This window comes from Novosphingobium sp. (genome assembly GCF_025351285.1).
Lineage (GTDB): Bacteria > Pseudomonadota > Alphaproteobacteria > Sphingomonadales > Sphingomonadaceae > Novosphingobium.
Genome location: NZ_JANXWG010000121.1, coordinates 1 through 56,954, shown reverse-complemented (window position 1 = coordinate 56,954; position 56,954 = coordinate 1). Strand labels below are relative to the sequence as shown.

The 56,954-nt window shown below is 62.5% G+C and carries 51 protein-coding genes and 1 tRNA gene; 27 read left to right on the top strand and 25 right to left on the bottom strand.

Annotated elements, in window-relative coordinates; genetic code table 11:
• Positions 1 to 187: 187 nt before the first annotated feature.
• Positions 188 to 382 carry a hypothetical protein gene (locus Q0R16_RS14960; RefSeq protein WP_295637746.1) on the top strand — a complete coding sequence of 65 codons (195 nt, stop codon included), beginning with the start codon at positions 188 to 190 and terminating at the stop codon, positions 380 to 382.
• A gap of 188 nt (positions 383 to 570) precedes the next feature.
• On the opposite strand, the gene Q0R16_RS14955 is transcribed toward Q0R16_RS14960, so the two are convergent.
• From Q0R16_RS14955 to Q0R16_RS14945, 3 genes are all read right to left on the bottom strand, one after another.
• Positions 571 to 3,039 (bottom strand): DUF262 domain-containing protein, encoded by a 2,469-nt coding sequence (locus tag Q0R16_RS14955; RefSeq protein WP_295637743.1) that lies wholly within the window; start codon positions 3,037 to 3,039, stop codon positions 571 to 573.
• Positions 3,036 to 4,820: a DUF262 domain-containing protein gene (locus tag Q0R16_RS14950; protein WP_295637740.1), complete on the bottom strand. Its 1,785-nt coding sequence runs from the start codon at positions 4,818 to 4,820 to the stop codon at positions 3,036 to 3,038. Before Q0R16_RS14950 ends, Q0R16_RS14955 begins: the two co-directional genes overlap by 4 nt.
• Positions 4,821 to 5,178: 358 nt before the next feature.
• Positions 5,179 to 5,526 (bottom strand): hypothetical protein, encoded by a 348-nt coding sequence (locus tag Q0R16_RS14945; protein WP_295637737.1) that lies wholly within the window; start codon positions 5,524 to 5,526, stop codon positions 5,179 to 5,181.
• Here Q0R16_RS14945 and Q0R16_RS14940 point away from each other — a divergent pair.
• Positions 5,520 to 6,512, top strand: a complete 993-nt coding sequence (locus Q0R16_RS14940) for a WYL domain-containing protein (protein ID WP_295637733.1) — start codon at positions 5,520 to 5,522, stop codon at positions 6,510 to 6,512. The two genes, Q0R16_RS14945 and Q0R16_RS14940, sit on opposite strands and share 7 nt — an antisense overlap.
• Positions 6,513 to 6,716: 204 nt before the next feature.
• On the top strand, positions 6,717 to 8,210 hold the full coding sequence (locus tag Q0R16_RS14935; protein WP_295637729.1) for a DUF2779 domain-containing protein: 1,494 nt from the start codon (positions 6,717 to 6,719) through the stop codon (positions 8,208 to 8,210).
• A 61-nt stretch (positions 8,211 to 8,271) separates the two neighbouring features.
• On the opposite strand, the gene Q0R16_RS14930 is transcribed toward Q0R16_RS14935, so the two are convergent.
• Positions 8,272 to 9,591 carry a type II toxin-antitoxin system HipA family toxin gene (locus Q0R16_RS14930; protein WP_295637726.1) on the bottom strand — a complete coding sequence of 440 codons (1,320 nt, stop codon included), beginning with the start codon at positions 9,589 to 9,591 and terminating at the stop codon, positions 8,272 to 8,274.
• Positions 9,581 to 9,946: a helix-turn-helix transcriptional regulator gene (locus Q0R16_RS14925; RefSeq protein ID WP_200859915.1), complete on the bottom strand. Its 366-nt coding sequence runs from the start codon at positions 9,944 to 9,946 to the stop codon at positions 9,581 to 9,583. The genes Q0R16_RS14930 and Q0R16_RS14925 overlap by 11 nt, the downstream gene beginning before the upstream one ends.
• A gap of 339 nt (positions 9,947 to 10,285) precedes the next feature.
• Between Q0R16_RS14925 and trbB the strand changes: the two genes are divergently transcribed.
• The 11 genes from trbB to Q0R16_RS14870 all read left to right on the top strand — a co-directional run bounded on the left by trbB (position 10,286) and on the right by Q0R16_RS14870 (position 19,988).
• The gene (trbB, locus tag Q0R16_RS14920) at positions 10,286 to 11,272 is read left to right on the top strand and encodes a P-type conjugative transfer ATPase TrbB (RefSeq protein WP_295637720.1); all 987 of its coding nucleotides are present in this window, start codon (positions 10,286 to 10,288) and stop codon (positions 11,270 to 11,272) included.
• Complete coding sequence (locus tag Q0R16_RS14915) at positions 11,269 to 11,598, top strand: TrbC/VirB2 family protein (protein ID WP_295637717.1); 330 nt, start codon at positions 11,269 to 11,271, stop codon at positions 11,596 to 11,598. Before trbB ends, Q0R16_RS14915 begins: the two co-directional genes overlap by 4 nt.
• Entirely contained in the window at positions 11,598 to 11,879 is a 282-nt protein-coding gene (locus Q0R16_RS14910; protein ID WP_295637714.1) for a VirB3 family type IV secretion system protein, read from the top strand. The genes Q0R16_RS14915 and Q0R16_RS14910 overlap by 1 nt, the downstream gene beginning before the upstream one ends.
• A 10-nt stretch (positions 11,880 to 11,889) precedes the next feature.
• Entirely contained in the window at positions 11,890 to 14,328 is a 2,439-nt protein-coding gene (gene trbE, locus Q0R16_RS14905; protein WP_295637711.1) for a conjugal transfer protein TrbE, read from the top strand.
• Complete coding sequence (trbJ, locus tag Q0R16_RS14900; RefSeq protein ID WP_295637708.1) at positions 14,325 to 15,098, top strand: P-type conjugative transfer protein TrbJ; 774 nt, start codon at positions 14,325 to 14,327, stop codon at positions 15,096 to 15,098. The genes trbE and trbJ overlap by 4 nt, the downstream gene beginning before the upstream one ends.
• A gap of 9 nt (positions 15,099 to 15,107) precedes the next feature.
• Entirely contained in the window at positions 15,108 to 15,404 is a 297-nt protein-coding gene (gene trbK-alt / locus Q0R16_RS14895; protein WP_295637705.1) for a putative entry exclusion protein TrbK-alt, read from the top strand.
• Between the two features lie 2 nt (positions 15,405 to 15,406).
• Complete coding sequence (gene trbL, locus Q0R16_RS14890; protein WP_295637702.1) at positions 15,407 to 16,744, top strand: P-type conjugative transfer protein TrbL; 1,338 nt, start codon at positions 15,407 to 15,409, stop codon at positions 16,742 to 16,744.
• Positions 16,745 to 16,746: 2 nt separating this feature from the next.
• A complete protein-coding gene (gene trbF / locus Q0R16_RS14885; protein WP_295637699.1) occupies positions 16,747 to 17,436 on the top strand; it encodes a conjugal transfer protein TrbF in 690 nt (229 codons plus the stop codon).
• Complete coding sequence (gene trbG, locus Q0R16_RS14880; RefSeq protein ID WP_295637696.1) at positions 17,433 to 18,491, top strand: P-type conjugative transfer protein TrbG; 1,059 nt, start codon at positions 17,433 to 17,435, stop codon at positions 18,489 to 18,491. The genes trbF and trbG overlap by 4 nt, the downstream gene beginning before the upstream one ends.
• Before the next feature lie 113 nt (positions 18,492 to 18,604).
• Positions 18,605 to 19,750 carry a TrbI/VirB10 family protein gene (locus tag Q0R16_RS14875; RefSeq protein ID WP_295637758.1) on the top strand — a complete coding sequence of 382 codons (1,146 nt, stop codon included), beginning with the start codon at positions 18,605 to 18,607 and terminating at the stop codon, positions 19,748 to 19,750.
• Between the two features lies 1 nt (position 19,751).
• Complete coding sequence (locus tag Q0R16_RS14870; RefSeq protein ID WP_295637693.1) at positions 19,752 to 19,988, top strand: DUF2274 domain-containing protein; 237 nt, start codon at positions 19,752 to 19,754, stop codon at positions 19,986 to 19,988.
• Positions 19,989 to 20,010: 22 nt separating this feature from the next.
• On the opposite strand, the gene Q0R16_RS14865 is transcribed toward Q0R16_RS14870, so the two are convergent.
• The 4 genes from Q0R16_RS14865 to Q0R16_RS14850 form a co-directional block, all read right to left on the bottom strand.
• On the bottom strand, positions 20,011 to 21,081 hold the full coding sequence (locus Q0R16_RS14865) for a LysR family transcriptional regulator (protein ID WP_295637691.1): 1,071 nt from the start codon (positions 21,079 to 21,081) through the stop codon (positions 20,011 to 20,013).
• Positions 21,082 to 21,339: 258 nt separating this feature from the next.
• Positions 21,340 to 22,230, bottom strand: a complete 891-nt coding sequence (locus Q0R16_RS14860) for a plasmid partitioning protein RepB C-terminal domain-containing protein (protein WP_295637688.1) — start codon at positions 22,228 to 22,230, stop codon at positions 21,340 to 21,342.
• A complete protein-coding gene (locus Q0R16_RS14855) occupies positions 22,227 to 23,015 on the bottom strand; it encodes a plasmid partitioning protein RepB C-terminal domain-containing protein (RefSeq protein WP_295637685.1) in 789 nt (262 codons plus the stop codon). Before Q0R16_RS14855 ends, Q0R16_RS14860 begins: the two co-directional genes overlap by 4 nt.
• 92 nt (positions 23,016 to 23,107) lie before the next feature.
• Positions 23,108 to 24,673, bottom strand: a complete 1,566-nt coding sequence (locus Q0R16_RS14850) for a recombinase family protein (RefSeq protein ID WP_366857776.1) — start codon at positions 24,671 to 24,673, stop codon at positions 23,108 to 23,110.
• A gap of 70 nt (positions 24,674 to 24,743) precedes the next feature.
• Between Q0R16_RS14850 and Q0R16_RS14845 the strand changes: the two genes are divergently transcribed.
• The gene (locus Q0R16_RS14845; protein WP_295637682.1) at positions 24,744 to 25,112 is read left to right on the top strand and encodes a hypothetical protein; all 369 of its coding nucleotides are present in this window, start codon (positions 24,744 to 24,746) and stop codon (positions 25,110 to 25,112) included.
• Positions 25,113 to 25,379: 267 nt separating this feature from the next.
• Here Q0R16_RS14845 and Q0R16_RS14840 read toward each other — a convergent pair whose 3' ends face one another.
• Positions 25,380 to 26,516: a Fic family protein gene (locus tag Q0R16_RS14840; protein ID WP_295637679.1), complete on the bottom strand. Its 1,137-nt coding sequence runs from the start codon at positions 26,514 to 26,516 to the stop codon at positions 25,380 to 25,382.
• Between the two features lie 540 nt (positions 26,517 to 27,056).
• On the opposite strand from Q0R16_RS14840, the gene Q0R16_RS14835 reads away from it, so the two are divergent.
• Positions 27,057 to 27,584 carry a hypothetical protein gene (locus Q0R16_RS14835; RefSeq protein ID WP_295637676.1) on the top strand — a complete coding sequence of 176 codons (528 nt, stop codon included), beginning with the start codon at positions 27,057 to 27,059 and terminating at the stop codon, positions 27,582 to 27,584.
• A gap of 7 nt (positions 27,585 to 27,591) precedes the next feature.
• Here Q0R16_RS14835 and Q0R16_RS14830 read toward each other — a convergent pair whose 3' ends face one another.
• The 4 genes from Q0R16_RS14830 to Q0R16_RS14815 are packed head-to-tail and all read right to left on the bottom strand — an operon-like array spanning position 27,592 to position 33,045.
• The gene (locus tag Q0R16_RS14830) at positions 27,592 to 28,275 is read right to left on the bottom strand and encodes an NnrU family protein (protein ID WP_295637672.1); all 684 of its coding nucleotides are present in this window, start codon (positions 28,273 to 28,275) and stop codon (positions 27,592 to 27,594) included.
• Positions 28,276 to 28,330: 55 nt separating this feature from the next.
• Positions 28,331 to 29,719, bottom strand: coding sequence for an amidohydrolase family protein (locus Q0R16_RS14825; RefSeq protein ID WP_295637669.1), 1,389 nt, complete (start codon positions 29,717 to 29,719; stop codon positions 28,331 to 28,333).
• Positions 29,716 to 31,107, bottom strand: a complete 1,392-nt coding sequence (locus Q0R16_RS14820; RefSeq protein ID WP_295637666.1) for an amidohydrolase — start codon at positions 31,105 to 31,107, stop codon at positions 29,716 to 29,718. Before Q0R16_RS14820 ends, Q0R16_RS14825 begins: the two co-directional genes overlap by 4 nt.
• Before the next feature lie 60 nt (positions 31,108 to 31,167).
• The gene (locus Q0R16_RS14815; protein ID WP_295637663.1) at positions 31,168 to 33,045 is read right to left on the bottom strand and encodes a peptide MFS transporter; all 1,878 of its coding nucleotides are present in this window, start codon (positions 33,043 to 33,045) and stop codon (positions 31,168 to 31,170) included.
• Between the two features lie 229 nt (positions 33,046 to 33,274).
• Here Q0R16_RS14815 and Q0R16_RS14810 point away from each other — a divergent pair, with 229 nt between their 5' ends.
• From Q0R16_RS14810 to Q0R16_RS14790, 5 genes are all read left to right on the top strand, one after another.
• On the top strand, positions 33,275 to 33,631 hold the full coding sequence (locus tag Q0R16_RS14810; protein WP_295637660.1) for a GntR family transcriptional regulator: 357 nt from the start codon (positions 33,275 to 33,277) through the stop codon (positions 33,629 to 33,631).
• Positions 33,632 to 33,813: 182 nt separating this feature from the next.
• On the top strand, positions 33,814 to 34,095 hold the full coding sequence (locus tag Q0R16_RS14805) for an integration host factor subunit beta (protein ID WP_295637657.1): 282 nt from the start codon (positions 33,814 to 33,816) through the stop codon (positions 34,093 to 34,095).
• A 121-nt stretch (positions 34,096 to 34,216) separates the two neighbouring features.
• A tRNA-Leu gene (locus Q0R16_RS14800) sits at positions 34,217 to 34,301 on the top strand.
• Between the two features lie 223 nt (positions 34,302 to 34,524).
• Positions 34,525 to 35,004, top strand: a complete 480-nt coding sequence (locus tag Q0R16_RS14795) for a hypothetical protein (RefSeq protein WP_295637654.1) — start codon at positions 34,525 to 34,527, stop codon at positions 35,002 to 35,004.
• Between the two features lie 32 nt (positions 35,005 to 35,036).
• Positions 35,037 to 37,613: a TonB-dependent receptor gene (locus tag Q0R16_RS14790; RefSeq protein WP_295637651.1), complete on the top strand. Its 2,577-nt coding sequence runs from the start codon at positions 35,037 to 35,039 to the stop codon at positions 37,611 to 37,613.
• A 129-nt stretch (positions 37,614 to 37,742) separates the two neighbouring features.
• On the opposite strand, the gene Q0R16_RS14785 is transcribed toward Q0R16_RS14790, so the two are convergent.
• The 3 genes from Q0R16_RS14785 to Q0R16_RS14775 all read right to left on the bottom strand — a co-directional run bounded on the left by Q0R16_RS14785 (position 37,743) and on the right by Q0R16_RS14775 (position 41,282).
• Entirely contained in the window at positions 37,743 to 38,909 is a 1,167-nt protein-coding gene (locus Q0R16_RS14785) for a pyridoxal phosphate-dependent aminotransferase (protein ID WP_295637752.1), read from the bottom strand.
• A gap of 59 nt (positions 38,910 to 38,968) precedes the next feature.
• A complete protein-coding gene (locus tag Q0R16_RS14780) occupies positions 38,969 to 39,793 on the bottom strand; it encodes a sulfite exporter TauE/SafE family protein (protein WP_295637649.1) in 825 nt (274 codons plus the stop codon).
• 178 nt (positions 39,794 to 39,971) lie between these two features.
• Positions 39,972 to 41,282 carry a family 1 glycosylhydrolase gene (locus Q0R16_RS14775; RefSeq protein WP_295637647.1) on the bottom strand — a complete coding sequence of 437 codons (1,311 nt, stop codon included), beginning with the start codon at positions 41,280 to 41,282 and terminating at the stop codon, positions 39,972 to 39,974.
• Positions 41,283 to 41,525: 243 nt separating this feature from the next.
• Between Q0R16_RS14775 and Q0R16_RS14770 the strand changes: the two genes are divergently transcribed.
• The 4 genes from Q0R16_RS14770 (at position 41,526) to Q0R16_RS14755 (ending at position 46,282) form a co-directional block, all read left to right on the top strand.
• Positions 41,526 to 42,230: a PilZ domain-containing protein gene (locus Q0R16_RS14770; protein ID WP_295637645.1), complete on the top strand. Its 705-nt coding sequence runs from the start codon at positions 41,526 to 41,528 to the stop codon at positions 42,228 to 42,230.
• A 133-nt stretch (positions 42,231 to 42,363) separates the two neighbouring features.
• A complete protein-coding gene (locus tag Q0R16_RS14765) occupies positions 42,364 to 44,010 on the top strand; it encodes an NAD(P)/FAD-dependent oxidoreductase (protein ID WP_295637643.1) in 1,647 nt (548 codons plus the stop codon).
• A gap of 29 nt (positions 44,011 to 44,039) precedes the next feature.
• Complete coding sequence (locus tag Q0R16_RS14760) at positions 44,040 to 44,459, top strand: GtrA family protein (RefSeq protein WP_295637640.1); 420 nt, start codon at positions 44,040 to 44,042, stop codon at positions 44,457 to 44,459.
• Positions 44,456 to 46,282, top strand: coding sequence for a hypothetical protein (locus Q0R16_RS14755; protein ID WP_295637637.1), 1,827 nt, complete (start codon positions 44,456 to 44,458; stop codon positions 46,280 to 46,282). The genes Q0R16_RS14760 and Q0R16_RS14755 overlap by 4 nt, the downstream gene beginning before the upstream one ends.
• Positions 46,283 to 46,297: 15 nt before the next feature.
• On the opposite strand, the gene Q0R16_RS14750 is transcribed toward Q0R16_RS14755, so the two are convergent.
• From Q0R16_RS14750 to Q0R16_RS14740, 3 genes are all read right to left on the bottom strand, one after another.
• Complete coding sequence (locus Q0R16_RS14750; protein WP_295637634.1) at positions 46,298 to 46,618, bottom strand: hypothetical protein; 321 nt, start codon at positions 46,616 to 46,618, stop codon at positions 46,298 to 46,300.
• A gap of 40 nt (positions 46,619 to 46,658) precedes the next feature.
• Positions 46,659 to 46,979 (bottom strand): hypothetical protein, encoded by a 321-nt coding sequence (locus Q0R16_RS14745; protein WP_295637631.1) that lies wholly within the window; start codon positions 46,977 to 46,979, stop codon positions 46,659 to 46,661.
• Between the two features lie 156 nt (positions 46,980 to 47,135).
• Complete coding sequence (locus Q0R16_RS14740) at positions 47,136 to 48,314, bottom strand: aspartyl/asparaginyl beta-hydroxylase domain-containing protein (RefSeq protein ID WP_295637628.1); 1,179 nt, start codon at positions 48,312 to 48,314, stop codon at positions 47,136 to 47,138.
• Positions 48,315 to 48,403: 89 nt separating this feature from the next.
• Here Q0R16_RS14740 and Q0R16_RS14735 point away from each other — a divergent pair, with 89 nt between their 5' ends.
• Complete coding sequence (locus Q0R16_RS14735) at positions 48,404 to 49,432, top strand: hypothetical protein (protein WP_295637625.1); 1,029 nt, start codon at positions 48,404 to 48,406, stop codon at positions 49,430 to 49,432.
• Positions 49,433 to 49,434: 2 nt separating this feature from the next.
• Here Q0R16_RS14735 and Q0R16_RS14730 read toward each other — a convergent pair whose 3' ends face one another.
• Both Q0R16_RS14730 and Q0R16_RS14725 read right to left on the bottom strand, forming a co-directional pair.
• The gene (locus tag Q0R16_RS14730; RefSeq protein ID WP_295637622.1) at positions 49,435 to 51,015 is read right to left on the bottom strand and encodes a sulfotransferase; all 1,581 of its coding nucleotides are present in this window, start codon (positions 51,013 to 51,015) and stop codon (positions 49,435 to 49,437) included.
• A 148-nt stretch (positions 51,016 to 51,163) separates the two neighbouring features.
• The gene (locus Q0R16_RS14725; protein WP_295637619.1) at positions 51,164 to 54,214 is read right to left on the bottom strand and encodes a TonB-dependent receptor; all 3,051 of its coding nucleotides are present in this window, start codon (positions 54,212 to 54,214) and stop codon (positions 51,164 to 51,166) included.
• Between the two features lie 270 nt (positions 54,215 to 54,484).
• Here Q0R16_RS14725 and Q0R16_RS14720 point away from each other — a divergent pair, with 270 nt between their 5' ends.
• Positions 54,485 to 55,012, top strand: a complete 528-nt coding sequence (locus Q0R16_RS14720; RefSeq protein ID WP_295637616.1) for a hypothetical protein — start codon at positions 54,485 to 54,487, stop codon at positions 55,010 to 55,012.
• 9 nt (positions 55,013 to 55,021) lie between these two features.
• Here the strand turns inward: Q0R16_RS14720 and Q0R16_RS14715 are convergent, their stop codons facing one another.
• The 3 genes from Q0R16_RS14715 to xseA all read right to left on the bottom strand — a co-directional run.
• Positions 55,022 to 55,876, bottom strand: coding sequence for a M23 family metallopeptidase (locus tag Q0R16_RS14715; RefSeq protein WP_366857768.1), 855 nt, complete (start codon positions 55,874 to 55,876; stop codon positions 55,022 to 55,024).
• A gap of 10 nt (positions 55,877 to 55,886) precedes the next feature.
• Positions 55,887 to 56,090, bottom strand: coding sequence for a DUF2093 domain-containing protein (locus tag Q0R16_RS14710; protein ID WP_295637613.1), 204 nt, complete (start codon positions 56,088 to 56,090; stop codon positions 55,887 to 55,889).
• A gap of 58 nt (positions 56,091 to 56,148) precedes the next feature.
• On the bottom strand, positions 56,149 to 56,954 hold an 806-nt coding region (xseA, locus tag Q0R16_RS14705), incomplete at its 5' end, for an exodeoxyribonuclease VII large subunit (protein ID WP_295637610.1).

Here is a 56,954-nt window from a genome sequence, read left to right as displayed (position 1 = left end):
CGCCGCCGCGACAGCCCGCTGCTCAGCGCAATCCGCACCGCCTCACGCTTGAAATCTTCTGTATGCTTCTTCATCTCATCGGTCTCCTTGATCGAGTGTTAAACTCTCAAGTGACCGGCGCAAAACCGTTACAAGTCCAATGTGCTCCGTCACCCATCGGTCTGTGTTCTGGGTGAACGATATATCCGTGGTCCAAATTCACACATTCGGCACCGGCTACACGGTCAAGGAAGGCCTTAAGAAAATGCTCAGAAACTTGACCCATGCTCGCTCGCATCCAGAGCTGCGCGAGGACGCCAACGTTGCGTCGTTCATCCGTGCCGACACCGGCAGCGCTCCAGATGTTTATCCCGTCACCGCGCTCCATGCGGGCAGCAACTAGCGGTCGAAAGTCGATAACTGCCCGCTCAAGACGATCCGCGGAGACCGATGATGCCCGCTTGAACATAGGCTTTGTCCGCGGCAGAAGTGGACGGGCCCCCAAAGAAAATTCAGCAAGACGACGGGCAAGGCTGTGCCGTGAGCGGGATGCTCGCCAGTCATTCGCAAACGACCCGATTTGTGCGGCCGTCAGGCGCATGGAATGAGGCCTTTGGATGATATTTCGCCTTCCGCGCTCCCGGAGGCGGCTGCGTCAAAGGTTGCGTGCAGAAGCGCCGAGATCAAATCGGCTGCACGCGCAATCCTGTCCTCTCTGTCCACCAAGGTGACTTCGCGCATGCTGGGCGGCTCAATGCCCTCGGGCACATCATCAGTCTGACGGATGGGCAGATGCCAGAATACCCTGATACCAGGCTCGTCAGTCTCAATATCGTTGACGCACCGCTCAACGCCGAAAACCGAAAGCACCGATTGTACATCGATGTTGTCTGGCTGCCCCTCAGGCAGATAGATCCGCCATCCATCTTGGCGGGACGCGACGGTTATCCCTGTCTCTCCAAGACGCAGCCATTGCCCGGAATCGACCAGTTCCGATTGTTCCCGGGTCAGGCGAGTGGCCATTTCCTCGCCCACAGTGGCACAAACCGCATCAAGGTAGGGGTCGGTATCGCGGTAAGCCCATTCCACATTGTGGTGCCGGCGAACGACGTATCCCATCCGAACCGCACCATCGACTTTAGCGGGCGAATAGCAGCCTTGCGCGGACTCCCGCATCGACGGATACGCGACAAAATAATAGCGCCAGTCGAACCAGTTCACTGACGAGCGCCCCGTCAGAAATGGCTGAACCAGCAAGCCGTCGAAAAGTGCATCGTTTGCATGCTCGGCCTCTGATACGCAGGCTAAAAGGGCTTGCAGGGCTCTGGTGACGGGTGAATTCGAACTGCGTGGCAGCGTCCCGGTAAGAACCTCTCGCCAACGCCGGTCGTGTTGCCTGGCCGGAACCAAGCGCCGCACGACATAGCCGCGATCAGTATAGTCGTCCGCAGCAAGCAATGCTGCTGCAACGCCATCATGGTTCATGTTGGTGCCGAAGGCCTGCGCAAACGCATCGGCGCAAATGGGCAGCGTCTGGGGGTCGAGGCCGAATGCCAGCAGCCGCCCGCGCAGAAAATCATGATCTTCCAGCGTGTAAAGTACAGGCTCGAGGAGCGGGTTCTGTTCGAGAATCTCGGCTTTTCGGCGCTCATCATCCATTTGCGCGACGTTGAAACCGGTGCTGTCTGGCATGACGCCCGCCATGATCTGCTCAGTTTGCTCTAACAGCCTGCCCATGTTCTCAGGACGAATTTCGTCCACTGACCAATCGGCCAAATTGCGCACGACCCGCAATCGACGCATTGTGACGGCATCGGTCATGCGCCCGCTGATCAGGATGGCGTGGAGCAGCAAAGCGAGTCGGGTCGGAAACTCAGTTTTGTGCCTTTCAGGGCTATAATCGTTACAGCAGGCAAGAAAGAGGTTCGCTCCATGCCGTCCCGGATCGAACACCGGCAAGCGCGCGTCTGCTTCAGCCGCGGCGCCACGAGCATCACGGAAATGCGTGGCGAACCAAGATGAGACGTCAGCTCTATTCCAAAGATCGAAGGCACGAAAAAGCCAGTCGAGGCGTGTCTCGCTAGCTTCATCACCAAAGACGCGCAGGCAAACGTCCGCTTCACTATCGCCTTCAGCAATACGACCGCCAGCTCGAGCATCAACGAAATCGGCGAGGAAGCGCATGTACCGGAGGATAGCCGCGTCGATTTGACCGTCTGCCGCAGGTTGGCCCTCACGTGTCGCAAGAGCGGACCAGAATGCGTCTAACCAAACGCCGTCGATCCTCTGCGCAAACTCCCGGGCACGGTCGGGAAAGTGCCTCTCCAACTCCGCCCCGAACCGCGCCTTGAAGATCTCAAAATCGGTCAGTGGCTTGCCGCGCGAATTCATGCGGACATAGATGTCGTTGTCGAGCTTCATGTCCTTGAGGTCGAGAACATGAAACTCAATCGCTGGATTGAAGCGGTCGGTAAGACGGGCAAGCGCGGCATTTGCATCAACATCGGCCAGCCGTGCGTGCATATTGTCGAGCACGACCAGCATCGATGCAATGGTTGGCTCACTTGTCCAGCCTGGCATGAACCAGCTTTGGTCCTTTATCCACTCCGATGGCCCCTGACTGGCAAAATCTGGTTTGCCTTCAGCAGGGGTATCGATCGATGCGGCCTTGCGCATTTCTTCGCAAAATTGGCGGGCACTGGCCCGCGTCTCATAGGCGAAGGTCAACCAAGGCGCGTCTGTGCCTCCCGAACGGACTGCGAGATACCAATGCAACAGGAACAGCGCAGTCAGCCGCTGCTGGCCATCGAGCGGGAGAAGCACCCCTTGGCGTACATCGCCGTAAACGAAATCAAGTCCAATCGGCGTCACAGCGCACGTTGGATCGGGCGTCACAGCAGCCGTTAGCGTGGCGATGAAATCATTACGGATGCGGCTCGCCTTTGGGTCTTCACGGCCCTGTGCATAGTCACGCTGGATCATCGGGATCTGAATGCCGGCGAGGCCGAGCCCGTCATCATCCCGGCCACGGAAGAGGGCGGCATAGCTGGTGACACTCATGGCTGTACCTCCTCTTTCAAATATTCACCCAAGATCGTTTCAATCTCTGCCAGATAGGCGGTCCGGTCCTTCGCGCTCCAGAAATGAGGCTGCAAGGCATCGGCCTCCGAGTAATACTTGAGAAAGACGTGACGGGTGCATGCTGGAATAAAATCGCCTTCGTGATCATAGGCGATGATCTTTTGCCGCTTTGCCTCGAACGCACTGTTGCCGAGGCCAATATTGACCACCTTCGACAGCAAGGCGAGATTGTCAATGCCGTGAACTTGATCCTCTGATCGGTCCGGTTCATCGCCAGCCAGAAAGGTGAGAATTTCGTGGGCTAGGTCTCGGAAAGCATCGCCTACTGCTGCGTCGGTTTCACTGGCCTTGCGCCATTTCTCAATGGCTTGAAGAACGGCATCGCGGTTCGCATCGGCAGGCAAGGATAACACCGCTTGCTCATGGACTTTGACCCAGGCATTCCACTGTTTCGCAGTATTGAGCTCCGGCGCATTCTGTGCGTGAATGTGCTCCAATTCCCAACTGTCAGCATGATGCGCGGCGAAAGGATATCGAGCTTCGGCGTGCTTGTTTCTCGCAGTGGTCTCCACGTTCATCAACAGAAGCAGGCGCTGAATCCGTGCGTGATCTGTGTCGTAGCGTAGGCTGGCCAGCTCGGAGTGCGCGACGTTGAGTCGCCGGCGGACTTCGCTTTCAAGCCACTGTCCAAAGTCCGAATGTCGGCGCCTCGCGGCCTGGAAAGCGATCTCCCGGAGCATCTTGTCCCGTCCGTCAACACCGGCCTGCGCAATCAGGAACCCAATACGATGATATTGGCGCCGATCCGCATACCAACCGAGCATCCGCTCATAGAGTTGCACGACTTGGTGCCAGACGGCCGAAACTCCCTTGTCCTCAGCCCTGCTGCTCAGCTCGTCGAAGACCTTGAATGTCCCAACCGCGTCACTCGGAGCAACACCAGCGACGATCTCAAGCAGCAGCGAGATGTGGGTCGCGCAGGTCCGGTTACCTGCCAGGAATGCCCAAATCTCCGGCCGCCGCAAATCACGCTCTATCGTGTCCCATTGGACTGCCAGTTCATTTGCCCTGAGCTGGCGGGCGCTTTCTCCGTCGTGGGCATTGTTGGATTTGGCCGACAAAGTTTGGGACAGCACCAGCGCTTTGAATAACTCTGCGTCATCAAGTGGAATTCGGCCGCTATTGAGCCGAGTAAACAGGTCGATCGAGGAAACGTGCGCCGGTGCTTCATACCAAATTACTCGAACGCCATTCCCCAACGCTCCAAGCATCGCGACTCGAACTTCTGGTTCGATCGCATCGACCTCGGCCTCAATCGCCTGTTCTGCTTGCCAAATATGGTAAAAATCAATGTTGGTGCCAGCACGCTCAGCATCGGGCTGAGCAAGGAAATGCGCGCTTTCGGGGCGCGTTTCATAACGCAGCGTCCAGCGAGGCTTGCCTCCCAGCGCACGGACCAAAAGATGGAGCGTCGTGAGCCGTTGCTGGCCATCGATAAGCTCCCACTCGCAGTTCGTTCTTTTGACGACGATGGGTTGCAGGCAATAATTGCCGTCAAGGTTGCCGCGGATGTCTCTGACTAGCTGGCCGACTTCCTGAAGCCCCCAGCGATAACCTCGCTGATAACCTGGGACGAGGAAGCTGCCCTCGATTTCCAGAACCGGCTTGAGGAATAGGCCACCGGTCCCGCAAACACGGGGAGTTATTTCATTCGTCACGCTCAATTTCCCCCCGGCTTCAATCCGTGAACCGTCCAGCATCGTCTCCAGTCTGTCACATGTACTCATGCATCTTGTTTGGGCTCTTGTTGCAGGAACCGGCCGTCGCTCCGGATGAGGTGTGCCCGCAGTATTTGCATGTGTACCGACCGCTGTGGTGCGCAATATATTGGTGGGCATTGAACGGACTGGCGTTGCATGAGCCACTTGAAGCACCGCTGGAGGTATGACCGCAGAACTTGCAGATGTATCCGGAGCGATCCTCCGCAATGTAAATGTGCGACCGTGTAGGCGATCGCGAACAAGAACCGCTGGATGCGGAAGATGAACGATGGCCGCAAGTCGAGCAAATGAACCCCATGTTTTGTCCCCTTCTTGGTATTCTGTAATTTTATCTCGTTCAGAACCTAAGCCGCTGTTGGCGATGTGCGGCAGTGATGATGTCGCCACCATCGCCGACCACCACATAGGCGTCGAGACATTTTTCGAGGCGCTTGAACATGTTGCGCTCCAGCGACCTTTGCATGCGCGAGCGGGCGCGCCGGTCGAGATAGTACACATCAGTACCGCGGTGACGCCTGGTTTCGCCAAACGCCAATAGGGCATCGACCGCTTCGATGGGGATCGAACGGCTCTGCATCCGTATCTGGGCATGGTGAGTAATCATCGAAACATCTCCTTGATTGACGATGATTCGCTTGTAGGACTTGGGGGCGACAAAAACTGTCACGGGGGTGTTGGATGTCATTTGGCAAGGCAGTCGATTTGTTGCGACTGGCAATGATGGCGACGACACGGCGCGGAATCTGCCTGGCGGAAATCGAGTCGGAATTTACCTGCGTTCGGCGCACCGCGCAGAGAATGGTCGTAGCTCTGGAGGAGGCATTTCCCGCGACCGAACGGTTTATGGCTGATGATGGCCGAGCCTACTGGCGGCTGCCGGCACGCGCCGTTGCCCATCTGCTCTTGCCAACTGCCGATGAGCTCGCCGCGCTGTCAGCCGCGGAGCTCGAACTGGAGCGCGCTGGCCTTGGGCCGGAGGCAGGGCAGTTGAAAACCCTTGCCAGTAAAGTCCGAGCACTGATCCCCGGGGAACATGTCTCTCGCCTAGAAACCGACGAAGAAGCCGTACTCGAGGCGATGGGCTTCGCCGCTCGACCGGGCCCGCGCGCCGCACAAAACCCCGAAGTCGATGCTGCAATCGGACACGCTCTCAAGGCACCTTGCCGCTTGCGGATTTGCTACCGCAGCAGGGCTGATGCTGACGCAAGCTGGCGAACGGTTGAACCTCTGGGCTTGTTGTTGGGTTCGCGCCGCTACCTCGTCGCGATCGATGTTGCGAAGCGAGATGGCAATATTCGCCACTTCCGAGTTGAAAGCATGATTGCCGCAGAAGTCGTGCCAGAGAGCTTTGCCTGGCCGGCAGACTTTGATTTGAAGGCTTATGCGAACCGCGCTTTTGGGTCATATTACGATGCACAAGAGCATGGAGAGATCGTCTGGAAGTTTTCGCCCCATGCGGCGGAACGCGCGGCAGGCTACCAATTTCATCCCGAGCAAATCAGCGAAACGCTTGAAGATGGTTCGTTGTTAGTACGCTTCCTGGCATCCGGGCATGTCGAGATGTGCTGGCACCTCTATGCCTGGGGCGATGCCGTCGAGGTCATTTCCCCGCGGGTGCTTGCGGAAATGGTACATCCGTGGCGCCGAAATGACTTCCCTTCGCTCCCATGAAGTATGATCAAAAGTGGCATCTAAAGATGGGGCGACCGTTTTTGTCGCATCCATGTGTTGGATTCACCACATGACAAAATTCCTTATCGAATCGGCGATACGCCAACTCCGCACTGTTTCCGCAACATTCGGCATTTTTCAAACGATGGTGGCGAGGCACTCTTCGCCCACGCTACTGCGCGTAATTCCCAAGGAGAAGGCCGCATGAGTTCGGCACAAGTTCCACAATCGCGCCGCTTCGGCCTGTCGAAATCGAAGTTGACGACGTTCGAACAATGTCCCCGTCGGCTGTGGCAGCAAACCCATGCCCCGGAGCGGGCGGAGGCTGATGCTGAACAGGAAGCTCGAATGGCGGTCGGCCACACAGTAGGCGACATCGCCTGCGGTCTTTGCCCGGGCGGGGTAATGATTGAGTCCGATGAAGGTCTTGGCGCGGCGGTTGCAGCCACACGGCGCTTAATCGACGAGGGGCACCCTGGCCCCATTTTCGAAGCCACCTTCGAGCATGATGGCGTTCTTGTCCGTGCAGACATCCTTTCGCGCGATGCGAATGACGGGTGGCATATGGCAGAGGTAAAGAGCAGCGCACGCGTGAAGGATTACCATTTGGGCGATCTTGCAACGCAGGTGTGGGTTATCGGCAAGGCAGGCATCGAGCTGAGCGGTGCGGCCGTCCGGCATATCGACACCAGCTTCGTACTCCAGCAGGAAGGGGATTACGCCGGTCTCTTTGCTGACACTGATTGCCTGGGCAAAATTGCCGGTGCTGTAGAAGGTCGCGCGCAGTTAGTGGCAGAAGCCCGCGCTGTCTTGGCCGGCAATGAACCTGATTGTGTTCCTGGAGACCAGTGCGACTCTCCCTTCACTTGCGAGTTCAAAAGTTGGTGCTCGCGTGACTTACCACTGGGACCGGAATGGCCTGTCGACATTCTGCCCCGAGGCGGTGGTGCGAAATGGCGCGCACGCGGCATCGACAATATGCTCGATCTTGAAGCCAAATCTCTGTCGCCGCTCCACGCGCGGGTATGGGAAGCTACTCGCACCGGCGCACCCTTCCACGACGTCGACAGCGCCCGGTCCACCATGGCAAAATGGGGATGGCCTCGCGCATGGCTGGACTTTGAAACAGTAAATCCCGCTATCCCCCGCTGGGTGGGCACGCGTCCCTATCAGCAGGTGCCGTTCCAGTTCTCGCTTCACTTGGAGCAAAGGGACGGCACCATCACGCACCATGAGTTCCTCGACACGAGTGGTGCGGACCCCCGCCGCCCCTGTGCGGAAGCTCTGGTGGCGATGGTCCCGCCAAATGCGACGATTATTGCTTACTTCGCCAGTTTCGAACGCGGCGTATTGCGCGAACTTGCCAACCAATTTCCAGATCTCGCCGCGAGGCTGATGGCAATGGCGGATTCCGCCCAGGACCTCCTCCCAGTCGCACGCGCCTGCTGGTATCACCGCGATCAGCGCGGAAGCTGGTCGATCAAGGCGGTTCTGCCTACTATCGCAGCGCTCGACTACGATGCGCTGGAGGTCAAGCATGGTGGGATGGCGCAGGACGCTTGGGCCGAAGCGGTCGATCCAAACACCGATCCTTTGCGGAAATGGGCGCTGGAAGAAGGTCTCAGGGCATATTGCCAACAGGATACCTGGGCGATGGTCCTGTTGGCCCGCCATTTTTCTGGGCCAGCGACGGATTAGGCATTGGTGTGCTCCGATCCTTACCTGATCGCATTTCCATCCCTTTGGCAGGGCACATTCCTCAAAAGACTGGCGCTCCATCGACATAGCCTTCGAAAGCGTAGTCGTTGAGAAACTGGCGGCGCCAAAGATAGCCGCGATCGACCTCGCTCAGTTCGGCTTCATCGCAAATGGCGCTCCACAATCCGGTGATCGTCGTGATCTGGTGGTCGATCAAATCGCGGGCGTCCCGGTCGCTCAGCAGGAAATTCGGTGCCGAGAGGCGGCAGGTCTCCAGAAGGCTCCGCTTGTCCTCGCCGTTCACCAGCATCGCCTGATTGGCCTCCCGGCCGTTACGCGGCTGCGGGCATATGTCGTAGGCCTGGGTAAGCGTGAGAAGGGCGCCATCCCAGAACGCCGCATGGTTGCGGGCATGGTCGTCCGTATTGCCCGTCAGCACATTGAAGACCAACCGGCCGAACAGCTCGCACAGTGTAGCTTGCGGATCGGTGAAGCGCGCGCGCACCATTTCCGCGAGATCGACGTAGCTCGCGTAGCGGGCCTGCATTTCGCCCAGTCCGAACATCGTCAGGGCCGAGACCATTGCGCGGCGCGTCCAGCCAGTTCCGTTCCATTCGCGATCGAAACGGCGCACCAGAAGCACATCCTTGCCGCTGGCCTTGGCAAGCCGGACAGGTGCGACGTTCAGCCCCGCTTCTGCTGCCAGACGCATGGCAACGAATTCCGCTTTCACGACGGCCATGGTGTCGTTGGTCGCCGAAAATTTGGCGATGAACTTGTCCGCGCCGTCCTGAATCAAGGCTTTGGGGCGCGCGCCGCCAATGGAACTGCCATGGAACAGCGCCTTTTCGAGGGCCGGGGGAATGGGTTCACCTCGCTCCACCCGTTCGGCCGCTTCCAGAAGCTCTTCTAGCGTCGCATTTTCCTGTTCGCGCGGCTGAAATCTGTCCGCTGACGTCTGGAAATCGAGCGCACCAATGCGGTCGGAACCCGAATTCAGCATGAAGGTCAGCTCGTCGAAATCGACGTTGTGCGCTGCCTCGCCGCGCAGACCCGTCAGCCGATTGATGATGACCCGGCGCCCCCACGCGTCAGGCGCACCGTCCCTCAAGCACCCGGCCATTTCAAGCGGGGCGTTGGGCGCTATCCTGCCGCGCTGGAGAGGCAACTCGGGCGCATAGATGGGTATGGCGTCCGCCCGCTCCAGATAGGAACGACCATAGTTGAAGGCATAGAGGCCGCCCTCCTGTTCGATCCGCCCGGCAATGACAGGCTCGAGCGCGCCCGGTAGCCATATCCACACGAAAGCTTCGGTCGCTGGTGGGACAGGACCTTGGGCAGCACCAACTGCCGCAGCGGGCTGAGGTCGGTCAGAAGTCATCTTTCACCTCCGAGCGCGGACGCCGCACTGACTGGGGAAGGAGCGCCAACTTGTCGTTGATCCGCGAAATCTCCGGAGCAAGCCGCGAAGGCTCGTCGACGAATAACGGCACGCCCACGAGTGTCGCAGCCTCGAACACCAGTCCGATTTCCACCTTGGCGTGACCCTTCTCGATCAATTGCAGCGTGCTGCGCGCAATGCCGACCCGGGCAGCGAGGTCCGCTTCCGACATTTTGCGCTGCTTGCGTGCGAGACGAATGAGCCCTCCCATCATGGTCAGCGCTTCGCGCGTCACGCGCGAGTAAGTGCGGGGATGCTCGTTCATATGAACCTCAATGCCGGTTATGGCGGTCATGAAATGGCTTCTCGACCGCGATAACGGTCAATATCATGGAGAAAGTTAAAAATCAATGGAATGACCGCGACGGCGGGCACCAGTGTCACTTATGCAGGTTATATCGGTCATTCCTGCAAACCCGCCATGATTCGGTCGTTTCCTGCGACCATCGGCCTGGCAGAGGAGAGAGCCTGGGCTCACGCCGTGCACGAACACCCCGGAACTCCGCCGCTTTCCTGTATTTGCACGCCACACTACTACTACGACCGAAAGCTGTTGAACCGGCCCAATTTCTGGCTCTCTTAATCAACCCCAAGCCGGGGAGCGCCTGTTCTCCCCGACGAAAACGGGGACCCGATGGCGGCTTCACATCACAATTCGGAAAGATCGGCACGAGGCGCGCGCATGCTGCGCACCGCGCTCGGCCCCGCCATTGCCCGCCTGCTGGAAGACCCTTGTGTCGTTGAGGTGATGCTCAATCCAGACGGGAGGCTGTGGATCGATCGCCTCTCGGAAGGCCTGTCCGATACCGGCGAGCGCCTCTCAGCCGCCGATGGCGAGCGCATCGTTCGTCTGGTCGCGCACCATGTCGGCGTCGAGGTGCACACCGGCGCACCGCGTGTATCAGCAGAACTTCCCGAAACGGGGGAGCGGTTCGAGGGGCTGCTCCCGCCTGTCGTCGCTGCGCCTGCCTTCGCCATTCGCAAGCCCGCCGTCGCGGTCTTCACCCTCGAGGATTATGTCGCTGCGGGGATCATGGCTGAAGGCCAGGCCGAAGCGCTTCGGGTCGGTGTTGCGACCCGTGCCAACATCCTCGTCGCTGGCGGCACCTCAACCGGCAAGACGACGCTCACGAACGCACTTCTGGCCGAAGTCGCGAAAACCGAAGATCGCGTCGTCATCATCGAGGACACGCGCGAGCTGCAATGCACCGCGCCCAACCTCGTTGCCATGCGAACCAAGGATGGCGTCGCATCGCTCTCCGAACTGGTCCGCTCGTCGCTGCGCCTGCGCCCCGACCGCATTCCAATCGGCGAGGTGCGCGGGAGCGAAGCCCTCGATCTCCTCAAGGCATGGGGCACCGGCCATCCCGGCGGAATCGGCACGATCCATGCCAGCAGCGCCATCGGCGCGCTGCGACGGATGGAGCAACTCATCCAGGAAGCCGTCGTCACCGTGCCCCGTGCGCTGATCGCTGAGACCATCGATCTCATCGCCGTCCTCGCTGGGCGCGGCACCTCTCGCCGCCTCGTCGAACTCGCCCGGGTCGAAGGCCTCGGCCCGGACGGGGACTACTCCGTCAGCCCCATCATCCCTCAGCCCGCACAAGGAGCTTGCCAATGAACCTGCCTATCCGCCGTCCCACTCAGCGTCTGGCAACAGCCATGTCCGCGGTGATCCTCACCGCCATGATGGCGCCCGCAGCCCACGCCTCCGGCTCCTCCATGCCGTGGGAAGCCCCGCTGCAATCCATCCTCCAGTCGATCGAAGGCCCAGTCGCCAAGATCATCGCGGTGATCATCATCACCACCGGCCTGACACTGGCGTTTGGCGATACCTCGGGCGGTTTCCGCCGCCTGATCCAGATCGTTTTCGGCCTCTCGATTGCCTTTGCCGCATCGAGCTTCTTCCTGTCGTTCTTCTCGTTTGGCGGCGGGGCGCTCGTCTGATGATCGGCAGTGCCGATCAGGGCGGCGAGATCGCGGGCTATACCGTCCCGGTTCATCGGGCGCTGACCGAGCAGATCCTGCTCGGCGGCGCTCCGCGCGGCCTCGCCATCCTGAACGGCACGCTTGCCGGCGCCATCGGCCTTGGCCTGCGCCTTTGGCTCATTGGCATAGGCGTCTGGGCCATCGGCCACGTGATCGCCGTCTGGGCAGCCAAACGTGATCCGCTCTTCGTCGATGTGGTGCGCCGTCATCTGCGCATCCCCGGTCATCTTTCCGTCTGAGGGGGCTCCCGTGTTCAACCTGGCCGAATACCGCAACCGAAACAGCCGGCTCGCCGACTTTCTGCCATGGGCGGCGCTGGTCGGCGAAGGCATCGTGCTCAACAAGGACGGCAGCTTCCAGAGGACTGCGCAGTTCCGGGGGCCAGATCTCGATTCCGCAGTCCCCGCCGAACTCGTCGCCGTGGCCGGACGGCTCAACAACGCCTTCCGCCGCCTCGGATCAGGCTGGGCGATCTTTGTCGAAGCCCACCGGCATGCCGCCGCACACTATCCCGGCTGCCGGTTCCCCGACGCAGCCTCAGCGCTGGTCGATGCCGAGCGCAAAGCCGATTTCGAAGAAGCCGGGGCGCACTTCGAGTCCGCCTACTACCTCACCATCTGTTATCTGCCGCCCGCCGAGGATGCCTCGCGCGCGGAAAGCTGGCTCTACGAGGGCAGGGAACGCGGCGGTGCCGACCCCGCCGAAGTCCTGAGCGGCTTTGCCGATCGCACCGACCGCATCCTGCGCCTGATCGAAGCCTTCATGCCCGAATGCCGCTGGCTCGGGGATGCCGAGACGCTGACCTATCTGCACGCTTGCGTATCCACCCGGCGGCACCGGGTCCGCGTACCGGAAACGCCGATGTATCTCGATGCTCTGCTCGCCGATCAGCCGCTGACCGGCGGCCTTGAGCCGCGCCTCGGCGCATCGCATTTGCGCGTTCTCACCATCACGGGTTTTCCGACGGCGACCACGCCGGGCCTGCTTGATGAGCTCAACCGCCTGGCCTTTCCCTACCGCTGGGCAACGCGCGCGATCCTGCTCGACAAGACCGACGCAACCAAACTGCTGACCAAGATCAGGCGGCAATGGTTCGCCAAGCGCAAGAGCGTCGCTGCAATCCTGAAAGAGGTTATGACGAACGAGGCCTCGGTCCTCGTCGACACAGACGCTGCCAATAAGGCAGCCGACGCAGATCTCGCGCTTCAGGAACTCGGCGCAGACTATGCCGGCATGGCCTACGTCACGGCGACCGTGACGGTCTGGGACGCAGATCCACGCACAGCCGATGAAAAGCTCCGCCTCGTCGAGAAGGTCATCCAGGGCCGCGATTTCACGGCCACGCCCGAGACCATCAATGCGGTCGATGCCTGGCTCGGCTCTCTGCCGGGGCATCTCTATGCCAATGTCCGGCAGCCGCCCATCAGCACTTTGAACCTCGCCCACATGATACCCTTGTCAGCGGTGTGGGCGGGGCCGGAACGGGACGAGCATTTTGCAGCGCCCCCACTGCTCTTCGGCAAGACTGAAGGCTCGACCCCGTTCCGGTTTTCCCTTCACGTCGGCGATGTCGGGCACACGCTCGTGGTTGGTCCGACCGGCGCAGGCAAGTCCGTCCTGCTTGCGCTCATGGCGCTTCAGTTCCGGCGCTACGCCGGCGCTCAGGTCTTTGCCTTCGATTTCGGGGGTTCGATCCGCGCGGCCGCGCTCGCCATGGGCGGTGACTGGCACGATCTCGGCGGCGGGCTCACCGACGCCTCGGACACATCCGTCAACCTGCAACCACTCGGGCGCGTCGACGAGCTTGCCGAACGGGGCTGGGCCGCTGACTGGATCAGCGCGATCCTTGCGCGCGAAGGCGTGGCAATCACACCCGACGTGAAGGAATACATCTGGACGGCGCTTACCTCTCTGGCCTCGGCGCCGGTCGAGGAACGGACCGTTACCGGACTTGCCGTCCTGCTCCAGTCCAACGACCTCAAGCAGGCACTTCGGCCCTACTGCGTGGGCGGCGCTTATGGCCGCCTTCTCGACGCCGAGGCCGAGTATCTCGGCAGTGCCACGGTACAGGCCTTCGAGACCGAGGGGCTCATCGGAACCGGCGCGGCTTCCGCAGTCCTGGCCTATCTGTTCCACCGGATCGAAGACCGCCTCGATGGGTCACCGACGCTTATCATCATCGATGAAGGCTGGCTGGCGCTCGATGACGAGGGGTTCGCCGGCCAGCTGCGCGAATGGCTCAAGACACTGCGCAAGAAGAACGCCAGCGTCGTCTTTGCCACCCAGTCGCTGTCCGACATCGACGGGTCGCCAATCGCGCCGGCCATCATCGAAAGCTGCCAAACTCGTCTGATGCTACCCAACGAACGGGCGATCGAGCCCCAGATCACGGCCATCTATCGCCGTTTCGGGCTCAATGATCGCCAGATCGAGATCATCGCGCGCGCCGCTCCCAAGCGCGACTATTACTGCCAGTCCCGTCGTGGCAACCGGCTCTTCGAGCTGGGACTGTCCGATGTCGCGCTGGCGCTATGCGCTGCCTCGTCGAAAACCGATCAGGCAGCCATTGCGAAGATCCTCAGCGAGCACGGGCGCGAAGCCTTCCTCCTTCAATGGCTTCGACACCGCGGGCTCGGCTGGGCCGCTGACCTCGTCCCCAACCTTACCAATCAGGACAAAACCCCATGAAACTGCGCCGTTCCCGCAGCGTCCGGCTCATTGCCGCGCTGCTTGTCGCCCCTGTCGCTCTCACGCCGATACTGGCCGCGCCAGCTTATGCCCAATTCGGGTTCGGCGGGATCGTTTACGATCCCTCGAACTACGCACAGAACGTGCTGACGGCGGCGCGATCGCTTCAGCAGATCACCAATCAGATCACGTCGCTGCAAAATCAGGCGCAGTCGCTGATCAATCAGGCCCGCAACCTCGCGAGCCTGCCCTATTCCGCGCTCCAGCAGCTTCAGCAGTCGGTGCAGCGCACCCAATCGCTCCTGAGCCAGGCCCAGAACATCGCCTACGACGTGCAGTCGATCGATCGCGCCTTCCAGCTCAAATACGGCAGCACCGCCATGTCGGCGAGCGATACCCAGCTCATCACCGATGCACGCGCACGCTGGCAGAATACCGTCGGCAGTTTGCAAGACGCAATGAAGGTGCAAGCTGGCGTGGTCGGCAATTTGGGCACCAACCGCTCTCAGATGTCGGCTCTCATCGGCCAGAGCCAGGGTGCAACCGGTGCCTTGCAGGCCGCGCAGGCCGGCAATCAGCTCCTCGCGCTTCAGGCTCAGCAGCTCGCCGATCTCACCGCCGTCGTCGCTGCCAACGGTCGGGCGCAGGCGCTCCAGTCAGCGGAACAGGCGGCCGCCGCTGCGCAAGGGCAGGAACAGCGCCGCCGGTTTCTGACCCCCGGCGCGGGCTACCAGCCCGGCAACGCCAAGATGTTCCAGCCCGGTAACTGAGGCCCGACGATGGACGGCAAAACCCTCGCACGCATCGGCGCAGTTGCCTTCGTGGCGCTCGCGATCACGGCAACGGCGATCGATATGAACCGGAGCGACCCGATACCCGATTCGGCCCTATCGAAGCAGCCGTCCATCGTTCGGCATGATCCGCTTGATGAGCAACTGACCCGTTGCTCGCAGGCAGGTGAAGCGGGGGCCGCCGATCCCCAATGCCTCAAGGCATGGGCCGACAACCGCCGCCGCTTTCTCGGCCAGCCTCCTATGCCGGGCGAGGTCTCTGCAGCCCGGTCGGAGGTCCGCTGACCATGGGCGGCACAGGCGTCATCGACCATTTTCTCGAGGTCTTCACCCGCTACATCGATGGAGGCTTCGGCCTTCTGCACGGCGAGGTGGCGTTCATTGCCACGACGCTGGTCGTCATCGACGTCACGCTCGCCGCGCTGTTCTGGTCATGGGGCGCCGACGACGACATCATGGCGCGCCTCATCAAGAAGACGCTGTTCGTGGGCATGTTCGCCTACATCATCGGCAACTGGAACAATCTTGCCCGCATCGTCTTCGAGAGCTTTGCCGGCCTCGGGCTGAAAGCGAGCGGAACGGGGTTCAGCACCGCTGATCTCCTGCGCCCGGGCAAAGTCGCGCAGACCGGCCTCGATGCCGGTCGCCCGCTGCTCGACTCCATCTCCAATCTGATGGGCTACTGGTCCTTCTTCGAAAACTTCATCCAGATCGCCTGCATGCTCTTCGCCTGGGTGCTCGTGCTGCTCGCCTTCTTCGTGCTCGCCGTCCAGCTGTTCGTCACCCTGATCGAGTTCAAGCTGACCACGCTCGCAGGCTTCGTGCTCATTCCCTTCGGACTCTTCGGCAAAAGCGCCTTCATGGCCGAACGTGTGCTCGGCAACGTCATTTCGTCGGGCATCAAGGTCCTCGTCCTCGCCGTCATCATCGGCATCGGCTCAACGCTCTTTTCGGAATTCACCGCAGGGTTTGGCGGCAGGGTGCCATCGATCGACGATGCGATGGCCATCGTCCTGGCCGCACTGTCGCTGCTTGGCCTCGGCATCTTCGGGCCGGGCATCGCCAACGGCATCGTTTCGGGCGGACCACAACTTGGCGCAGGCGCCGCCGTGGGCACCGGACTTGCAGCCGGCGGCGTGGCCGTCGCCGGTGCGGCCGCCGCCGGCGCCATCGCCTCGGGCGGGGCATCACTGGCCGCCGGCACCGCCGCCGCCGCTCGTGGCGGCGCAACCCTCGCAGGCGGTGCATCGACAGCCTACAGTCTGGGAGCCGCGGGACAGTCCGGCATGACCGGCGTTGCGTCGGGCGTGGGCAATGTCGCCAGCACTGGCGCGCAAGCTGCCGTCTCTCCCCTCAAGCGCGCGGCCTCGAAGGCGGCCGATAGCCTCAGGTCCAGCTATCAATCCGGCGCCAATGCAGCTGCCGAGATCGCGGGCGGCACTTCTGAAGCCGAGGCTCCGGACGGCGCCGCGCCGCCCGCAACTGCCGAAGGCCAGCCCGATTGGGCCAAGCGCATGAAGCGCAATCAGCAGCTCTCCCAAGGTGTCCAGGTCGCCGCGCACGCCGTCAAATCAGGCGACAGCCATGGCGGCGGTACGTCCATCAACCTTTCCGAAAGCGACTGACCATGAGCCTCTTCAAACGACCCTCGACCCATTACGGCAAATCGCCTGAGCCCGAGACACCCTACCAGCGCGCCGGCCAAATCTGGGATGACCGCATAGGCTCGGCCCGCGTTCAGGCGCATGGCTGGCGGCTGATGGCATTCGGCTCGCTCACGCTGTCAGCAGGGCTGTCTGCAGCGCTGATCTGGCAGACCGCCAGCGGCTCGATCGTGCCCTGGGTGGTGCAGGTCGATCATCTGGGGCAGGCGCAAGCAGTCGCTCCAGCTACTGCCGACTATCAGCCGTCCGATCCCCAGATCGCCTTCTACCTCGCTCGCTTCATCGAGCAGGTCCGCAGCATCCCGGCAGACCCCATCATCGTGCGCCAGAACTGGCTGCGCGCCTACGACTTCACGACGCAAGCCGGAGCACTCGCCTTGGGCGACTATGCCCGCGCCAACGATCCGTTCGCCAAGGTCGGCAAGACGCAAGTGGCGATCGACGTCTCCAGTGTGATCCGCGCATCGCCGACCTCGTTCCGCGTGGCCTGGGTCCAGCGCACCTATCAGGACGGCGCGCTCGCCGCGACCGAGCGCTGGACCGCCATCCTCACCATCGCCGTGCAACCGCCCCGCGATCCCGAGAAACTCCGGGCCAATCCGCTCGGCATCTACGTCAACGCCATCAACTGGTCGAAGGAGCTTGGACAATGACACCCACCTTGCGCAAAGCTGCGAGCCCGCTCTTCCCGGCCTTCTTCATCTTCGCCATCCCGGCCATGCGCAAAACGGCGCTGCCGCTGCTGCTCTGCACATCTGCCCTCGGCGGCTGCGCGACAGTGCAGAAGCCGCCCGCCATCAATTTCGATGATGCGCCCGCCGCCGTGCAGACCGTCGATCCGCCAGCCCCGGTCCAGGTTGTCGAAATGCCGAAGATCTTGGCTCTGCCCGGGCAGCTGAAGCCGCTTGGCCCGGACAGCGCGCCAACGCCCGACCTGCTTGATCCAGCCTCCCGGGTGAACGCCGCCAATGCCGCCGCGCGGATGCAGCCGGTCCGGAACGGCTTCATCAACGCCATCCAGATCTACCCGTTCGTCGATGGAGCGCTCTATCAGGTCTATACCGCGCCGGGACAGATAACGGACATCAGCCTCCAACCCGGAGAACAACTCGTCGGCTCCGGCCCTGTCGCTGCCGGGGATACGGTTCGCTGGATCATCGGTGACACAGAAAGCGGCGTCGGGGCATCGCGGCAGGTCCACATCCTCGTCAAACCGACCCGCGCATCGCTGACGACCAACCTCGTCATCAACACCACGTCGCGCACCTACCACATCGAACTGCGGTCCACCGACAAGACCTATATGGCCTCGGTGTCGTGGCAGTATCCGCAAGACCAGCTCATCGCCCTTCATCGCCAGAATGCCGAGGCAAGGGCGACCGAGCCAGTTGACTCGGGCATCGATCTCACCCGGGTCAACTTTCGCTACCAAGTCTCGGGCGACCGCGTCCCGTGGAAGCCTCTGCGCGCTTTTGACGATGGCCGTCAGGTCTTCATCGAGTTTCCCCGCGGTGTTGCCCAGGGCGAAATGCCGCCGATCTTCGTCGTCGGCCCAGAGGGTAACACCTCCGAGTTGGTGAACTACCGGGTCCGCGCGAACTACATGATCGTCGATCGGCTATTCGCGGCAGCAGAACTGCGCCTAGGGTCCGGAAAAAGCCCGCAGCGCGTTCGGATCGCCCGCACCGACGGGAGGCCGGCATCGTGACGGACGAACACGGCCCGGGAAGGGAAGAAGGTGGGGCGCGGCAGGGCGATGTCCGGCCGGATGCGCCAGACGGTGATGACGCTCTGCCGCTGACCGGCGAGCCGGTGGTCCGCATGCGGCTGCGGCCTGAACCGCCCCGTGTGACCCGCCTGTCGCGCAAGGTGCTGGCCGCGCTCGGTGTCACAGCGGGCCTCGGTATCGGCGGCGCACTGATCTACGCGCTCCAGGCCCAGCAGGGCGGCAAGGCAAACGAGGAACTCTACGCCACGGATGGCCGCAGCGCGCCCGATGGACTGGCCGGGCTTCCAAAGGACTATGGCGCAGTGCCCCGCCTCGGACCGCCGCTCCCGGGCGATCTGGGTCGCCCCATTCTCGCAGTGCAAAACAACGGTCAGCCGGTTCCCGTGCCCGGGATGGCAGCGCCGGTGGCCGCGCCTGCCGGCCCTGATCCGGAAATGCAGCGCCGGCACCAAGAGCTGGAGGCCGCGAGAACCGCCCGCCTGTTCTCCGCCTCTCAGGCCGCTTCGGGAAATGCCTCGTCCTCCCCGCCGCCCGTACCGGCGGCAAGCGACCTGGCCGGGCTTGGCCTCGCGCCGCAGCCCGCCACACCTTCAGCGCAGGACCGGCAACTCGCCTTTCTTGGGCAAACGCCCGACAAGCGCACGGTGGCGCCCGATCGGATCACCGGACCTGTATCGCCCAATGTGCTGCAAGCGGGCGCCGTCATTCCGGCCGCGCTGATCACCGGTATCCGCTCCGACCTCCCCGGCCAGATCACGGCGCAGGTGACCCAGAACGTCTACGACAGCCCAACTGGGCGTATCTTGCTGGTGCCTCAGGGGACGCGGATCGTCGGCCAGTATGACAGCGGCGTCGGTTTCGGGCAGCGCCGGGTCTTGATGGTCTGGAACCGGCTCATCATGCCCGATGGCCGCTCGATCGTTCTTGAGCGGCAGCCAGGTGCGAATGCCGAGGGTTATGCCGGGCTCGAGGATGGCGTCGATTTCCATTGGGGGGAGATGTTCAAGGCCGCCGCGCTCTCGACGCTGCTCGCGGTTGGCGCAGAAGCCGGGACCAACCAGAACGAGAGCAATCTGGTGCAGGCGCTGCGTTCAGGCGCTTCGAACAGCATCAATCAGACGGGTCAACAGATCGTGAGCCGCCAGTTGGGCATCGCGCCAACACTGACCATCAGGCCGGGATTTCCAGTCCGGGTCATGGTCACGCGTGACCTGCTTCTCGAACCCTACGGAGGCTGATATGGCCAAGCTGAAACTCGGCCCGATCGCGGACGACAAGCCGGTCAAGATCACACTGGAGCTGCCGGCAAGCCTGCACCGCGATCTCGTCGTCTATGCAGCGATCCTTGGCCGTGAGGGCGGCCAGGCTGCTGCTGATCCGCTGCGACTGATCGTGCCCATGCTCGAACGCTTCGTCGCCTCGGATCGCGGCTTTGCCAGGGCGCGCCGCGAAGCAGATCGCGCAGCAGGCGACTGACCGGCCGTTGTCTCGATCACCATCATGGCTTGGAAACGAGATCCTTGCCCGAATCGCTTGTCGCTTCGGGATCAAGAAAGCTGAAGGCCGACTGCTCGGTTGCGTCGGTCATCGACCGCGCCAGTTCCATCAGGCCCAAAAGCGCAGGATTGTCGTTGCTGGGTGACCAGACGGCGCAGAAGGGCAGAATTTCTTCTTCGATCGGGCGGAAGACGACCCCTGGAAATTGCGCAGCTGTGGTTGCCTCGCTGGTTACGGTGAGGCCCCGGCCCAAGGCGACGAGCCGCATGAGATTATCGCGCCCGACGGCATGATGGTGGATTTCCGGGTGGCGTCCAAGATCGGCAAGCCGCTGCACCAGATAATCATGGATCTCTTGGCCAGGTGCGGCTTCGCTGACGATGAACGTTTCGTGGGCGAGAACACTGAATTGCACCTGAGCCTCGCCAGCGCGCGGATGATCCGATGGCAAAACTACGAAGATGCGCTCGGACCAGAGCTGCTGGCTCGCAAATCCGGGCCATTCACCGGCGCCTGTTATGAAGGCGATATCCAACTGATGCTGGCGGATCGCGACCAGATGGTCCGCCGGATTGCCATCGATGAAGGTGAGTTTGATCGCAGCGTACTGCTCGCCGAACGTCTGAATGAGATCCGACAAGAACCCGGAGGCGAGAGAAGAGAATATCCCGATCCTGAGGTGCCCGTCCTCACCGCGACCAATTGCGGAGACCTCCGCCTTGGCCATGCCGATTTCCGCCAAGGCCTTGCGCCCCCGCTGGACGAACTGTTTACCGGCGTGAGTGAGCTTCACGCCGCCCGGCGAGCGGATGAAGAACGCCGTCCCCAAGCGATCCTCCAGGTCGCGAATTCTGCGACTGACTGCCGATTCCTGAATGCCAAGTGCAACCGCTGCTCGGCGGAAGCTACCATGATCCGCCGCAGCTACCACATAGCGGATATGGCGAAGTTCGATATGCGTCCCGGGCAGTGCTCGTTCCCCGTTCTTCTGCCTGATTATCGCGTCAAACTTGGCGGTGATCTGCGAAATATCCCGAGTGCAAGTCGTTGACGAGTAAATTAGTGTATTCAAACCGAAGAGATATATCCATTTTCGCGAGGCATTTACGCGGGGCGCGCCGGGAGATCACCATTCTTGAACCGGCGCGCCCATTTCATCCAAATATCATGCCGGAGAACGGCATGCAGTCAGCCCTATGGCGGCTGACCTAGCGGGCTTCCTGCGGGTTCGCCGCCATTCCCGCCGCCGTCCTCGATCCACCCCTCGCGGCGGCTTCTCCGACGGTCCCGGCGCTCAATGGGTCCCGGTCCCCACAGCAATATCGGCCCTTCACACCGTCGAGGCGTGATCGAGCGAGGTGGCTTGCACGATGGCGCGAAAATTCTCCGAAAACTCCGGGTGCCGGGTTTCGAGAAAGCGCTTGATTTCGGGCTTCGAGATCAGTCGTTCGAGGAAGCCGGACGCGACCACGAGAACCAGCATGTCGTCGCCGTAGGAGACCTCCAATTCCTTGTAGTCGTCATTCAGCGCAGCCATTTCCCGCTCGAGCCGGGCCATCTGTTCCGTTGATAGTCCCGTGGATTTCTTGAGATCGTCCGGCTTGTGGAGATCGGCGGGTTTCGACGTCGCCAGCAACGCCTTTGCGTATGAAGACGTGTAGTTGTTGGCCGACACCATGAGTTCGGCGACCTCGAGCTGACGGATCGGCTTCATCTTCCGGAGTTTCTGGAAGGCATTGTGGCCGACCGGCTTGTCCTTCAGCAGTTCGGCGACATCCTTGCTGATCCCCGAGATTAGATGGCGCCTTGTCCGGATGACTTTCACATCGACGTTGAGTGCGCGCGCCAGCTTTTCTTCCGAAACACCGCGCTCGAGCGCGCGCACGATCATGTAGTGTTCCTGGATGGTCGCAAGCCGGTTGACCCGCTTGTTGTAGGTGAAGGATTCGTCGTCACTGGCGACGACACAGGCCGCTTCCGTTGCCCCGAGCGCGCGCAAGGCATCCAGACGGACATGGCCGTCGAGGATGAGGAACGTCCCGTCGCGCTGCCGGGCGACAGAGATCGGCTCGATAAGCCCCACTTCCGCAACCGAGGCGGCAATCCGGCGATATTTGACGCTGTCATGCATGCCCTTGGGCAGAGTCCGCGTTGGCAGCAATTTGCTGATCGGAATTTGGAGCACTTGCTGCTCGAAGGCGATTTTCACGGGGCTGTTCATGGCCGTTCCACGGGGCCGATCCGTTCAGCGAGGGCCTGCGGTATGCTGTTGAGGCCTTCCGCGCGCAGCAGCGTGACGAAATGCTCATCTGCCAGCAGGCGGCGCATGGCGTTGGTTACGAACAGGAGCCGGCTCCGGGCGAGGGAGGCTCGCTTGATGAGCAGCTTCTGGCGCTCGGTTTCGCGCTGATACGAGCGGATGAGGCTTTCCGATGTAACCGGGCGCGACCACCAGGGGCGCTGCCCGCGCTTGCTCGTCTGCTTGCCACTCGTGTTGCGCTGCTCGATGATCTGCCGGATCGCGAGCACCTGGTTGCCCGGAATGGTCTTCTCCTCATACGCCTGAGCCAGGGCTTGCTGGACCTCGCCCTCTTTGGCCCTCGCGATCTCCATGGCGATGGTATGCGGGATGACGCCGCGTTCGACCGCGGAAATCAGCTTCTCCTCGCCGTTGTCGAGCAAGACGCAGATCGCAGCGACATATTCGTAGGAGAAATCCACTTTCGCGGCGATTTCGCTGTGCGAATATCCGCGGGCTGCCAGCACACCGATGGCATGGACGAGTTCCAGCGGGCTGTGCTGTCGCCGGGCCAGGTTCTCGACCAGGCTCATCACGTAGCAATCCTCTTCCGAGGCATCGACGATGATGGCTGGGATTTCGGACTGACCAAGCGCGATGAAGGCTTCTAGCCGGCCCTGTCCGCAAACCAGATCATAGCGTGTCTTGCCGGCGCGCTGGCTCACCGTAATCGGCTTCTTCAGCCCCAGATGGGCGATGCTGTCCACCAGCTCCTAGAAGATGCGTTTGTTCCGCACACGCGGATTGAGAATCGTGATGAGGTCGACCGGCACCATGCGGATTTCGGGGACGGGGTCGCTCATGCGGCCACCCGCAGCGCCGCACGGCGCGTCAGATCCATGAAGGCTTCAAGTGTCTCGTACCGATAGGCATCGAGCAGGATGCCATTCTCGGGCGCGAGCCTTAGGTCAGGCGACTTCCCGAGATCGAGCCAGGGCAGCAGATAGTAGTCCCGTATCGTGCGGTTATCGTCCTCCATCCGGGCTGCGATCGTGATTCCCGGCCGAAGACCCTGATCGAACCGGATCTTCCAGCGCAGGTTTCCTGCTGGACTGACCTGGCAGCGGGCTATGACCAGCGCCGCCGTGAACTCCTCGTTGATGTGCAACAGATCGGACACCGGGTCCCGGCGGACCGAACCGCCTGCGCTCTCGATCCCGGCGATGACTTCCTGGACGACGTCGGGGTGGAGGGCTCGCAAGGCCCGGTTGGTTTCGATGTAGCGGTAGTCCCGCGCCGGCGAATAACCGACCAGCTCATAGGCCCGCACCAGGCTTCCGAACCGGTGGCGAAACGTAATGCTCGAAGGCATGTCCTCGACTTCGTCGATGACCAGCCCCGAAAGCCACCCCTTCTCGGCCAACAAGGCCGCGAGCCTGTCGAGCAGTTCCTGGTCGGTGTAGCGCTTGCTCCGGGTATCGATGATGCGCTGCGCAGCTTCATAGAAGTCTGGTTCGACAATCGGCTCGAAGGCCCCGTCATGGCGGACCCACATGTCGGGTGGATTGAGGACTCGCTTGGCCTTCAGTTTGAACGAAACCCTGTTGTAGACATTGTTGCCGATGTATTTTTCGTTGGTCAGGATCTGGTGAACCGTGCCTCGGGTCCACGGGCGGCCGAGATCGGTCACATGTCCTTCGCCGTTCAATATCCCGGCAATCTCGCTTTCGGTTCGCTGCTGAACGACGAACATGCGGTACAAGCGCCGCACCATCTCGACTTCTTCGGGCGGGCCAGGTTGCAGGACTACGCGGTCGGTCTGGAGGCTTTTCTGCTCGCCACGTTGGAGTGTCGTCTTGGGATTGCAGTGCTCATCGACTAGCACGCGGCGCAGGCCGAAGCCTGCTGGACCTCCCTGTCGGAAACCAAGCCGGATGAGGCGACACTGTCCGGTGAAGACCTTGGCGGACAATTCCCGGCTGTATTCGCCGGCCATGGCCCGCTTCATGCTCTTGATGATCGTCGCGCTCAGGCTACCGTCGTTCTCGAACTGCTCTGCGCAGTAGTGCACCTTGATCCCGCCTTCGCGGCAGATGAACTCATAGTAGGCGCTTTCGTCGGCATCCTGAAAACGTCCCCATCGGCTGACATCATAGACGAGGACCACCTCGAAGTCCGTGTTACCCGAGCGGACGTCCGCGATCAGCTTCTGAAGTGAAAGGCGGCCGTCCAACTTGAGGCCGCTCTTCCCCGAGTCCTCATAGGTCCGAACAATCTCGAAGCCGCGATGCGCCGCATACTCGGCAATAATCTCTGCCTGATTCTCAGTTGAGTATTTCTGATGCTCGGTCGACATGCGCACGTATTGCGCCGCCCGTATCAGGCGCTCAGGCTTCTCGTCACTATTGCCCGAAGTGTTTGTCACAACCGATGCTTCCAGTTCGCTCCCAGGAGACGCGCTAAACTCTCCGGAAACTTATCTGGAGGAGGGGCGAATGTCGTTCACCAAGAAGGACCGAAAGATTCAGTCGGAATCAGGAAAAACTTTTCCGGCGATCACGCCGGAGTCGCTGGCCCATGTTATCGCAGCAGCGCTCCGCGCGGAATTTGGTGCAACGCCGTCATCGGTCAAAACTGTCGCGCGGCTTACCCATTCAAACGAACGTGCTGTACGCAACTGGTTCGATGGCAAGAACGGGCCGAGCGCCGACAATCTGGTGATTCTCATGCGGCATTCGAACATCGTCCTCAAGGCCGTGTTGGAATTGGCTGACCGGCCGGATCTGGTTCTGGCCGTCGGCATCCTTGGGCTAAGAGAACAACTGGTTGATGTGGTGGCTGCAATCGACAAAGCGCGGGAGTAGCAATCTGGCCCTTCACTTGCCCTTACGCAGGCTTGGCGTAAGCCGCCCAATGGTCTGAACAGGAACGGGTATCCGGCCAAATTCAGCCAGTCGTTGGCCTGAACAGTGCTTGCCAATTACCGTTGAATTTCCTTGAATAATCGCGCTTCGGTTCGGCTTTCAAACAGATTATCCGGCCAAATCCGGCCACGTCTCGATGAGGGGCGAGCGACAGAAATGTATGGTCAAGCGTAGGGCAAGCCGGGAAAAACCAGGCGAGCGCGGGATCTATTTTCGGAAGAGTTCGAGATAATCATGGAACAAGAACAGGCGGTTCCGCCTTTGCCCAGTCATCTCGACCAGAACACCGTGCTCGACCATATCGCTGATCAGGGACGCTGCCGTATTGGTCGTAGTCGATAGAAATGAGGTGATCGCCTTCACGTCGACTACCGGCTGCGCATAGAGATGGCGCATCAATTGCTGGGCATTCTCCTGCCTGCGGTGGCTGAAGCGCGGCAGCACCTCGCGTTCGATACGCTCCTTCAGCGCCAGGATTGCCCGGAAGACGCCCGCTGATCCGCGCGCCGTTTCCTCCACTCCGTGCAGGAAGAATACCAGCCAATCCCGCATGTGGTTTCCTTGGCGCACCGCCATCATGTGGTCGACGTAGGCGGTTTTGTTCCGCTCGAAATAGTCGGAAAGGTAAAGCGCTGGCTTCACCAGCAGCTTCTCCGAGGCGAGGTAGAGTGAAATCATCAACCGCCCCAATCGGCCGTTGCCATCGAGGAACGGGTGAATCGTCTCGAACTGGTAGTGCGCGATCGCAATCTTGATCAGCGGCGGCACCATCGCCTCTGCGTTATGCAAGAACTTTTCGAGGTCGCTCATTAGTTGCGGGACATGATCATGGTGCGGCGGCACAAAGACGGCGTTCTTCAGGCTCACCCCGATCCAGTTCTGGCTGATGCGGAATTCGCCAGGCCGTTTCGTTTCGCCCCGCACCCCGTCGAGCAGAATCGCATGGGTGTCGCGTAGCAGCCGGTTAGACAGTGGTAGGCGCTCCAGGCTATCTATGGCGAAGGTGATGGCGCGGATGTAGTTCTGGACCTCGCTCCAGTCGTCGCGCACTTCCGGCAGCAGGTCTTCTGCATCCTTGAAGGCATCTTCGATGTTGGTCTGGGTGCCTTCAATTCGGCTGGATTGCGTGGCTTCCTTGGCCACGTACATGCGGATGAAGAATTCGATGTCGGGGATCAGCTGCGCAAAGGCGTTCAGTTCGCCAAGTGCGCGATCGGCCTGGCCGAGCAATTGCAGTACCTGCGGGTCTGAGATCAGCCAGCCATGGTTGATGGGCTCGGGCAGGAAGCTGCGATACTCAAATTGGGCCTCAAACTGCCCTGCTTGGTAGGCCGAAAGTTCCATATCTCAAAAAGTGCCTCTCAATCTGCCATTGCGAATTGCATATGTCAGATTCTCCCAGGCGCAAAGAGGCGATATCAAATTCAGCCTTATTTTCTGATTTATAAATCTGTGTATGTCAAATTGGCGAACGACCAGTAAGGTGTCTCGGCGTCATCCTAGCGCACTGATGTCAGGGTGTCTGGAGGCTGGTTTCAAGGCGCGTTGGAAAGGCGGCTCAGCGCCTCATGGCAGTCCGTATCCGCCCCCTATAAGGTTTTGCTAAGTGAAATGGTGCTTACTTTGTGATTACATTGCGAAAAATTGACGGCAAAAATAATCGATTTTTTACTTTAATGTCAGATAGATATATGATTTTTGTGCCTAAAATGTGGTACTTTCGCTATCGCCGTCGGTAGGCTTGCGCCAAAGTGTTGGCGAAGTCCTTTCGGAGCGACAGGTCCACCCCGTGTTAACCAATTTACGGCTTGGTAACCCAATTCTGGTCAAGTGACCTGGTAGCCGGACGGGAGGGGTCCGGCGCCAACCAAGGGGTCACCTGTCATGAACAGCGCCGGTACCGCATCGCTGACCATTGCCGAACTGCGCGAATTCGCCGGGTTCACCTCGGGCGAGCAGCGTTACATCAAGCGCAGCCTCGATGTCGGACTGGGTCGACAGGACGCCTTCCGGCTGTGGGCACGCGATGCCGCCGAAACCGCCTCGATCCGCAGCCAGTACATCGCTTACCAGGACTTGCGCGGTCTGCGCCGCGAGTTGCCGGCAGGTGAAAGCTTCGACGGATTGGAAGCCTTCATCGGCAAGCTGGTGCGCGTGACCGCCTTCGACCTTTCGCAGGAACGGATCGAGTGCTTTTCGGCCTATCGCTTCCTATATGAACGCCTGCTCGGGCCAAAAGCGCGGCCGTGGTTGCCAGCGGCGTTCTGCGGCGCCGCTGCGCTGCCGCAGATCCGCCCGAACCGCCGCAAGGGACTGCTCCAGTCGATCAGCGAAGCCGCTGCAACCGCGCCCGGCTGGTCCACCCGCGCGCCAAGCTTCTTTCCCGACTACGTTGAAAAAGAAGCCGCCTGAACCCGGATCAAGCGAGCAACCGCCACACCCCGGCCGGGATGTGGCCCACCGGCAAGTGCAACCAGGTAATCGCCAGCCACGCCAACGGCACGCTCAGCCATTGGCGCCCAAGTTCACTCGTCGCTGAAAGCTGCGGCCAGTAGCTGGTCCGCTTGCGCCACACGTTCCATTCGCGCGGATTGAGTTCGCTCTTGCGCAAGTCCTGCCCATGCGCCCCCACCAGCGCCAGAAACGCCATAGCCCCGGCCAGGATCAGCACGCGCGGGCTGGGCGCGACGATGGCATGCGCCAGCGCCCACACGGCAAAACCCCACATCATCGGATGCCGCGTGATCTTGAACACGCCCATCGGCTTGCGCGCCGAAACCCCCGCCATGTTGGCTTGCGGCAGCGCCGGATTGCCCGAGAGCGAACCGATGAACAGCGAAAGCGCGATCAGCGTCAGCAGGCTGGCCAGGCTCCACGGCAGCCACGCATAACCGTTCCAAAGCGTCGGCCCGGCTGGCGCATGCGCGAAAGCCACCGCCATCCAGCCGAACAGCCCGATCGCCACCAGCGAATAGACCAGCAGAAACGTTCGTTCACCCAACGCGCGCGCCAGCGGGCGCCGCAACGGATGCGACAGCAGGAAATGCGATCCGACGAACACCGACACCGAGACGCCGAGCGGCGCGAGTGAATGACCTGCCAATCTACCGACCCCCAATTGAACCCCGGCCGTTTTCGACCCGGGGCTTACAGTAAACTCACCATTCGTAGGCCTTGGGTAGCGCACCTTCCTGTGGATGGCGATAGCGTGTCCGCAGCCGGGTCTGGTGGTTGTCGAGCGGCTGTTCCACCCCGTCGATGAAAACCCGCTCGGCACCCGACCCGAGTTCGAGCGGATCGCCGTCCCACACCACAACGTCGGCCGCATGGCCGGGTAGCAAGCTGCCGAAGTGCGCCCCTTCACCCATGATCTCGGCCGGCACCGAACTGATGGCGGCGAAGGCCTGCCCCCAGGTCAGCCCGGTCGCGCCCGGTAGCCTCGTCAAAGCCACGAGGTTGCCCGCATATTGCCGGGCATAGCGCGGCTGGTCGTTGTCGAACATGTTGCCGATCGCCACCCGAACCCCCGCGCGGACCATCCGCCCGATGTTCGATTGCGTGGCAGCCATCGTCTCGAACGCGCCTGGCAAGTCGGTAATCCCGCTGGCGATGACCGGCACATGCGCTGCGGCGATCTCGTCCGCCACGCGCCAGCCCTCGGCCGCACCCACGATCACCAGCCGTAAAGCGGGGAATTCATGGCTGAGCGCAAGGGTTTGGCGCAAGTCCGCCATGCGCTCCACATGGACGAACAACGGCTGCGTGCCGTTGACGACCGGAACCAGCGCGGCGGCATCGGCGCGGGTCAGTTGAACATCGGTGCCGCGCGCGACGTCGCTTTCGGCGATTCTGCCGGCTTCGGGCGATGCGGGTTGCACGGACCCGACAGTTGCGGTTCCGCGCCGCGCGCCGGTCGGCCCTGCGCGCCGCGCAAAATCGCGGGCTTCGCGCAAGGCATTGCGCAAGATCGCCTGCGCCGAAACCCGACTGCCGCCGGCCAGCCGCCCGCCCCGTTCACCCAATTCGACGTACTGGAACGCGCGCGGGCGGTCGATCGTGTTGCCGCTGGCCGCAAGATCGACGTAGGCGCCCTGCCCCGCGAAGATCGAGCTTTCGGCGCTGGGTGCAACGGCGGTGCGGGTCACGCCGCCTGTACGGCTGACGCGGATCGGCATGGCTTCGGGGTCGATCGCGGCCGATACATCGAGCGCGGCGCTGAACGGCGATTTACGCGCACCGCTGTCGTTGCTGTTCTCCACCGCGCCGACATCGAGCAGGCCCAGATCGGTCACCGCCACGACCATGCCGGGGCTGACCCACTTGCCGCTGCCGTCGATCACGCTGACGCCAGCCGGAACCGAAACATTCGCCCCGGCAGCGACAACCTTGCCGCTGCGGACGACGACGGTCCCTTCGGGGATCGGCGCGCTGCCATCGCCCAGCACCACGGTGGCGTTGGTAATCGCGAAATCGGTTGGCGCGGCAATTGCCGAGGTCGAAACGAGCGATGCCGCGAGCAACGCGGCGATACGGGAAAAGCGGCTCATTTCACGTCTCCCTCGCCGGGTTGGCCCAGCTCGAAATCGCTGACAGGTCGGCGTTTGGGATCGTTCGCATCATACAGCAGTGCGCCGTCGACCCACACTTTCTCTGGCCGCGCATAGACCGACAGCGGGTTGCCGTTCCACAGCACCACGTCGCCCATCTTGCCCGGCGACAGGCTGCCGGTCTGCGCCTCGATCCCCAGCGCATGCGCGGGGTTGAGCGTGATCCAGCGGATGACCTGTTCGTCGGGGATCACGATGCCCATGCGCCGGCCCGAACCTTGCGCCTTGGCGGCTTCCTGGTTGAGCCGCTGAATGCCGTATTCATCGTCCGAGTGGATGATGACGCAGGCACCCGCGTCGTAAACCAGCGCAGCGTTTTCGGGGATGCCGTCGTAGGCTTCCATCTTGAAGCCCCACCAATCGGCCCAGATCGCCGCGCACGTGTCGCTGGCCTTGAGCAGATCGCCGATCTTGTACGATTCGACCGCGTGGTGGAAAGCGCTGACCTTGTAGCCGAATTCCTTAGCCATATCGAGCACTTGCGCCATTTCGTCGGCGCGGTAGCAGTGGTTCTGGATCAGGATCTTGCCATCGAGCACGCCCGCCAGCGTTTCCATGCCCAAATCGCGCGTCTCCTGCTTTCCGGCGTCGCGCTTCCTGCGGTATTCGCTCGCTTTGATCCACGTGGCCCGGTCGACCGCCATGTTGCCCATCCGGGTCGAAGGTTCGCGGCCCTTCGAGCCGTAAACGCGCTTGGGATTTTCGCCGCAAGCCATCTTCAGGCTGTAGGGCGCACCGGGGAATTTCATCGACTGGACCGTGCGCCCCGGCACGTTCTTGAGCATGACCGAACGCCCGCCCATCAGATTGGCCGAGCCGGGCAGGATGTTGAGGCTGGTGATCCCACCATTGGCCATCGCGCGGCTGAACCCGGGGTCTTGCGGCCAGACCGAGTGTTCGGCCCAGACATCGGGCGTGGTCGGGCTGGTCGCTTCGTTGCCATCCGAATTGGCCTCGACAGCCGGGCTGGGATAGACGCCGAGATGGCTGTGGATGTCGATGATGCCGGGAGTCACGAATTTGCCCCCGGCGTCGATCTTGCGGTAACCCGCTGGAATCGCGAGGCTGGCATCGCCGATCCGCTCGATCTTGCCGCCCGAAACCAGCACCGTGCCATTGTCGATCCGCGCGCCGGCACCGTCGAACACCGTCGCACCGACGATCGCGGTCGGCTCGCCCGCATAAGGGTGATACGTCGACGGGTAGGGGTTTTCGTTGATCGCTGCGGGCTTGTCGTTCCCCTTCGATTTCGCCGCGCCGGCTTGCGTCGCCAGCATGAGTCCGAGGGCGGCAATTGCGGTGCCGGTCAGTTTGCTGATCAATTGCATGGTTGTCTCAAATCCCCTGAATCTTCGTCACACAACGGCACTGCAACGCCCTTGCACCGTTCATTTAACGCCGTGCATCAACTTCTTGAGCGGCCACGACAGCACCAACAAGGCAACCCCCAACCCGATCGCGATCCACGCGATCGTGGTGAAGGTCGCGGTGTAGGTATCGAGGCTGACCTTGAGGTTGGTCACCTGCCCGCCCACCGTCTCGACGCTGGCCAATTGCGCGACCACGCCCGCGACATATTGCGCCACCGCGATCGACAGGAACCACACCCCCATCATCAACCCGACGATCCGCGCGATCGACAGCTTGGTGATCATGCTCAGCCCCACCGGCGAAATGCACAATTCGGCGATCGAGTGGATCAGGTACAGCCCTGCCAGCCACCACAGCCCGACCTTGAAGTCGGGGCCGACGAACTTCGTGCCGAACACCAGGAACAGGAAGCCCAGCCCCACCCCCATCAGCGCCACGCCGAACTTGATCGGGATGGTCGGCTCGATCCCGCGTTTGGCCATGCCGTTCCACATGATCGAGAACAGCGGCGCCAGCGCCACGATGAAGAAGGCGTTGAAAAACTGCGTCTGCCCGGCCGAAATGCTGAACAGCCCGAATACCGACATATCGGTATTGCGATCAGCGAACAGCGTCAGGCTCGATCCCGCTTGCTCGAACAAGGTCCAGAACACGGTGTTGAAGGTGATCAGCACCATCGCCGCCAGCATCATCTGGAATTCGGTGCGGCTGCCCTTGATGTATGACCAGATCAGGATACCCGGCACCGAAACCAGGAAGCTGCCGAACATGATCTTGCCCATGATCGGCAAGGTGGTGAAGTAACCGATGATGCCACTGCCCGCGGGCGGCTTCACATAGCTCATCAGGTTGGCGAACAGCAGGTAGACCACCGGGATGATCAGCACCGAACCGATGTAGATCAGCGCATCGCGGTTAGCAGGAGCGCCTGCGGGCCGATCACCATGCCCATCGAGCTTGCCGCCATCGAACTGAAACAGCAGCCACGACACCGCCATGCCGCCGGCCGCCAGCGCGAAGCCGGCCCACCAGCCCAATCCGCCCCAACTGCCCATGCCCACCGCCAGCAACGGGCACAGGATCTGCGAGAACAGCGAACCCAGATTGATGCCCATGTAGAAGATCGTGAACCCGGCATCGCGGCGCCGGTCACCCTCTGCGTAGAGCGAACCGACGATCGTCGAGATGTTTGGCTTGAAAAAGCCGTTGCCGACCACGACCAGCGCCAGACCGGTGATCAGCAGGAAGGTATAAAGCGGCGAGCGTTCGCCTTCGGCGACGAAGCCACCGGGTGCGATCGTGCGCGCTTCCTTGCCATCGGCTGCTATCAGCGAAACCGATTTGTCGTCATTGCCCCTGATCTGCAGCGAGTGGCCATCTTGCGTGATGAACTGCTGGCGCTTGTCGCCGGTGCCCTTGACCGTGACTTCGTAGCGCTGGCCCTCGATCGTGGCGAACGGCTTGGCCGGACCGCCCGTGCTCGACAGGCACAACACCATATAGCCGACCGACATCATGATCGCGCCGAACTTGACCGAACGCTTCGAACCCAGGAACCGGTCGGCCAGCAATCCGCCGATCAGCGGGGTGAGGTATACCAGCGCGGTAAAGCCGCCGTAGAGCCCGGTGGTGGTGGTGTCGCTGAACAGGAAATGCTGCGCCAGGTACAGCGTGAGCAGCGCGCGCATGCCGTAATAGCCGAAGCGTTCCATCGCCTCGGTGGTGAACAGCCGCGCCAGTTGGCGGGGGTGTCCGAACCACTGGCCGCTTTCATGCCCGTCCAGATGGCGCAGTCCGCCCGAGATTGGGCCCGGGATCGCGCCCGGTTCGGCTGCGGAATCGTCGAACTGGATGGCCATGTAATGCTTGCTCCCCGAAATTGCCTGTACTGCCATGCCTGGTTTGCCATGCCTGTGGCTGCCGGTTGGCCCGCCTTCGGGCTCGCGCGGCAAGCCTTGCAGACTAGCCGTCAAATCGCGGGGCGAAAGGGGATTGTTGCATCGGTAAGGAAATCGCCACGCACCCAGTGCGCAGGCAAATATTCTTGGAACATTCATGCTGCGACGCGCGCACTCACGCAATTCCCTTGCCTGACTCGCTGTATTATGTCACCGCCACACCACCATGCGCACCACGCCCCGGCCCGTCTATCTCAAACTGCGCGACCAGATCGCCGCCGCCATTCTCGATGGACTTTACCGCGAGGGTGAGATGCTGCCGTCGGTGCGCGCCTTTGCCGCAGATCAGGGCGCCAATCCGTTGACCGTGGCCAAGGCCTACCAGCAGTTCCAGAATGAAGGGCTTGTCCAGGTCCAGCGCGGGGTGGGCATGTTCGTTTCGGCCGGCGCTGCCGAGCGTTTGCGCGCGCAGGAACGCAGCAGTTTCCTGGCGAGCGAATGGCCGGAAATTGCAGTCCGAATGCGCCGTCTGCGCATCGCCTGGTCGGACTTGCAAGCGCTCGACGATTTGGCCGAAGCGTAGCCTGGCCGGGCAGGTGCCCAAAAAGCATCCAAATTCTGCCGCTTACTGCGCTTGCGCGATTGTAATCGTTTAAATCGTCTGGCAGGATAAGTCTGTGGGCTGCGATTTAACCCGCGGGAACTTACCGACAAGGGCATACCGGGGGCCAAAATCCGGGGGCCAATGCGGTTTGGGGGGAACCGATGATCAGATCTGAATTGCTGTTGGCGCTCGCCAAGGAAAACCCGGATTTGCGAGCCGACGAGATCGAGCGCGTGGTCGATGTGTTTTTCGATGAAGTCGGCAAGCGCCTGGCCGAAGGTGGACGTGTCGAACTGCGCGGCTTCGGAGCATTTTCAACGCGGGCCCGCGATCCCCGCCGAGGCCGCAATCCGCGCACCGGCGAAAGCGTCGAAGTCCCGGGCAAGAGCGTGCCCTATTTCAAGCCCGGCAAGGAAATGCATTCCCGGCTGAACACCGCCTGATAGCGGCTGGCTCGACTGAATACCGCCCGACGGCAGGTAACCGATACAATCCAACTTACGACATGCCGGAAGCGCTGGCCCCTTTGCGGGACCGGCGCTATCGGGTTTTGCTGCCCGGAATGCGGACGTGGCGGAATGGTAGACGCAGGGGACTTAAAATCCCTTGAGCTTTGCTCGTGCGGGTTCGAGTCCCGCCGTCCGCACCAGGCAGATCGCAGTCACAAGGGTGCCGCGCATCGATGCGGCGCGCTCTGAAGCGGCCTTAGATGAGCATTTGCAGGCGCTTGCAGAGGCTGAAAATCGGCCGTCGAACCACATGTCCGGCCTTTGTTGCAGTGCACTGCAATTAATTGTTGCATCGCAACCAAAATCATGGCCTCTTGTAACAATCAAGAAAGATTCGCGCGGGTTTGCTCAAGCATCTCCGAGGTGAACGGGTATTTCCAAAATTCTAAATATAACAATGCGCATCAGGCGCAGTGGAGAAGTCGCGCGTTGAATGTAGAGATTGCCCGTTTACCGTTGAAAGCTCGCAATCTGTTCGAGTTTGTCGCGGATATTTGGTCGATCTTGTGCGTTCGTGTCACTGAATTAGATAACTTTGTCATTCAATCTGCGAATAAGATTGCCGAGCCAATTTATTCCGCAACGCAGCGCAGCGCCGGCAAAAGTGGCATCCGTTCCGAAGGTCCTCGCTCGCTCGAATTGGTGCGAATGCTCACTGGCGCGCCGTTCTCCGCGAGCCGGGGCTTTGTCCGGACCTTTGAACTCAGTTTCGAACCGGGCCCGCAATCGGCGCGCTGCCAGCAGAACGTGCCGGTTCGCTTCGTGGCGATGCGCAAGCACACGCGCAGTGCCAGCGATGGGCCGGCCATTACCCATAATTCGTCCGGGGGGGGACGCGACTGAAGGCAACCTTTGCTCAATGAGCGGGCCAAAAAATGACCAAGCAAAAGATTTGCCTTACTGCGGTTTCGATGTCCGCCTGCGCGCTGGCGATGCTCTATGCGGAGCCTGCGCTTGCGCAAGCCGTGCCGGCGGAACCGGCCGATGCGGCTGCCAGCACGTCCAGCGATGCCGAACCGATCATCGTGACCGGCACACGCGCATCGGGCATCACCCAGGCCGAAAGCCCGACGCCGATCAAGGTGCTCGACGCCTCTTCACTGTCCAAAGTCGGCCAGCCCAATCTAAACCAGATCCTGACCCAGCTCATACCGTCTTTTACCGCGCAAGCATTCGGCGGTGATACGTCCAACCTGACGCTGTCCGCCCGGCTGCGCGGCCTGAGCCCCAACCACACGCTGGTGCTGGTGAACGGCAAGCGCCGTCACGGCACCGCCAACCTGGCGGTGCTGGGCGGACCGTTCCAGGGCGCAGCGGCGGCCGATCTCGACCTGATTTCGCCGCTGTCGATCAAGCGTATTGAAGTGCTCGAACAGGGTGCGGCAGCACAGTACGGATCGGATGCGATCGCGGGCGTGATCAACATCATCCTCAGGGACCAGACCGAGGGCGGCGACATCAGCGCCACCGCGGGTTCGTATTACAAGACCGGCGGGCTCACCACTGCGGCCTCAGCCAACCTGGGCTTCAAGCTCGGCGAGAACGGTTTCCTCGACATCACGATGTTCCACCGGCTGCACAATTTCAGCCAGGTGGGTGGGCTCGACCGGCGCGTTACCGACACGTCGGGCGTGCTGCGGACCACGTTGAGTGCGGCGCAAAAGGCGCTTTACGGCAACATTCTGGGCTTTCCCTATGTGAACCGGATCAACGGCGATGCACTGTCGCATCTGACCAACTTGCAATACAACGCGGGCTATGACGTGGGTGGCGGTGCCAAGCTTTACAGCTTCGGAACCTACAGCAAGCGCATCGCCAGCGCTTATGAAAACCTGCGGGTGCCAGACCGGATCATCGCGTCTGCGGTGCTGGGCGTAGGCGGGACGCTGGGCGCGCCCGGTTCAATCGTGTTCGACCCCGATGGCAACAATCCGCCCAACGGCTTCAACCCGCGCGAAGCGATCCGCGAGGACGATTTTTCGATCACGGGCGGGATGAAAGGCGAAATCGGCACCTTCACTTACGATTTCAGCGCCACCTGGGGCCAGGACAAGAACCTGATCTACACGCTCGATTCGGCCAACCGATCGTTGTTCATCGACACGCATTTCACCCCGACCAGCTTTTACAACGGGCTGTTCAAGGCGACCGAATCCACCATCAACGCCGATTTCACCAAGCGCATCGATGCCAGCATGCCTAGCCCGATCACCGTGGCGTTCGGCGCGGAATATCGCAAGAACATCTACGAGATCGGCTCGGGCGATCCAGGCTCGATCTACAAGGAAGGCGGCCAGTCCTACCCCGGCTTCCGGCCTTCGGACGCGGGCAAGAACAAGCGGCACAACACCGCCGTGTACCTCAACGTCGCGATGGAGCCGGTCGAGAACCTGAAGCTGGACGGAGCCGTGCGCTACGAGCACTATTCGGACTTCGGTTCGACCACCACCTACAAGGCCACCGGGCGTTATGATTTCAGCCCGGCGGTGGCGGTGCGCGGCACGCTTTCGACCGGGTTCCGCGCACCCACGCTGGCCGAAAGCTTCTATTCGGCCACCAACGTCTCGCCAACATCGGCCTTCGTCCAGTTGCCCGCCAACTCGGCGGCGGCCAAGCTGCTGGGCTTTCCCAACCTCAAGCCAGAAAAGTCGGTCAACTACAGCCTGGGCTTCGTGTTCCGCCCGGCGCCGCGGCTGACGATGACGATCGACGCGTTCCAGGTGCGCATCCGCAACCGCATCCTGGGCACGGGCTCGATCTTCGGCAGCGGCGGGGCGACCAACTTCCCGTCGGTTACGGCCGCGATCATCGCCAACGGCAACGTGCTCGATCCCACCGTCAGCCAGACCGGGATCAACATCTTCACCAACGGCGCCGATACCCGCACGCAAGGGGTCGACGCTGTGGTGAGCTACCGCAGCGAGTTCGGTTCGGCGGGCACGGTGAACTGGACGCTTTCGGGCACTTACAACAAGACCAAGGCGACCAGGATCTACCCTGCGCCCAAGCAACTGACACCCGTTGGCGCAACCACCCCGATCGCGCTGTTCGATGCGGGGGCGATCTCGAACCTCGAGAGCGCATCGCCGCGGGTCAAGGTGGTGGGCTCGGCCGACTGGACGATCGGTGCGTTTTCGTCGACCTTGCGCGGCACGTTGTACGGGGTGAGCAGCAACTTCACCTCACCCGACGGCGGCACATACTATCTGCAGAAGATCCCGACCGCGTTCGTGGTCGACCTGGAGGCGAGCTACACGATCGCGCACACGGTGACGCTGTCGGTGGGTGCGAACAACTTGTTCAACAAGAAGCCGCCGACGGTGCAACTGGTGCCGGGCACGACCAATTTCACGCTGGTCAACGGTGGCAACGTGCTCGATGCGCCGCTGACGTTCTCTCCTTACGGCATCAACGGTGGATACTATTACGGGCGGGTTGCCGTGAAGTTCTGATCGCCAATCGCTGAAAAACCAGGGCGCCGCCGGATCATCCGGCGGCGCCCTCTTTTGTGCCTACGCCCCAAAACAAAACGGGCCGCCCTTCCAGGCGGCCCGTTCGGCATTGCAGCGATAGTCAGGCGATCAGGCGGTCCACACCTTGTCGAGCGCGATCGCGAAGTTCTGCATGTCTTCCATGGAGCCGACCGTGATGCGGCTGACCGTAGGCCAGATCGGCCACGAACGCCCGATCTCGACGCTCTGCGTGCGGAAGGCGGCTTGCACGTCCTTGGCCGGCTTGGTCTTCCAGTCGATCATGATCATGTTGGCGTTGGTAGGCACAACCGTCAGCCCTCGCTTTTTCAGGTGATCGAGCGTGTAGCCACGCGCGGCTTCCATTTCGGCCTTGCGCTGCGCAATCAGCGTGGCGGCGGTCAGGCTGGCGGTGGCGCAGGCGAGCGAGGGCAAGGGCAGCGCGCCCGATTGCATCCCGCCATCATAGCGCATCATTTTGGCGATGTTTGCCGGCTGGGTCATGATGAAGCCCATCCGCAGCCCCGCCATCCCGAAGATCTTCGAAAACGTGCGCATCACGATCACGTCCTTGTACTTGACCGCGAACGATGACGCGACCGGCACCCCGGCGAAGTGCGTATAGGCTTCATCCACCAGCACCATCGAGCCTTCGGGCTTGTGCGCGATCAGCCACTCGATGTCTTCCAGCGGGGTGATCGTGCCGGTGGGGTTGTTGGGGGTGCAGATGTAGTAAAGCCCGGCGTTGGGATCGGCCGCCAGCATCGCCTTCACGTCGTGGCGGAAGTCTCTGGTCAGCGGCACGCGCTTGACCGGGGCGCCCACCCACTCGGCAGTGCGGCCGGCCAGCTCGAACGTCGGGTCGGCCGTGACCAGGCCGCGCGTGGGCGAACAGTAGCTGACCACCGCGCGCGACAGCGGGTCGCTCGATCCCGGCCATGGCGCGACATGGTCGTAAGGTACGCCTTCGACCGCCATTACCGCCTTGATGAAATCGCCGCGTTCGTCCTTGGGCGAATAGCGGTTGCCGTGTTCGACCATCATTTGCGCCGCAACGCGGCCGGGCATCAGCGGCCCGGTCCAGCATTCGTTGGCGCCGATGCGCGTCTTGGCGGTGGGCGCCGGATCGGGCACGCCCCCCGACGCCCATGCCGGGCGCCCGACGCTGGCAGCCATCGCCCCCACGCCGAACACCGTTGCCAGCCGCGCCATGTCGCGGCGGCTGTAGCCGCGCGACTGAAGATCATCCTGCGCTTCTTCGGGCAGGGTTCTGGTCATGAGATCGATCGTGCCTGGCATGGGGTCAGCTCCTTTGGTTCCGGTGGCTTTCGTGATTTCTACAGGGATTTTCGCAGCATGATCACCGCGATGAACAGCAGGTAGACGCCGAACACCTTGCGCAATGGCGATGGCGGCAAGGCGTGCGCCGCGGCCACACCCAGCGGTGCCGACAGGATCGACATCGAAGTGATCACGATGGCAGCGGGGACGTTGACGTAGCCGATCGAACCCCACGGCAAGCCCGCCTGGTGGTAGCCGATGATCGCGAAACCGATCGCGCTGGGGATCGCGATCAAGGCGCCGATGCCCGATGCGGTGGCGATCGCGCGATGGATCGAGCGGCCGCACAGCGTCATCACCATGATCGCGATCGTGCCGCCGCCGATACCCAGCAACGACGAAAACGCGCCCAGACCGCCGGCGATCGCTACGCGCGGTGCTATGCCCGGCATGTTTTCGCTCAATTTGTGGTCGGCCAGACCCGGAACCAGGAAGTTGATCGACATCAGGGCAACACCGATCCCGAACACCAGCGTCAGAACGGTTCCGTCGACGTGCCCGGCCAGGACCACGCCGAATGCGTCACCGATGATCAGCCACGGCGCCCAGGTTCGCAAGACTTCGAATTCCACCGCATTGCGCAGAGCATGCGCGCGCAACGATCGGATCGAGGTGAGGATGATAGTGGCGGCAGACGTACCGATCGCAACATGCGCATATTGCACCTTGTCTCCGCCGAGCAGCGGCAGCACCGCCAGCAGCGCGGGAACGACCACGAAGCCACCGCCGATCCCGAACAGTCCCGCAGCAAAGCCGGCGATCAGCCCTGCGACAAGCAAGGCAACAAGCGGCACGAGCCAGAGCACTGCGGTATGCGCCAAATTGAGACCCCCGAACGTTCTTCAGGCTCTCTCCCGCCGACGGGATGCCGCGCTTGCGTGAGCGTAGGCGTTCCGGTCCGCAAGATTGTGGCGCGTTGCACGGTGTCGCGCAACTGCAATCTTTTGCATGGTTGCGGCACGCGAAAGATTCGCAATCGGACCTGCGCACATCGCGATTTCAGGCCGCGTTGGCTTGCGCAATCCTGGCGTAAACCGCCGCGCTCGGCCTGGCGGTCCGCGCGAACGTCTGCCTGTCCACGCTGTGCAGTCCGAACACGTTGCGATAGCCGAAAATCCACTCGTAAGTGTCGATCAGCGACCAGTGCATATAGCCCAGCACCGGCACACCGTCCGCGATCGCCCGGCCCAGTTCGGCAAGCGCGGCCGAAATGAACGACGCGCGCAAGGCATCGCGATCGGTGCACAGCCCGTGCTCGGTAATCAGCACAGGGCGCCTGGTGACCGCGTGGGCGTAGCGCACCGCGTTTGCCAGAGAGGGCGGATAGATTTCCGAGCCCATCGTGTTGAAGCTGGAAAAGTGCGGCGGCTTGACGCGGCCCTTGTCGTCCCAGCGCCAGCGTTCGTAATTCTGCACGCCCACAAAATCGTCATGCCGTGCCAGATCGAGCCAGGCACCATACCATTCGTGCTGCTTCGCATCGCGCAGGCTGTTGGGGCCGATCGCTTCATCGGCAAACAACGCGAGCGCGACGCCGACTGGAAGCTCGGGACGCACCGCCTTGATGGCTGCCCGGGCGAGCGTGTGGCCGACCAGCAGATTGGCCTGCATCCGCGCCGGATCGGCAATGTAAAGCGCATTGCCGGCCACGAACGTACGCGTTCCCGAGGCGCGCGCGGCCGCTTCGGCCATCGCCTTGTCACCCTGCAGGAACGGCGGGGGCACCAGCGCCTGCAACCGGCCCGCCAGGTTCGGTTCGTTCAGCGTGATCGCATGGGCAATTCCGGCGCCAAGATGTTGTGCCGCCCGGCCGCAGAACCGCGCGAACAGCTCGGCCGCTCCCTCTGCCAGCCAGCCACCGCGCGCGGCAAACCAGCACGGCGTGGTGAAGTGGTTGAAGGTGACGACCGGCGCCAGTCCGCGCGCGCGGCATCCTTCGATAATGGCCTTGTAATGATCGAGCATCGGCACCGAAAACCGGCCTTCAGCAGGCTCGATCCGCGCCCATTCAAGGCTGAAGCGATAAGCATTCAAGCCCAGGCCTTTGGCCAGATCGAGATCGACCGCCCACAACGCGAAGCTGTTGGCTGCCATTCCCGAAGGATACGGAAAAACCGTGGGTTTGACCGTTTCGAGCAGATAGCAATCGGCGTTGGTATTGTTGCCTTCGATCTGGTGCCCGGCCGTCGCGGCGCCCCACAGGAAACCGCGCGGAAACGCATGCGGCTGGTGCCGGGCGGCGTACCAGCCACCCAGCGCCAGCGCGCCGCCTGCGGCAGACCCTGCAATCAGTGTACGACGATTGACCATGGTTAGCCCCGTTCCGGAAATCTCGGCACCGCCCAACATCGGAGCGAGCGAGCCTTGTGCCGGCGCGCATTCGCGTACGCAAGCGATGCGCGGTTTCGAAGGCTGCGGGGCAAACCACGCCATGCTTAACGGCACGGAAACCCTTTTTGTTTATCGCTTTCCCGATCGGCCCGCCGCGCCGTGTCCAGACCAGCTATCCGCCAGGAGGCACGGAGTGCGGCGATTCCCCTGAAGGACTTGCCCATGACTGTGCCTGCCGCTTCCACGCCCTTCGATCTGGGCCCGGACCACGCGAACCGGCGCAATGCGCCGCGCTTCACGCTCATGATCCGCGCTGCGCGATTGATCCTGGATGGGCGCGATTACCTGTGCGTGATCCGCGACGTGTCCGCCACGGGCATGAAGATCCGGCTGTTCCACCCGCTGCCGCCGCATCGCACGCTGGCCATCGGACTGGGCAATGGTGAATGCCATGGCGCCGATGTCGCCTGGAGCGAGGGGGATCACCTGGGCTTGCGCTTTCATGCGCCGACCTCGGTCGACAGCCTGCTCGATGAAGATCGCGGGCCTCAGCCGCGCCAGGCGATCCGGCTGAAAATCGGCATGGAAGCGCTGGTTCACGCCGGCCGCGAGGCCATGCCGGCCCGCTTCGTGACAATCTCGCAGCAGTCCGCCGCGATCGAGGTTCCGCAAAAGCTGGTAATCGGCGAACAAGTGCGCATCCAGACCGCCATGCTGCCGCCGCTTATCGCCAAAGTCCGCGCGCGCGACAGGAATTCGCAAGCCGGCATGACGCATGAGCTCGATTTCGACAGCCCGTTCCGGCTCGACGAACTGGCGCGCGCGACGATGGCGATCCATCTCACCGCAGGCATCCTGGCAGGGCCGGCTACGTTCGCGCCGATGCCACCCGCATCGGAACGCCACCGCAACCGCACTGCATGGTAATCGCCGGCCATTGGAAAACCCCCGGCACGATAGTGAAATTTCGCCAAACCGCAGAGTGCCGTTAACCAATGCTTAGCCAATTTTCTTCAGATCTTGTGAGGAGGCCGCAGGGCCATCTCGACGGGGGTCCGGAATGAACGAGGCGATGGGTAGCAACGAAATCGGTACGGCTCGGACCGGCGGACGCACCGTCGATGTCGCGATCATCGGGGCCGGTCCGGCTGGACTGACCGCCGGCTACCTGCTGGCCAAGCGCGGGTTGTCGGTGGCGATCATCGAAAAGGACCCGGTCTACGTCGGCGGGATCAGCCGCACCGTGGAACACGAAGGCTATCGCTTCGACATCGGCGGCCACCGCTTCTTTTCCAAGAGCCAGGCCGTGGTCGACTTGTGGAACGAGATCCTGCCCGACGATTTCATCCAGCGTCCGCGGATGAGCCGCATCTATTACGAGGGCAAGTTCTACAGCTATCCGCTGCGCGCATTCGAGGCGCTGTGGAACCTGGGCATCGTGCGCTCCACGCTGTGCATGGCGAGCTTCGCCAAGGCGCAGATGTTCCCGAACAAGAATGTGCGCAGCTTCGAGGACTGGACAGTCAACCAGTTCGGCCAGAAACTCTATTCGATCTTTTTCAAGACTTACACCGAGAAGGTGTGGGGCATGCCCTGCGACGAAATGAGCGCAGATTGGGCCGCACAGCGCATCAAGGGCTTGTCGCTCGGCGCCGCGGTGATCGACGGGCTCAAGCGCAGCCTCGGCCTCAACAAGCGCCCGAATGACGGGATGCAGACCAAGACGCTGCTCGAAACCTTCCGCTATCCGCGCCTTGGGCCGGGCATGATGTGGGACGCGGCACGCGATTCCATCGTGGGCGCCGGAAACATTTCCGGGGTCAACGAAGTCCTGATGGGCCACAGCCTCAAGCAGCTCGCCAGCGATGGCCAGGGCGGCTGGCGCTTGTCGGCCACGAGCGAGGATGGTTCGGAAACGATCATCACCGCGCGCCACGCGATCAGCTCGGCGCCGATGCGCGAACTGGCGGCGCGGCTACATCCGTTGCCCGCGACCACGCTCCAGGCCAACCGGCTGCGTTATCGCGATTTTCTCACCGTCGCGCTCAAGATTCGTTCGGAGGACCTGTTCCCCGACAACTGGATCTACATCCACGACAGCAAGGTCAAAGTCGGCCGCATCCAGAACTTCCGTTCATGGTCGCCCGAAATGGTGCCCGAGAGCGGTGTGGCCTGCGTCGGGCTCGAATACTTCTGCTTCGAAGGCGATGATTTGTGGGCCTCGACCGACGATCAACTGATTGCACTAGCCACGCGCGAGATGGAGATTCTCGGCCTGGTCAAAGGCGAGCAGGTCATCGGCGGCGCGGTCGTGCGGCAGGAAAAGGCCTATCCGGTCTATGACGATGAATACGCCGCCAATGTTGCCGCAATGCGCGATGAACTCGAAGCCGCGCACCCCACGCTGCACATGGTCGGCCGCAACGGCATGCACCGCTACAACAACCAGGACCACGCGATGATGACCGCGATGCTGACGGTGGAAAACATTGTCGCCGGCTCGCGCGTTTATGACGTCTGGTGCGTCAACGAAGACGCCGAGTACCACGAGGCCGGCGATGAAGGTGCCCAAGCCGCGTTGCCCACGGCACCCGCCGCCGAACCGCGCCGCGCGCCAAGCGAAGACCAGGCCGCTGCGCTCGCATCGGTGCGCGATGTTCCGCAACGGATCGTTCCCGAAGTCCAGCCGCGCCGCGACGCCGCCTGATCGCCCGCGTAGCCCTGGAACGAACCACTATGGCCCGAACGCTCGCCGCGACCCCGCTGCTCCAGCGGCTGCGGCAGATCACGCTGCTACGATATGCGATCGCCAGTCTGGGCGCGCTGGCGATCGATTACGGCAGTTTCCTGGCGCTGCTTGACTTGCACGTGCGGCCGGCGCCTGCTTCCGCGCTTGGCTACACGCTGGGAATTGTCGCGCATTGGCTGCTTTCCAGCCGCAAGGTCTTTGCCGACCAGATCGCACCCGCAGGTCCAGCCCGCACCCGCCAGAAGGCGCTATTCCTTGTTTCGGCGCTTGTCGGACTGGCATTGACGACGCTGATCGTCGGTCTTTCCACCCGAATCGGTGTCGATCCGCGTATCGCCAAGCTGCTCGCCATCGTCACCAGCTTCACCGTGACCTGGCTGTTGCGCCAGCGGGTCGTATTCCGGTGAACACAAGCTCTTCGCCCCCACGCGGAGCGCTGGCCATCCGCGTTGTGATCGTGTGGGTTCTGCTGTGCGCGCTGATGTTCGTGGCCAAGGGCCATGCGCTGTTCATGCACCGTTTCCCCGATCCCGACGACGCGCTGCGGTTGGTGCAAGTGCGGGATCTGCTTGCGGGGCAAAGCTGGTTCGATGTCCATCAGTACCGCATCGCAGCCCCCGAAGGCGTGCCGATGCACTGGTCGCGGCTGGTCGACATTCCGATCGCCGCGATGATACTCGCGCTGCGCCCGCTGCTGGGCCAACCACTCGCTGAAACCATGACCTGCATCGTGGTGCCGCTGCTGACGCTGCTGTGCGCACTGGCCTTGATCGGACGGCTGGCGGGGCGGCTGTTCACGGTCGAGATCGCCGGTTTTTCCTGCCTGCTCGCCGCGTTGTCGGTGCCAGCCATGTTTCAATTCCAGCCGATGCGGATCGACCATCACGCCTGGCAGATCGTGCTGGCGCTGGCCGCGCTGAACGGGTTGGCCGAAACCGATCGGGCGAAAGGCGGCTGGATCATCGGCCTGTCAATGGCCGCGAGCCTTGCCATATCGATCGAAGGCCTGCCGCTGACTGCTGCTTTTGTGGGCGTCCTGGCGCTGCGCTTCCTCCGCAACCGCGCCGACGTGGCGGGGTTGGTCCACGGCAGCGCTGCGCTGGCACTCGGTTCGATTGCGTTTTTCCTCGGCACGCGCGGCCTGACCGACCTCGCCGAGCATTGTGACACCGTCTCGCCCGCACACCTCGCCGCGTTTGCTGCTGCCGCGCTGGGCTGCCTGGGCCTGACCGCGTTGCGCAACCGCCCGCCGCTGGCAATTGCCGCAGCGGGCGCAGCCGTGGCCGCAATATCCGCAGCCATCGTGCTGGCGGCTGCGCCCAGTTGCGCCAACGGTGCGTTCGCCGCGCTCGATCCGCTGGTGCGCAAGTTCTGGTACGCAAACGTCTTCGAAGGCCAGCCGGTCTGGAACCTGACGTGGCGCGAATTGATCTTCATGGTCGGGCCGCCGGTGATCGGGCTGGCGGCATCGCTGCGCCTGCTGCAAATCGCGCCGACCGCTACCGAGCGGGCCTGGTGGTTCGATTTTACGCTGATCATGCTTGCCGCAACGCTGATCGGCCTGATGGTGACACGGGCCTGTGGCGCCGCGGCGTTGATCGCAACGGTTCCGACGGGCTGGCTGCTACGCGATCGGATCGATATTGCCCGGATCGCCGCCGCACCCGTGTGGCGCCGCGTCCTGCGCTACGCGACCGTACTGCTGCTGGTTTTTCCCGGAGTTCCGGTCGTAACGGTCGATGCGGCGACGCAAGTCGCCTTGCCCGCCCGAAAGCCGCAAACGGCTGCGCCACAAGCGTACGGGGCCAGTTCATGCGACTACGACAAGCTCGCCGTGGGCCTGCGCAAATTACCTGATACCGACATTTTCGCACCGCTCGATCCGGGCCCACGGATCATCCTGGACACCGGCCATCGCGTCATCGCGACCGGTCACCATCGCGGCGTTGCCGGGATTCACGACGTGATCGCCGCGTTCATCGCGCCGCCCGACGAGGCAAAAGCGATCGTCGTGAAACGCCACGCCACGCTGCTGCTGATCTGCCCCGACCAGATCGAGGCCGACAACTATCGCACCGCGGCGCCCAAAGGCCTCATGGCCGCGCTGTTGTCCAACCGGGCGCCATCGTGGCTGACTCCGGTCGACCTGGCGCCGGGCAGCCACTTCAAGGCTTGGCGCGTCAGTTCTGCGCCGGCAGATGGCCGCGGGCTGACGAAGCGCCCCGGCTGACCCCGATTCGCACTATCAATTGCTCTCGGTAAATTTACTGGCCAACTTGTCGCCTAGATCGCGAGCATCCTGGTTGCCGATGTTTTCGGCCCGGGTCCATTGCTGGTTGGTCTTGCAAGTGGTGGTTCCGGCCACCAGCGATCCGATATCGACCTGTCGCCGGCAGCGGATGTGGTAAGGATGGCTGTTCGGCACCGACATGTTGAAGGTCTTGATATCCCTCGGAGTCATGTGGACCACGTCGGGTTCCGAGATGGTGGCTGGCATAACCCCCGATGTTGCAGGAGCAGGCGTTACGGCTTGGGCGGCGAGCAAAAGAATGAAGGTAGTCAGCATGAACTGGTCCTTTTCGCAAAAATGAGCGCGCTCGTTCCGGTCAGTTGCCGTTCTCGGCCTTGCTTGTCATCCTGTCACTCATCTCTCGCACGCCATCGTTGCCGACCTGTTCGGCTTTCGACCATTGCTGGTTGGTCTTGCAAGTCGTTGCTCCTCTGATGAGCGAACCAACATCGACTTCGCGTGTGCAGCGAATGTGATAGGGATGCTTCGACGGCACTGTCGCATTGAAAGCCTTGATGTCTCGCGGCGACATGCTGCGCACGTCGGGTTCGCTCACAGTCGTCTGGATAACGCCCGGTGGCATCGAAGCCGGAGTTGCGGCCTGCACCGCGAGCAGCAGAATGAAGGTGGTCAGCACAGTCGGGTAACTTTCGCCAGAAATGGCACCGGATGTCCGGCGGATGCCAAAACATATCGGTATTTCAATGCTGTTTCAAGCAGATCAGACCGCCCAGAGTTTTTGCTCGTGGGCCGATTTTGGCTTTGGCAACGCTCTGCAGCAAAGCACCAGTGTCTAGCTTGACTGTGGCGTTGCCAGCGCGTGGTCGGCCATATCGGTATAGCGGACGATCGCATCGCGCTCACGCGTCGTGAGGTGCGGGTTCCAGGTATCGATGATCAGCACGGCTCGCCTGCGGTCGCTGTCGTTCCAGGCTTCGTGCTCGATCGTGTCATCGAAGGCGAAGGCCTTGCCCTCTACCCATTCGCGCGTTTCACCGCCCACGCGAAACCCGCAGCCGGGCGGGATGTCGAGCGCAAGGTGGAGGATCGCGCGGGTGTTGGTTACGCCCGTGTGCGGCGGAATGCGGGTGTGCGGGCGCAGCAGCGAGAAGAACGCGTTGGGGGCGCGACCGGGTATGCGCGCCAGCGGCAGACGCTCCAGCAGCGCGGCGGTTTGCGGACAGCGATCGAGAATGGGCTGGTTCGGCGCGCCATATTCCCACAGGAAGCATGCCGACCAGTCGAGCGAATGATCCAGAGCGCTCCACAAGTTTTGCGGCGTGCCTTCGTCCATCCGCACATAAGGCCGCATGACCTCGCCCGGTGAAGCCAACAGCGCATCGAGTTCGGCCCGGACGACCCCAGCGCCGGCTTCGAGCTGGTCGAGCCAATCGAAGTGCAGGCGATCGAAAAACTCGTCTGCCGGCAGGAACGGGTACTGCAAACCGGCGCATTCGTTGGTGTAGATTGCCCGCTTGCCCAGCGCACGGTCGACAAATGCGTTGATCCGGCGCTTTTCACACTCGTCCCACTCGCCGCTGACTGCATCGAAAGCGACATCCAGGCGCGATTCGATCCGCCCCTGCAGCGCATCGCAATACGCCCTGCCCGCTGCAATCTCGGCTTCGATCGCGGGTGCGAGCGCGGGCATCTGCGCTGCAAGCTGGAACGCCCCGCTCCAGGCCTGAAGCGCAGCGGTCTCCTCGCCAAGCCGCTGGAGCAGTTGCGCCATGCGCAATTGTGGTCCGAAGTCGGTGCGGTCGATCGACAAGGCCCGTTCGAGCGCAAAGCGTTCGCCCGCGCCATCGCCAGCCAACCGATATGCATGCGCAAGATTGGACCACAGCGGAATCGCGGTGGGGTCAGCCGTGGTCGCTCGGCCGAACGCAGCCGCCGCCGCGGCATGGTCGCCAGCCCGCAACGCCGCCATGCCGTGCGCGTTCGCCTCCTGGGCCTTGGCCAAGTCGATCATGCTAACCCCCTGACTGCGAGGTTAGGTCCAGCCCGGCGGCACGGCAAGTAGGAGTTGTCGGGCGTTGCGCGACGACTTAAGCCGCTGGCATGGCCACGACGCGCTTTTCGTTGAATGATCCCGAATGGCTGGCACACCGCTTTGTCGAAAGCGACGATGCCTTCCGCTTCATTCGATTGCCGCGCGGCGATCATGACACCGTGCCGTTCCTGACCGACGATTACCTGAAAGTGCGCGAGAGCGCGCCCGATGTGCCCGCCCTGCAGTGCCTGGAATTGCCGGGCGACGCTCCGCTCCATTTCATCTTCCACTCGGCCTTTTGCAGTTCGACCATGCTCGTCCGCGCGTTCGACCGGCCGGGGGTGGCGATGGGATTGAGCGAGCCGATGATCCTGAACGATCTGGTCGGTTTCCGGCGCCGCGGTGCTGAACCCCGTGCCGTGGCGCGCGCCGCCGATGCAGCGACCAGGCTGCTTGGGCGGCCGTTTGGGCCAGGCGAGGCGGTGGTGGTCAAACCGTCGAACCTGGTCAATCCGCTGGCGCTGCTATTGATTATGCTTCGTCCGCAATCGCGCGCGCTGTTCCTCCATGCCCCGCTCGAAACGTTCCTGATTTCGGTGGCGCGCAAGGGCATCGATTGCCGCTTGTGGGTGCGCGAACTGCTCGAAGCCTTCATGCGCGATGGCGCGCTGGACCTGCCCTTTACGCCGGAGGACTATTTCCGCCAGACCGACCTGCAAGTGGCCGCAGTCGGCTGGCTGGCGCAACATCAGCTCTTTGCGCGGCTGGCCGAACGGCTTGGCCAGGAGCGCCTGAGGTTTCTTGATTCGGCTAGCTTGCACGCGGTCCCTGATGCGACGTTGGGAGCGATAGCAAAGCATTTCGGGCTGACGCTCGGTTCCGATGCGGCGCGCGATATCGTCGCCGGACCGGTGTTTGCGCGCCACTCGAAGTCGGGCCAACCCTATACCGCCGAAACCCGTGCGCGGGACTATGCGGCGGTGCGCTCGGCTCACCAGGACGAGATCGAAAAGGTTGTTATATGGGCCAGCGCCGTGGCAAAATCGGCAGGCATCTCACTCGATCCTCAATTCGCCGCGTTGGCCGCAACCAGCTGATTTCAATAGTCGAAGCGTTCGATCCACGGCGCCAGAATCGGCATCACCGGCGCGAGCTGTTCGGCATAACGCTCCCACTGCCGCGTGCCATCGTACAGCCCCTTGCGCACCTGCCCGACGCTTGCGGTGGCCACGCCCCGCGCGTTGGCGGTGCGGTCGAACCGGCGCATCGCCGCGTTCCACGGTAGCCCGATCGCGGCACACATCGCGCGCGTTTCGGTGTCGAAATTGCGAACCAGGCAGTCATAACGGACCTCGTGCAGCACGATCGGTAGCCGCTGTTCGGCCAGCGCGGTCAGCCGCATCAGTGCATCGTAATGCCGCGCGGTATCTTCCAGCGTGGTAAAGTCGAGCGTGTTGCTGGTCACCGCAAAATGGGTGCGGAAGCACGACCACACCACGTCGCGCGGATCGCGCATCATCCGCAGCAGCCTGGCGCCCGGGAACAGCCGCGCGATCAGCGGCAGGCGGGTGCCCTTGAGCGGGTCCATGTCGACAAACCCCGGTGCGCCTGGTGGCACGCCCGATTCGGCAACCTTCGTCCAATAGGCCTGCCGCCACGGTGCAATTTCAGCCTCATCGGCGCGCGCAAAGGCCGCCATTCGGTCCACGATCGAAGCGGCATCGCCGGCCAGCACGGCGGTATCGGCTGTCGCGAGCGTCGGCCGTTCTTCCAGCGCGGCAACCCCGGGCAATGACGCCAGCACGTTCTCGACCAGCGTGGTGCCCGACCGCGGATAGCCAAACAGGAACACGTGGACGTTTGCTTCACCGGCTACCGCGCCGCCGCGATCTTCGGGCCAGCGCACCGTCGGCATGGCTTCCAGCCCGGCGGTGATGGCGCGGACGAAGGCGCTGTGCCGCATGATCGTTTGCGTGGGCACGGCATTGGCGGCTCCGAAATCGGCTTTGCTCCGGGCATAAGCTGCGAACGCCTTGTCGCATTCGCCGAGTTTGTCATGCGCATCACCGATCAGGCTCCACGCGAGCGAACGGTCATTGCTCGGTTCGCGCAGGCGCACGACCATCGGGCGCAGCAGGTCGAGAGCAACGCCCGGCTGTCCAGCCTCGATCTCGATCCGCGCGAGCGCTGCGGCAGACACGACATTTGCGGCATCGATGGCCAGCGCCGCACGCGCGTGTTCGCGTACCACGTCAGCGTCGCCCGTTTTGGAGGCGAGTGCGGCAAGCCCGGCGTGGGCGACTGCGGCGTGCGGAGCCAGCGACAATGCGTGGGCGAAGCTTTCGCTGGCGGCGCGGTCCGATCCACCGCCCGACAGGATGGTGCCACGCTCGATCCAGGCATCGGCATAAGTCGGTTCGGCGCGGATCGCTGCGTCGCAGATTTCGACCGCATCGCGCAACCGGCCTTGCTGGCGGAGGAATTGGGCAAAGCCGGTGAGGACCGCCGGATCATCCGGCGCAAGATCGCGCGCTCGGGTGAACAATGTTTCGGCCGAGGTGGTGTCTCCGCGCGCGTTGCGGCCGAGTGCGGCCACCATGCAATCGTACCCGTCCGCGTGGCCCGCAGCCAGAGCGGCTTCGGCTTCGGCGGCAGCATGGGCAAGCGCGGGGTCGATCACGAAAGCATCTGTCGCGCGGTGCCCGTCAGGGTGTCAACTGCCAGGGCAAGCTGGCACGCACAAAAAAGGGGCGGGCATCGCTGCCCGCCCCTCCTTTTGAGTTTCAACCGATCCTTGCGGGATCAGAACTTCCCGATCCCGGAGGGGATCAGAACTTGACGTGTGCCGACACCGAGAAACGGCGGCCCAGCGCGTCGTACGTCGACGGATAGGTGTTGCCGCTGTTGTAGGTGGTCGCACCGGCCGTGTTGCCCACAATCGGCGGAGTCTTGTCGAACAGGTTGCTCGCACCAACAGTCATGCTGAAGTTTTCATTCACTTCAAAACGAGCGGTCAGGTCGAAGTAGTTGTACGCCGGGATCTTGTTGAAATTGACTGAAGTGCCGGCAATTGGACCCGTGCCCGCAGGTGCAGTGCCAATGAACAGGGCGCCGCCCGCAGCAGCCTGCAACGGTTCATACTTCACGCCGTTGATGTGGCGCCACAGAACCGACAGATCCACCTTGCCGTAGGTGAAGGTGTTACGCAGCGACCACTGGAACTTCGGCTGGATCGAACCGCAGTTCGCGCTGTAATAGCCAACGCATTCACGGTCGATCGGGTTGGTCGAAGCGGGGTTCGAGTTGAACTTCGAATGGGCGGTGTAGTTGCCCACGAAGTGCGTGGAGTACTTCACCTTGCCGAACTGGTGGTTCCAGTCTGCAATGACGTCAATACCGTTGGTGTAGAGCACACCGAGGTTGTTGAGCGTCTGGAGCAGGCCGAACGTGGTCGCTGGATCGCCATCGAGGCCACCGGTGATCGGGTTACGACGGATCGAGGTACAAGCAACGCTGGTTGCACTTGCTGCGGTGAGATTGCCGAAGCACGCCGCGATCGCGTCACCCGGGGTAGCGGTCCCGATAACGCCCGTCACCTTGATGCGATAGTAGTCAACCGAAACCGTGAAGTGCGGGATCACTGCAGGCTGGAGCAGGACACCCACGGTGTAGGTGTTGGCCTTTTCCGGCAGAAGTGCAGGGTTGCCGCCACCGGTCGAGTTGGCCTGTGCCGCAGTCGGGTTGGTGATCGAACCAATGGTTCCAGCCGGAGCGCCCTGCGCAAGGCAGACTGCCTTGAGGTTGGCGCTGGCGACCGGTGCCGCACCCGAGCAGGGGTCGGTGCCGAGGTTGGTGAGACCCGTGCTGACCGGCGAGAACAGCTCGCCGATGTTGGGCGCACGGACGGCGTGAGCGTAAGTGCCACGCAGCTTGACGCCGGCGACCGGTTCCCAGCTCAATTCGCCCTTGTAGGTGAAGGCGTTGTTCTTGAACTTGGTGCCGTCGATCGACTGGCGCGCATAACGTGCTCCGCCGGTGGCGGTCAGGCTCTTGAACAAGGGCTTGTCCGAGACGAGCGGAACGACCACTTCGCCGAAGGCTTCCCAAGTGTCGTAGCCGCCGTTGATGTCCGGAGCTGCACCGCCTGCGCCACCCAGTTCGCCCGGGGTCTTCGCGAGAAGATCCGAAGCCTGCTGTGCGTGGTACTTGCGATATTCGGTGCCGAGCGCGAAGTTGATCGGCTCGCTCGCTGCAGGCGAGGTTACGCCGATATCACCGCTGACCAGAGCGCGGAACTGGACGAGCGAGGTCTTCACCTGGGTCGTGCTGTTCTGCGAGAGGAACGCGGCTGCCGCCTGAGTGATCGTGCCTACGTCACCGAAGATGTTGACGGGAACGCAGTTGTTCGATGTATCCTGGCAGGTCGTGCCGTTGTTCGACAAGGCAGCCTGACGGAAGCGCGATTGCAGCGTGTAGTTCTGGATCGTCTGGATCTTGGTCGATTCACCGTACGACCCGTTGACGTCCCAGTTGATGTGCGAGTTGATCGAACCGCGCAGGCCAGCGCGATAATCGAACACCTGCGTGCTGTAGTCGCTGATGCGGGGACCGACTTCAACCGCACGACGGCTGAGAGCGACCGTGACGGTGCGATATGCAGCCGATGCCGGACCACTTGCGGTGGAAGCCGCGGTGCATTCGGCCGTGGTGAAGCGCGGCACGTACGTGCCTGCAGCACCGACGTTGAATGCGCAGAACTGGTTGCGCAGCGCAGCGGGCAGGAACGGGTTGTTGAGGTTGACCGTAACGGTGCCGCCGAACGAACCCGATGGTGCGATAATCGTGTCGACCGTGTTCTTCGAGAACAAGGCGCGCGTGTAGACTTCGATCGAGTCGCTGATCTGGTAGTTCGCCGCAGCGTAGATGTTGTAGCGCTTGAACGGTGTCTGGAACACGTTGTACGGGTTGAAGTTGAAAGTCGCGAACGTGTTGACCGCCTGGCCGGTGGCCGGGTTGATCTGGCGAGTGCCGCCGTTGCCGGTGCTTCCCACGACAGGAACGATGCTGGGCTGACCGGTCAGCGGATCGATCGGGCGAGTGCCCGAAAAACGTGCCGGAACCGTGGTGCCCGAACCAGCCGGACCGCCCGTGAACGAGCTGACCTGGTTGATCGAGAAGTCGCGATCGCCCTGGTAGACCGGATCGGACTTCTGGTAGCCGATCGACAGCACGGCGTTGCCCTTGCCATCATCGAAGTTGCCACCGATCGTCAGGTCGACGCGAGCGGTGTTGCCATCGCCCTTCTGGTTGATCGCTTCACCGACCGACAAGTCGACGCCCGAGAAGTTCTTCTTGGTGATGAAGTTGACAACGCCCGAAATCGCGTCCGCGCCATACGTGGTCACGGCAGCGCCGGTGAGCGCATCGACCCGGCTGACCAGCGCCAACGGAATGTTGTTGAGATCGACGCGGCCCGAAAAATCGACCGGTACGATGCGGTTGCCGTCGAGCAGCACGATGTTGCGGTTCGAGCCGAGACCGCGAAGATCGACGTAGGACGAACCGCCATTGCCGTTGTTGACCGCAGAACCGATGTTGGCGACGACGCCCGGGATTTCGCGGAGAACTTCTTCAGCCAGGTTCGACTGCTTGAGTTCGATTTCTTCCGACGTGGTCACGTTGACCGGGTTGGCCGAAGTGAGGTTGGGGTTGCGGATCAGCGATCCGGTAACGATGATCTGCTGCTGCGGTGCGGCATCATCGGCAGCGGCCGCTTGCGGCGTAGCCGTTGCGTCTTGCGCGAAGGCGGGCATTGCAATCATGGCAAGCCCGAGCGCCGCAGGTGCAACGCCAGCCTTCAGCTTGGAATAGTTCTTCATGAGTTCTCAGCCCCTAGTTGAAATGGCGATCTGGGCCGCCACAGCAAAGGCCAGGCTGAACGCATCGATCCAATAATTAGGAAAGGTCCAGCCCGGATGCCGCGTGGGTGCCCAAACGGTAGGCCGGTGTAAAGCCGGGAGCGGCGGGCTTCCGTGGTTTTGTTCCCCATGTAACCAATTTGCCACAGTGATGTGGTTCGGGGTAGAGACCCCTTGCGCCGGCGATCGGGGGGACTACCGCTGATCTACCGACGCCCAAGGAGAAGACAGATGACCGGCAAGTTTCCCCTTTTGCTCATCGCGGTCTGCTTTGCCATGCCGGGCGCGGCGGTAGCCAAGACCAAGCCCTTGAACGCCTCGCCGCAGATTTTCCGGGCTCTGGTCGATTGCAAGCAGTTGCCCGATCCGACCGCGCGGCTGGCTTGCTATGACAAGGGCGTTTCGGCGCTCGAACAAGCGGCGCTCAAGCACGACGTGGTGATTGCCGATCGCGAAATGATCCGCGAGGCACGGCGCGCGCAGTTCGGTTATACGATGCCGTCGTTGCGCATTTTCGGTGGCAGCGACGAGGATGCGGTCAAGGAACTCCAGACCAAAGTCCGCTCGGCGCGCGATATGGGCCTCGCCATGGTGCGCTTCACCACCGAAGAAGGCTCTGTGTGGCAACAGACCGAGAGCCGCACCCTGGCCGTCGATCCCAAGCCCGGCACCGAGGTGGTGATCAAGGCCCACGCCTTCGGCCGCTATACCGCTACGTTCAAGGGCCAGGTCGCGATCAACGTGCAGCGGGTGCAGTAGATTTGGCAGTCAGCCCGTCGGCATGGCGCCCAGGAACAACAGCGGGTCGAGTTTGGCCGCGCGCCACTTGATGCTCCAGTGCAAATGCGGGCCGGTGGCGCGGCCGGTCATGCCGACGCGGCCGATGGCCTGCCCCTGACGCACGGTATCACCCACGCCCACGTTTAGTGCAGAGCAGTGCAGGAACGCGCTGTTCAACCCCATGCCGTGATCGATCAGGAGCAGATGACCTTCAAGGGTGAAGGCCTGCACAGCGGCGAGCACCACCACTCCATCGGCCGGCGCCGCGAACGGCACCCCCGCCGGGCGCGCAATGTCGAGCCCGGAATGATAGCTCGCGGCCATTCCGCGATAGATGCGTTGCGATCCGAACCGGCCGGAAAGCCGCCCGGTCAGCGGCCAGGTCATCGCTTGCCGCCAACCTTCGCTGGGGCGATTCTGCGCGCGGGCAGCGTTGATCTGCGCAAGCTCGGCCGCGCGCCGGCGCAGGAATTCCTCATCGGGCAAGGCGCCGGGCCGCATCGGCAGGTTGATGTGTTCGATCTGCCACTGGCGCGGCGCGATGGTCAGCGGAAGGGTTGTGGTTGAACCGCTGGCTGCGGTACCGGCGAGCATCGCTGATGGCCCCGCATCGCGATCGAACGCGATGAAGAACCCACCCGAACGATCGACCGGCACCGGCGCCCCATCGAGTTTGAGCGAAGAACCGTTGGCCATCTGCCCGCGTGCCCAGCCGCCTTGCGTCAGCTTTCCGGCGAGGATCGCGATCGGCGGGACGGCCGCGGCAATCGGACGAGCGCTGGCCAGCAAAGTGCCGAGGCTTGCAGACAGCCCGGCCAGCGCTGCGCGCCGATCGGTGATCACGTGGCAGCGATCATTGGGCGGACAGCAACCGCTTCGTGGCGATCTCGCAAGTCGCGTAAGCTTCCTGCAACGGCACGCTCCAGTAGCGCAGCACGTCGAGCGGGATCGCCTCGCCCGTGACCGCGCACAGGACGTGGTCACCCGGAGAAAGCTGGCGGAAGCCATTGGGCATGTACTGCAACCGGGTCGGCCGCGAGGAGGAGGACATCAACATGGGCACGTCCCTAGACGATTTTCGGCGCGGGTAAAATACGGCGCGATTCCGGTGCGAATCAGAACAGTTCCTGCTGCCCGGGCGGCGCAACGGCCTTTCGCGAAGGACCGCGCAGCGCGGTCGCCGGCGTCACGTCGAGCGTGCCGTCGGCAAATTCCAGCCGCAACGCCGCGAGCGCCACCGCGCCGGCGCGACTCTTGACGACCTGGCCTTCGGGGGTGATCACCAGAACATAACCGCGCAGCAACGGTGCCTTCGGGTCGAGTTGGAGGCGCAAGCGATCGAGCGCATCGACCCGCGCCCGCGCGACCACGATCCGCTGGATCACCGCTTCGGGGCGCAACCGCTGCGCGCGCAGCCGTTCGTGCTCGCGCGCCAGCCGCTGGGTCAGCAATGCGGGCCGCAGTGCCCCGCCGTGCCGCGCCAGCACTTGCGCGGCGATTTCGGTGCGGTGGCCGAGCGCACGGGTCAGCCGTTCGCCCAGATCATCGAGCTTCTGCGCCTGGCCTTGCAGCAGCGCCTGCGGTTGCGGCAGCCGTTCGGCCCGCGCCGCCAGCCGTTCGCGCGCCTGGCCGACCAGCCGCAGCACGCCCCGCTGCTGGCGCGCATAAAGTTCGGCCAGCGCGGCGGACAATTCGCCGTGGACCGGCACTGCGATCTCGGCGGCAGCGGTGGGGGTGGGCGCGCGCCGGTCGGCGGCGAAATCGGCAAGCGTGGTATCGGTTTCGTGGCCCACCGCGCTGATTACGGGTATGGTGCTGGCGGCGATCGCGCGGACGACTTCCTCCTCGTTGAAGCTCCACAAGTCCTCGATCGAACCACCGCCGCGCGCAACGATGATCAGGTCTGGCCGGGGAATCGGAC

What these genes read in the sequence shown, in the direction of transcription:
- Q0R16_RS14875 (WP_295637758.1), top strand. Translation starts at nt 18,605, where the DNA reads ATGCGGCTGCGGCCTGAACCGCCCCGTGTGACCCGCCTGTCGCGCAAG.
- Q0R16_RS14945 (WP_295637737.1), bottom strand. Translation starts at nt 5,526, where the DNA reads ATGACATCCAACACCCCCGTGACAGTTTTTGTCGCCCCCAAGTCCTAC.
- Q0R16_RS14925 (WP_200859915.1), bottom strand. Translation starts at nt 9,946, where the DNA reads ATGACCGCCATAACCGGCATTGAGGTTCATATGAACGAGCATCCCCGC.
- Q0R16_RS14815 (WP_295637663.1), bottom strand. Translation starts at nt 33,045, where the DNA reads ATGGCAGTACAGGCAATTTCGGGGAGCAAGCATTACATGGCCATCCAG.
- Q0R16_RS14825 (WP_295637669.1), bottom strand. Translation starts at nt 29,719, where the DNA reads ATGAGCCGCTTTTCCCGTATCGCCGCGTTGCTCGCGGCATCGCTCGTT.
- trbL (WP_295637702.1), top strand. Translation starts at nt 15,407, where the DNA reads ATGGGCGGCACAGGCGTCATCGACCATTTTCTCGAGGTCTTCACCCGC.
- Q0R16_RS14840 (WP_295637679.1), bottom strand. Translation starts at nt 26,516, where the DNA reads ATGGAACTTTCGGCCTACCAAGCAGGGCAGTTTGAGGCCCAATTTGAG.
- Q0R16_RS14750 (WP_295637634.1), bottom strand. Translation starts at nt 46,618, where the DNA reads ATGCTGACTACCTTCATTCTTTTGCTCGCCGCCCAAGCCGTAACGCCT.
- Q0R16_RS14775 (WP_295637647.1), bottom strand. Translation starts at nt 41,282, where the DNA reads ATGGTCAATCGTCGTACACTGATTGCAGGGTCTGCCGCAGGCGGCGCG.
- Q0R16_RS14935 (WP_295637729.1), top strand. Translation starts at nt 6,717, where the DNA reads ATGAGTTCGGCACAAGTTCCACAATCGCGCCGCTTCGGCCTGTCGAAA.
- Q0R16_RS14770 (WP_295637645.1), top strand. Translation starts at nt 41,526, where the DNA reads ATGACTGTGCCTGCCGCTTCCACGCCCTTCGATCTGGGCCCGGACCAC.
- Q0R16_RS14765 (WP_295637643.1), top strand. Translation starts at nt 42,364, where the DNA reads ATGAACGAGGCGATGGGTAGCAACGAAATCGGTACGGCTCGGACCGGC.
- Q0R16_RS14785 (WP_295637752.1), bottom strand. Translation starts at nt 38,909, where the DNA reads ATGACCAGAACCCTGCCCGAAGAAGCGCAGGATGATCTTCAGTCGCGC.
- Q0R16_RS14720 (WP_295637616.1), top strand. Translation starts at nt 54,485, where the DNA reads ATGACCGGCAAGTTTCCCCTTTTGCTCATCGCGGTCTGCTTTGCCATG.
- Q0R16_RS14860 (WP_295637688.1), bottom strand. Translation starts at nt 22,230, where the DNA reads ATGAACAGCCCCGTGAAAATCGCCTTCGAGCAGCAAGTGCTCCAAATT.
- trbJ (WP_295637708.1), top strand. Translation starts at nt 14,325, where the DNA reads ATGAAACTGCGCCGTTCCCGCAGCGTCCGGCTCATTGCCGCGCTGCTT.
- Q0R16_RS14710 (WP_295637613.1), bottom strand. Translation starts at nt 56,090, where the DNA reads ATGTTGATGTCCTCCTCCTCGCGGCCGACCCGGTTGCAGTACATGCCC.
- trbG (WP_295637696.1), top strand. Translation starts at nt 17,433, where the DNA reads ATGACACCCACCTTGCGCAAAGCTGCGAGCCCGCTCTTCCCGGCCTTC.
- Q0R16_RS14835 (WP_295637676.1), top strand. Translation starts at nt 27,057, where the DNA reads ATGAACAGCGCCGGTACCGCATCGCTGACCATTGCCGAACTGCGCGAA.
- Q0R16_RS14725 (WP_295637619.1), bottom strand. Translation starts at nt 54,214, where the DNA reads ATGAAGAACTATTCCAAGCTGAAGGCTGGCGTTGCACCTGCGGCGCTC.
- Q0R16_RS14760 (WP_295637640.1), top strand. Translation starts at nt 44,040, where the DNA reads ATGGCCCGAACGCTCGCCGCGACCCCGCTGCTCCAGCGGCTGCGGCAG.
- Q0R16_RS14805 (WP_295637657.1), top strand. Translation starts at nt 33,814, where the DNA reads ATGATCAGATCTGAATTGCTGTTGGCGCTCGCCAAGGAAAACCCGGAT.
- trbK-alt (WP_295637705.1), top strand. Translation starts at nt 15,108, where the DNA reads ATGGACGGCAAAACCCTCGCACGCATCGGCGCAGTTGCCTTCGTGGCG.
- Q0R16_RS14810 (WP_295637660.1), top strand. Translation starts at nt 33,275, where the DNA reads ATGCGCACCACGCCCCGGCCCGTCTATCTCAAACTGCGCGACCAGATC.
- trbB (WP_295637720.1), top strand. Translation starts at nt 10,286, where the DNA reads ATGGCGGCTTCACATCACAATTCGGAAAGATCGGCACGAGGCGCGCGC.
- Q0R16_RS14915 (WP_295637717.1), top strand. Translation starts at nt 11,269, where the DNA reads ATGAACCTGCCTATCCGCCGTCCCACTCAGCGTCTGGCAACAGCCATG.
- trbF (WP_295637699.1), top strand. Translation starts at nt 16,747, where the DNA reads ATGAGCCTCTTCAAACGACCCTCGACCCATTACGGCAAATCGCCTGAG.
- Q0R16_RS14930 (WP_295637726.1), bottom strand. Translation starts at nt 9,591, where the DNA reads ATGACTTCTGACCGACCTCAGCCCGCTGCGGCAGTTGGTGCTGCCCAA.
- Q0R16_RS14845 (WP_295637682.1), top strand. Translation starts at nt 24,744, where the DNA reads ATGTCGTTCACCAAGAAGGACCGAAAGATTCAGTCGGAATCAGGAAAA.
- Q0R16_RS14740 (WP_295637628.1), bottom strand. Translation starts at nt 48,314, where the DNA reads ATGATCGACTTGGCCAAGGCCCAGGAGGCGAACGCGCACGGCATGGCG.
- Q0R16_RS14870 (WP_295637693.1), top strand. Translation starts at nt 19,752, where the DNA reads ATGGCCAAGCTGAAACTCGGCCCGATCGCGGACGACAAGCCGGTCAAG.
- Q0R16_RS14910 (WP_295637714.1), top strand. Translation starts at nt 11,598, where the DNA reads ATGATCGGCAGTGCCGATCAGGGCGGCGAGATCGCGGGCTATACCGTC.
- Q0R16_RS14820 (WP_295637666.1), bottom strand. Translation starts at nt 31,107, where the DNA reads ATGCAATTGATCAGCAAACTGACCGGCACCGCAATTGCCGCCCTCGGA.
- Q0R16_RS14735 (WP_295637625.1), top strand. Translation starts at nt 48,404, where the DNA reads ATGGCCACGACGCGCTTTTCGTTGAATGATCCCGAATGGCTGGCACAC.
- Q0R16_RS14950 (WP_295637740.1), bottom strand. Translation starts at nt 4,820, where the DNA reads ATGCTGGACGGTTCACGGATTGAAGCCGGGGGGAAATTGAGCGTGACG.
- Q0R16_RS14790 (WP_295637651.1), top strand. Translation starts at nt 35,037, where the DNA reads ATGACCAAGCAAAAGATTTGCCTTACTGCGGTTTCGATGTCCGCCTGC.
- Q0R16_RS14940 (WP_295637733.1), top strand. Translation starts at nt 5,520, where the DNA reads ATGTCATTTGGCAAGGCAGTCGATTTGTTGCGACTGGCAATGATGGCG.
- Q0R16_RS14955 (WP_295637743.1), bottom strand. Translation starts at nt 3,039, where the DNA reads ATGAGTGTCACCAGCTATGCCGCCCTCTTCCGTGGCCGGGATGATGAC.